Annotated in this window: 56 protein-coding genes, 1 tRNA gene and 1 pseudogene (2 of these 58 cut by a window edge); 40 read left to right on the top strand and 18 right to left on the bottom strand. The window is 68.2% G+C overall.

Features of this window, described 5'->3' with window-relative positions; all coding sequences use genetic code 11:
* From hslR to AB0310_RS07350, 4 genes are all read right to left on the bottom strand, one after another.
* Positions 1-72 carry the beginning of an Hsp15 family ribosome-associated heat shock protein gene (hslR, locus tag AB0310_RS07365; protein ID WP_187661841.1) on the bottom strand. 303 nt of this gene lie to the left of the window's left edge, so the window shows 72 of its 375 coding nt (coding positions 1-72); it begins with the start codon at positions 70-72; the stop codon falls past the left edge of the window.
* Positions 72-740, bottom strand: a complete 669-nt coding sequence (locus tag AB0310_RS07360; protein ID WP_366236896.1) for a lysoplasmalogenase family protein — start codon at positions 738-740, stop codon at positions 72-74. The genes hslR and AB0310_RS07360 overlap by 1 nt, the downstream gene beginning before the upstream one ends.
* Positions 741-802: 62 nt before the next feature.
* The gene (locus tag AB0310_RS07355; RefSeq protein WP_366236895.1) at positions 803-1,258 is read right to left on the bottom strand and encodes a hypothetical protein; all 456 of its coding nucleotides are present in this window, start codon (positions 1,256-1,258) and stop codon (positions 803-805) included.
* Positions 1,255-1,863 carry a GNAT family N-acetyltransferase gene (locus AB0310_RS07350; RefSeq protein ID WP_366236894.1) on the bottom strand — a complete coding sequence of 203 codons (609 nt, stop codon included), beginning with the start codon at positions 1,861-1,863 and terminating at the stop codon, positions 1,255-1,257. The genes AB0310_RS07355 and AB0310_RS07350 overlap by 4 nt, the downstream gene beginning before the upstream one ends.
* Before the next feature lie 189 nt (positions 1,864-2,052).
* On the opposite strand from AB0310_RS07350, the gene AB0310_RS07345 reads away from it, so the two are divergent.
* Positions 2,053-2,126, top strand: a tRNA-Pro gene (locus AB0310_RS07345).
* Positions 2,127-2,317: 191 nt separating this feature from the next.
* On the opposite strand, the gene AB0310_RS07340 is transcribed toward AB0310_RS07345, so the two are convergent.
* On the bottom strand, positions 2,318-2,560 hold the full coding sequence (locus AB0310_RS07340) for a tyrosine-type recombinase/integrase (protein ID WP_366236893.1): 243 nt from the start codon (positions 2,558-2,560) through the stop codon (positions 2,318-2,320).
* A gap of 140 nt (positions 2,561-2,700) precedes the next feature.
* On the opposite strand from AB0310_RS07340, the gene AB0310_RS07335 reads away from it, so the two are divergent.
* The 11 genes and pseudogenes from AB0310_RS07335 to AB0310_RS07285 all read left to right on the top strand — a co-directional run bounded on the left by AB0310_RS07335 (position 2,701) and on the right by AB0310_RS07285 (position 11,333).
* On the top strand, positions 2,701-4,011 hold the full coding sequence (locus AB0310_RS07335; RefSeq protein ID WP_366236892.1) for an AAA family ATPase: 1,311 nt from the start codon (positions 2,701-2,703) through the stop codon (positions 4,009-4,011).
* 823 nt (positions 4,012-4,834) lie between these two features.
* Positions 4,835-5,899, top strand: a complete 1,065-nt coding sequence (locus AB0310_RS07330) for a tyrosine-type recombinase/integrase (protein WP_366236891.1) — start codon at positions 4,835-4,837, stop codon at positions 5,897-5,899.
* 61 nt (positions 5,900-5,960) lie between these two features.
* Positions 5,961-6,335 (top strand): hypothetical protein, encoded by a 375-nt coding sequence (locus AB0310_RS07325; protein ID WP_366236890.1) that lies wholly within the window; start codon positions 5,961-5,963, stop codon positions 6,333-6,335.
* Entirely contained in the window at positions 6,332-7,189 is an 858-nt protein-coding gene (locus AB0310_RS07320) for a hypothetical protein (RefSeq protein WP_366236889.1), read from the top strand. The genes AB0310_RS07325 and AB0310_RS07320 overlap by 4 nt, the downstream gene beginning before the upstream one ends.
* On the top strand, positions 7,186-7,572 hold the full coding sequence (gene acpS, locus AB0310_RS07315; RefSeq protein ID WP_366236888.1) for a holo-ACP synthase: 387 nt from the start codon (positions 7,186-7,188) through the stop codon (positions 7,570-7,572). Before AB0310_RS07320 ends, acpS begins: the two co-directional genes overlap by 4 nt.
* Positions 7,565-7,705 (top strand): annotated as a pseudogene (locus tag AB0310_RS07310) (helix-turn-helix transcriptional regulator); the annotation flags it as partial. The gene acpS and the pseudogene AB0310_RS07310, both read left to right, overlap by 8 nt.
* Positions 7,701-7,862 carry a hypothetical protein gene (locus AB0310_RS07305; RefSeq protein ID WP_366236932.1) on the top strand — a complete coding sequence of 54 codons (162 nt, stop codon included), beginning with the start codon at positions 7,701-7,703 and terminating at the stop codon, positions 7,860-7,862. The pseudogene AB0310_RS07310 and the gene AB0310_RS07305, both read left to right, overlap by 5 nt.
* A 70-nt stretch (positions 7,863-7,932) precedes the next feature.
* Positions 7,933-9,051: an ImmA/IrrE family metallo-endopeptidase gene (locus tag AB0310_RS07300; RefSeq protein ID WP_366236887.1), complete on the top strand. Its 1,119-nt coding sequence runs from the start codon at positions 7,933-7,935 to the stop codon at positions 9,049-9,051.
* Positions 9,051-9,728, top strand: a complete 678-nt coding sequence (locus AB0310_RS07295) for a C1 family peptidase (RefSeq protein WP_366236886.1) — start codon at positions 9,051-9,053, stop codon at positions 9,726-9,728. Before AB0310_RS07300 ends, AB0310_RS07295 begins: the two co-directional genes overlap by 1 nt.
* Entirely contained in the window at positions 9,725-10,324 is a 600-nt protein-coding gene (locus AB0310_RS07290) for a dTMP kinase (RefSeq protein ID WP_366236885.1), read from the top strand. The genes AB0310_RS07295 and AB0310_RS07290 overlap by 4 nt, the downstream gene beginning before the upstream one ends.
* Positions 10,325-10,337: 13 nt before the next feature.
* Entirely contained in the window at positions 10,338-11,333 is a 996-nt protein-coding gene (locus tag AB0310_RS07285; protein WP_366236884.1) for a thymidylate synthase, read from the top strand.
* On the opposite strand, the gene AB0310_RS07280 is transcribed toward AB0310_RS07285, so the two are convergent.
* Positions 11,305-12,345, bottom strand: a complete 1,041-nt coding sequence (locus tag AB0310_RS07280) for a nucleotide kinase domain-containing protein (RefSeq protein ID WP_366236883.1) — start codon at positions 12,343-12,345, stop codon at positions 11,305-11,307. The genes AB0310_RS07285 and AB0310_RS07280 overlap by 29 nt on opposite strands.
* 370 nt (positions 12,346-12,715) lie before the next feature.
* On the opposite strand from AB0310_RS07280, the gene AB0310_RS07275 reads away from it, so the two are divergent.
* On the top strand, positions 12,716-13,972 hold the full coding sequence (locus tag AB0310_RS07275; RefSeq protein ID WP_366236882.1) for a hypothetical protein: 1,257 nt from the start codon (positions 12,716-12,718) through the stop codon (positions 13,970-13,972).
* Positions 13,973-14,286: 314 nt separating this feature from the next.
* On the opposite strand, the gene AB0310_RS07270 is transcribed toward AB0310_RS07275, so the two are convergent.
* From AB0310_RS07270 to AB0310_RS07260, 3 genes are all read right to left on the bottom strand, one after another.
* Positions 14,287-14,976, bottom strand: coding sequence for a hypothetical protein (locus tag AB0310_RS07270; RefSeq protein ID WP_366236881.1), 690 nt, complete (start codon positions 14,974-14,976; stop codon positions 14,287-14,289).
* Between the two features lie 5 nt (positions 14,977-14,981).
* Complete coding sequence (locus AB0310_RS07265; RefSeq protein ID WP_366236880.1) at positions 14,982-15,638, bottom strand: hypothetical protein; 657 nt, start codon at positions 15,636-15,638, stop codon at positions 14,982-14,984.
* Positions 15,639-16,218: 580 nt separating this feature from the next.
* Complete coding sequence (locus tag AB0310_RS07260) at positions 16,219-16,857, bottom strand: TetR/AcrR family transcriptional regulator (RefSeq protein ID WP_366236879.1); 639 nt, start codon at positions 16,855-16,857, stop codon at positions 16,219-16,221.
* 72 nt (positions 16,858-16,929) lie between these two features.
* On the opposite strand from AB0310_RS07260, the gene AB0310_RS07255 reads away from it, so the two are divergent.
* From AB0310_RS07255 to AB0310_RS07200, 12 genes are all read left to right on the top strand, one after another.
* The gene (locus tag AB0310_RS07255) at positions 16,930-17,973 is read left to right on the top strand and encodes an agmatine deiminase family protein (protein ID WP_366236878.1); all 1,044 of its coding nucleotides are present in this window, start codon (positions 16,930-16,932) and stop codon (positions 17,971-17,973) included.
* Positions 17,970-19,691, top strand: a complete 1,722-nt coding sequence (locus tag AB0310_RS07250) for an amidase (RefSeq protein WP_366236877.1) — start codon at positions 17,970-17,972, stop codon at positions 19,689-19,691. The genes AB0310_RS07255 and AB0310_RS07250 overlap by 4 nt, the downstream gene beginning before the upstream one ends.
* A complete protein-coding gene (locus AB0310_RS07245; protein WP_366236876.1) occupies positions 19,688-20,791 on the top strand; it encodes a C45 family autoproteolytic acyltransferase/hydrolase in 1,104 nt (367 codons plus the stop codon). The genes AB0310_RS07250 and AB0310_RS07245 overlap by 4 nt, the downstream gene beginning before the upstream one ends.
* Before the next feature lie 19 nt (positions 20,792-20,810).
* Positions 20,811-22,454, top strand: a complete 1,644-nt coding sequence (locus tag AB0310_RS07240) for an amidohydrolase (protein WP_366236875.1) — start codon at positions 20,811-20,813, stop codon at positions 22,452-22,454.
* Between the two features lie 69 nt (positions 22,455-22,523).
* Entirely contained in the window at positions 22,524-23,987 is a 1,464-nt protein-coding gene (locus tag AB0310_RS07235; RefSeq protein WP_366236874.1) for a purine-cytosine permease family protein, read from the top strand.
* Between the two features lie 162 nt (positions 23,988-24,149).
* Positions 24,150-24,503: a hypothetical protein gene (locus AB0310_RS07230; protein WP_187661832.1), complete on the top strand. Its 354-nt coding sequence runs from the start codon at positions 24,150-24,152 to the stop codon at positions 24,501-24,503.
* Positions 24,504-24,540: 37 nt separating this feature from the next.
* Positions 24,541-27,603, top strand: a complete 3,063-nt coding sequence (locus AB0310_RS07225; protein ID WP_366236873.1) for a hypothetical protein — start codon at positions 24,541-24,543, stop codon at positions 27,601-27,603.
* On the top strand, positions 27,600-28,052 hold the full coding sequence (locus tag AB0310_RS07220; protein WP_187661830.1) for a DUF6389 family protein: 453 nt from the start codon (positions 27,600-27,602) through the stop codon (positions 28,050-28,052). Before AB0310_RS07225 ends, AB0310_RS07220 begins: the two co-directional genes overlap by 4 nt.
* A 59-nt stretch (positions 28,053-28,111) precedes the next feature.
* Positions 28,112-29,017 (top strand): LysR family transcriptional regulator, encoded by a 906-nt coding sequence (locus AB0310_RS07215; protein WP_366236872.1) that lies wholly within the window; start codon positions 28,112-28,114, stop codon positions 29,015-29,017.
* Between the two features lie 108 nt (positions 29,018-29,125).
* Positions 29,126-29,911 carry an SDR family NAD(P)-dependent oxidoreductase gene (locus AB0310_RS07210; protein WP_366236871.1) on the top strand — a complete coding sequence of 262 codons (786 nt, stop codon included), beginning with the start codon at positions 29,126-29,128 and terminating at the stop codon, positions 29,909-29,911.
* Between the two features lie 115 nt (positions 29,912-30,026).
* Positions 30,027-30,344, top strand: a complete 318-nt coding sequence (locus AB0310_RS07205; RefSeq protein ID WP_187661827.1) for a sugar ABC transporter ATPase — start codon at positions 30,027-30,029, stop codon at positions 30,342-30,344.
* Positions 30,344-30,556, top strand: a complete 213-nt coding sequence (locus AB0310_RS07200) for a DUF2188 domain-containing protein (RefSeq protein ID WP_187661826.1) — start codon at positions 30,344-30,346, stop codon at positions 30,554-30,556. The genes AB0310_RS07205 and AB0310_RS07200 overlap by 1 nt, the downstream gene beginning before the upstream one ends.
* 14 nt (positions 30,557-30,570) lie before the next feature.
* Here AB0310_RS07200 and helR read toward each other — a convergent pair whose 3' ends face one another.
* Both helR and AB0310_RS07190 read right to left on the bottom strand, forming a co-directional pair.
* Positions 30,571-32,262 carry an RNA polymerase recycling motor ATPase HelR gene (helR, locus tag AB0310_RS07195; protein WP_366236931.1) on the bottom strand — a complete coding sequence of 564 codons (1,692 nt, stop codon included), beginning with the start codon at positions 32,260-32,262 and terminating at the stop codon, positions 30,571-30,573.
* A gap of 12 nt (positions 32,263-32,274) precedes the next feature.
* Positions 32,275-32,700, bottom strand: coding sequence for a hypothetical protein (locus AB0310_RS07190; protein WP_366236870.1), 426 nt, complete (start codon positions 32,698-32,700; stop codon positions 32,275-32,277).
* A 125-nt stretch (positions 32,701-32,825) separates the two neighbouring features.
* Here AB0310_RS07190 and AB0310_RS07185 point away from each other — a divergent pair, with 125 nt between their 5' ends.
* Positions 32,826-33,410 (top strand): NADPH-dependent FMN reductase, encoded by a 585-nt coding sequence (locus AB0310_RS07185; protein WP_366236930.1) that lies wholly within the window; start codon positions 32,826-32,828, stop codon positions 33,408-33,410.
* Positions 33,411-33,425: 15 nt separating this feature from the next.
* On the opposite strand, the gene AB0310_RS07180 is transcribed toward AB0310_RS07185, so the two are convergent.
* Positions 33,426-34,289 carry a DUF72 domain-containing protein gene (locus AB0310_RS07180; RefSeq protein ID WP_280564230.1) on the bottom strand — a complete coding sequence of 288 codons (864 nt, stop codon included), beginning with the start codon at positions 34,287-34,289 and terminating at the stop codon, positions 33,426-33,428.
* 84 nt (positions 34,290-34,373) lie between these two features.
* On the opposite strand from AB0310_RS07180, the gene AB0310_RS07175 reads away from it, so the two are divergent.
* A complete protein-coding gene (locus AB0310_RS07175) occupies positions 34,374-34,589 on the top strand; it encodes an Rv3202a family protein (protein ID WP_268777344.1) in 216 nt (71 codons plus the stop codon).
* Positions 34,590-34,976: 387 nt separating this feature from the next.
* A complete protein-coding gene (locus tag AB0310_RS07170; RefSeq protein WP_268777345.1) occupies positions 34,977-35,357 on the top strand; it encodes a hypothetical protein in 381 nt (126 codons plus the stop codon).
* A gap of 33 nt (positions 35,358-35,390) precedes the next feature.
* On the opposite strand, the gene AB0310_RS07165 is transcribed toward AB0310_RS07170, so the two are convergent.
* From AB0310_RS07165 to imuA', 3 genes are read right to left on the bottom strand one after another with little or no spacing between them, the layout of a single operon-like run.
* Positions 35,391-38,846 (bottom strand): error-prone DNA polymerase, encoded by a 3,456-nt coding sequence (locus tag AB0310_RS07165; RefSeq protein ID WP_366236869.1) that lies wholly within the window; start codon positions 38,844-38,846, stop codon positions 35,391-35,393.
* On the bottom strand, positions 38,846-40,381 hold the full coding sequence (locus tag AB0310_RS07160; protein ID WP_187661820.1) for a Y-family DNA polymerase: 1,536 nt from the start codon (positions 40,379-40,381) through the stop codon (positions 38,846-38,848). Before AB0310_RS07160 ends, AB0310_RS07165 begins: the two co-directional genes overlap by 1 nt.
* Positions 40,378-41,163: a DnaE2-dependent mutagenesis accessory factor ImuA' gene (gene imuA', locus AB0310_RS07155; protein ID WP_280564197.1), complete on the bottom strand. Its 786-nt coding sequence runs from the start codon at positions 41,161-41,163 to the stop codon at positions 40,378-40,380. Before imuA' ends, AB0310_RS07160 begins: the two co-directional genes overlap by 4 nt.
* Positions 41,164-41,292: 129 nt before the next feature.
* On the opposite strand from imuA', the gene AB0310_RS07150 reads away from it, so the two are divergent.
* From AB0310_RS07150 to AB0310_RS07125, 6 genes are all read left to right on the top strand, one after another.
* The gene (locus tag AB0310_RS07150) at positions 41,293-41,763 is read left to right on the top strand and encodes a prepilin peptidase (RefSeq protein ID WP_366236868.1); all 471 of its coding nucleotides are present in this window, start codon (positions 41,293-41,295) and stop codon (positions 41,761-41,763) included.
* Between the two features lie 47 nt (positions 41,764-41,810).
* A complete protein-coding gene (locus tag AB0310_RS07145) occupies positions 41,811-42,026 on the top strand; it encodes a response regulator (protein WP_187661817.1) in 216 nt (71 codons plus the stop codon).
* The gene (locus AB0310_RS07140) at positions 42,019-42,630 is read left to right on the top strand and encodes a CYTH domain-containing protein (RefSeq protein WP_259954785.1); all 612 of its coding nucleotides are present in this window, start codon (positions 42,019-42,021) and stop codon (positions 42,628-42,630) included. The genes AB0310_RS07145 and AB0310_RS07140 overlap by 8 nt, the downstream gene beginning before the upstream one ends.
* 62 nt (positions 42,631-42,692) lie before the next feature.
* Entirely contained in the window at positions 42,693-43,850 is a 1,158-nt protein-coding gene (locus AB0310_RS07135) for a type III polyketide synthase (protein ID WP_366236867.1), read from the top strand.
* Entirely contained in the window at positions 43,847-44,572 is a 726-nt protein-coding gene (locus tag AB0310_RS07130) for a methyltransferase domain-containing protein (protein WP_259954790.1), read from the top strand. The genes AB0310_RS07135 and AB0310_RS07130 overlap by 4 nt, the downstream gene beginning before the upstream one ends.
* On the top strand, positions 44,559-45,680 hold the full coding sequence (locus AB0310_RS07125) for an FAD-dependent oxidoreductase (protein ID WP_366236866.1): 1,122 nt from the start codon (positions 44,559-44,561) through the stop codon (positions 45,678-45,680). The genes AB0310_RS07130 and AB0310_RS07125 overlap by 14 nt, the downstream gene beginning before the upstream one ends.
* A gap of 52 nt (positions 45,681-45,732) precedes the next feature.
* On the opposite strand, the gene lpdA is transcribed toward AB0310_RS07125, so the two are convergent.
* Together lpdA and AB0310_RS07115 are read right to left on the bottom strand one after the other, a co-directional pair.
* A complete protein-coding gene (gene lpdA / locus AB0310_RS07120) occupies positions 45,733-47,130 on the bottom strand; it encodes a dihydrolipoyl dehydrogenase (protein ID WP_187661813.1) in 1,398 nt (465 codons plus the stop codon).
* Between the two features lie 9 nt (positions 47,131-47,139).
* The gene (locus tag AB0310_RS07115; protein WP_366236865.1) at positions 47,140-47,790 is read right to left on the bottom strand and encodes a copper resistance CopC family protein; all 651 of its coding nucleotides are present in this window, start codon (positions 47,788-47,790) and stop codon (positions 47,140-47,142) included.
* 100 nt (positions 47,791-47,890) lie between these two features.
* Between AB0310_RS07115 and AB0310_RS07110 the strand changes: the two genes are divergently transcribed.
* From AB0310_RS07110 to AB0310_RS07100, 3 genes are all read left to right on the top strand, one after another.
* Positions 47,891-48,373 carry an FHA domain-containing protein gene (locus tag AB0310_RS07110; RefSeq protein ID WP_366236864.1) on the top strand — a complete coding sequence of 161 codons (483 nt, stop codon included), beginning with the start codon at positions 47,891-47,893 and terminating at the stop codon, positions 48,371-48,373.
* A complete protein-coding gene (gene ftsR, locus AB0310_RS07105; protein ID WP_280564186.1) occupies positions 48,373-49,059 on the top strand; it encodes a transcriptional regulator FtsR in 687 nt (228 codons plus the stop codon). The genes AB0310_RS07110 and ftsR overlap by 1 nt, the downstream gene beginning before the upstream one ends.
* 99 nt (positions 49,060-49,158) lie before the next feature.
* A complete protein-coding gene (locus tag AB0310_RS07100) occupies positions 49,159-49,704 on the top strand; it encodes a MerR family transcriptional regulator (protein ID WP_060921155.1) in 546 nt (181 codons plus the stop codon).
* A gap of 68 nt (positions 49,705-49,772) precedes the next feature.
* Here the strand turns inward: AB0310_RS07100 and AB0310_RS07095 are convergent, their stop codons facing one another.
* The gene (locus AB0310_RS07095; protein ID WP_366236863.1) at positions 49,773-50,585 is read right to left on the bottom strand and encodes a ParA family protein; all 813 of its coding nucleotides are present in this window, start codon (positions 50,583-50,585) and stop codon (positions 49,773-49,775) included.
* 92 nt (positions 50,586-50,677) lie between these two features.
* Between AB0310_RS07095 and AB0310_RS07090 the strand changes: the two genes are divergently transcribed.
* The 3 genes from AB0310_RS07090 to def all read left to right on the top strand — a co-directional run.
* Entirely contained in the window at positions 50,678-54,085 is a 3,408-nt protein-coding gene (locus AB0310_RS07090) for a pyruvate carboxylase (protein WP_187661808.1), read from the top strand.
* A 65-nt stretch (positions 54,086-54,150) separates the two neighbouring features.
* The gene (locus AB0310_RS07085) at positions 54,151-55,680 is read left to right on the top strand and encodes a MinD/ParA family ATP-binding protein (protein ID WP_366236862.1); all 1,530 of its coding nucleotides are present in this window, start codon (positions 54,151-54,153) and stop codon (positions 55,678-55,680) included.
* Positions 55,680-55,974 carry the 5' portion of a peptide deformylase gene (gene def, locus AB0310_RS07080; protein WP_187661806.1) on the top strand. Its footprint extends 197 nt past the window's final position, so 295 of the gene's 492 nt are visible here — the first part of the coding sequence; its start codon is at positions 55,680-55,682; its stop codon lies off the right edge, out of view. Before AB0310_RS07085 ends, def begins: the two co-directional genes overlap by 1 nt.

Raw genomic sequence — 55,974 nt, 5'->3', positions numbered from 1 at the left:
GGTCGCCGCGGACCGGGTCTTGTAGACGCGCACCGCCCAGAGCCAGCTGTCCACCCGCGCGCTGTCGACCATCAGGCGGCCCTCCGCTGCAGGGAGACGAGGGCGCCGGCGACGATCAGGCCCTGGCCGAGCGTGTAGGTGAGCATCACGGCGGGGCTGCTCCAGGCCGGAAGGGCATCCGGAAGGAAGAGCCGGAAAGCGAGGATCGTGTCGCTCGCCAGGAAGAACGCGCCGCCCGTCGCGACCAGCGGATGGCATCGTGCGGCGAACGCGGCGGTGCCCGCGAGGAGCAGACCATACAGGGCGACGCCGATGAGGAGCGGGCCCGTGTGTGGGCCGAGGACGAGGATCATCGCGAGCCACCAGGCGGCGTAGATCGCCGTCCACCACGGCAGCCGGCGGCGCGCCAGGTGGCGGGCGAAGAGGACGATGTAGGCGATGTGCGCGAGACCGAAGAAGCCCAGCATGAGCGGAAGCTCGGGTGCCGCGGGGAACAGCGCGCCCGCGCCGTCACCCAGCCACGAGAAGAGCAGGGCGACGAGGAGGAGGGCCACCGTGACGGGCGGGTGGATCCGTCGCGCCGCCACGAGGACCGGCACCGCGAGCAGCGGCATGAGCAGCAGCTTCGTCGGCCCCGCGAGGTCGTGGCCGAGCGCGAGAAGCACAACGTGCAGGAGAGAGACCACGACGTACGGCACGAACGCCCACACGATCGCGGGAGGGAGGGTGCGGCGCTGCATCCCTCCATCGTATGACCGGAGGGGCATGTCGTCTCGAAGGCGGTCGATCGGACCGGGCCGACTCAGGACTCGACGGTGACCGTGGCCACGGCGCCCTCGCCATCGAGGTGCACGGCGGGCCAGTAGCCCTCCGGGAAGTGCTCGCCGCAGGTGTCCGTGAAGTGGAGGACGACGGTGCCGTCGGCTCCGGCCTCGATGGTCTCGAGCTCCAAGTCGTCGGCCGCCTCGTCGAGCTCGGCGGGGGCGGGTTCTCCGGTGCTGAACGTCGTGACCACGGCGTCCGAGGCGACGCGGCTCAGTCCCGGGAGCGCGGCGACGACTGTGCGCAGCCGGGGGAGCAGCGGCGCGACCTCGTCCGGCGACGCGCCCTCGACCATCAGCTCGTAGGTGCGGCCGTCGACTTCGACGCTGCCGACGAACCAGTCGTGGGTGAGGACGGAACCGTCGTCGAGTTCGGAGGTCGCCCGGTGGAGCGGTCCGAGGTCGGGATCATCGAGAGAGGAGTTCGCGACGCTCATGCCTTCACGCTATCGCTCTCGTTCGGTGTGATTTTCAGGGCGACGAGCACGCGCCCCGGCTTCATCACCGCCTTCTCCGTGAAGCCGGCGCGGAGGAACGTCCCGAGTGTGCCGTGGTACAGATCGTTCGCCCGCTGCTTCTCGCCATGGGTGTCGACGGGATACCCCTCGATGAGGCGGGCGCCCGACTCCCGGGCGAACGCGATCGCGGCGTCGAGCAGCTCCGCGTTGAGCCCGGTGCCCCGATGCTCCCTGCGGACGACGAAGCAGGTGACCGCCCACACGGATTCGTCGTCGAACGGCTCGGTGCTCGACGCGGCGATCATTCGGGTGCGGGGGATCCGGGCCTGACGGGTGCGCGGTCCGATCCGGATCCAGCCCGCGGCCTCGCCGTCGACGTACGCGACCAGTCCCGGAGGGGGAGCCTCGTCGATCTCGGCGCGGAACATCTCGGTGCGCTGAGGCGTGGTGGTCTGATTCCAGTCCTTGTTCGGCAGCACCGGCCAGATGCACTGGCAGCTCGCCCCGTCACCGCCGCCGGTGAGCGCGTGCTGCACGTCATCCCAGTGGGCGGTCGTCGCCAGCGCGGTCGTGATCGTCGACATGCAGGCGACGGTACAAGCAGCTTCCGACACCCCGCAACGCCTCGGTTCGCGAGAGGGCCGCGGGTGCGGCTAAGATAGGGGAGTTGCTTGCGCGAGAGTGCAGAACAACGGGCTGTGGCGCAGCTTGGTAGCGCACTTGACTGGGGGTCAAGTGCGGTAACGACTCGGTACGGCTCGAAAATAGAACAACGGGATGTGGCGCAGCTTGGTAGCGCACTTGACTGGGGGTCAAGGGGTCGCAGGTTCAAATCCTGTCATCCCGACAGAAAAGCCCAGGTGAGAGCAGGTTTCTCACCTGGGCTTCGTCGTTTCTGTTGTCCTTTTCGGAGGGGTTTATGGAAGCATCCGTTCGCGGGTGCTGATGCCTTTCGGGACGCGTCGATTGCGGCTGTTGCGACGAGCCGGGACCTGGCCGGGACCTGGAGCCCGTTTTGGGCCGCGATCGGCCGCCTTTTCATCGCCGAGGTGCCGTCGTCCGCTCGGGGTTTTCGTGTCCGTCGAGGAACGCGTTGGCTCGTGCGGCGGCGTCGGTGAGGTGCCTGGTGTCGGGGTGGAGGTAGCCGCGGGTCGTCTCGATCGATTTGTGGCCGAGGACGCCTTGGAGGACATGGAGCGGGATGCCAGCGTCGGCGAGCCAGGTCGCTCCGGTGTGACGCAGCCCGTGCCGGGTGAGGCTGGGTAGCTCGAGCTCGGTCACAAGCTGATCCCACTTGGTGGCATCTCGCACGGATGCTGTGGTGAGTACGCCACCTCGGGGCCAGTAAGTAGCCGCTCGTCGGTTTCACGGTCGTGGGTGAGGCGTTCCAGGACGGGTGTGAGGGCTTGCAGGATGGGGACGTGGCGGATGTCGCGGCCCTTCAAGCGTACCGCGAACGCATTGCCGCGCTGCGTTCACAGATCGCCCAGAAGCATGCTTCGCCCTTCGGCGTCCTTGAAATTGACCAGCTCCCTGGTGTGGTCTCCATTAGCCTTGAGCCGCTCAACGACGTCCTCAAGCAGCACAACACCCGGTCTGCCTCGTACCAAGAAGCCGTGAACGATGCTGCACGCAGGGTCGAACAAGCACGCCTGGCATCGATCGTTGCCGACTACCGCGCGCACCTCGCGGAGGCTAAAGAGCAGTCTGAGTCCGCAGATGAGCTCCAAAAGGAACAAACAGACCTCTCCGCAGAACGCGAACGCATCAACGTAACGGACCTTGACCCCTCACCATTGGCGGAGGAGCTGACGCGAGATGTGGCAAGCCTCCTCGGTCGCGACGAACTCGTTTTCGCCAAACAAGACGACAGATACTCGATCCAACGCAACGGTAAGCCTGCAACGGCGCTCAGTGAAGGCGAACAGACAGCCATTTCCCTGCTCTACTTCCTGTGCAGCCTGCGTGATGAAAAGACCCGCAACATCAACGCGACCGTCGTCATTGACGATCCCGTTTCGAGCCTCGACCAAGAGATCTTGGTTGGTGCGTCCAGTCACCTCTGGAGCACGTTGGTCGGCAATAGCTCTCAACATCAGGTGATCCTGCTCACCCACAGTTTTGAGCTCTTCCGTATGTGGAGTAACCAGCTCGACCGATTGCCTCCGAGCGTCAAGAAGGACTGCAAGTACTCGATCTATGAGCTCCGAGCCCGCTACCAGAACCGCCCCGACGGAACCGCGCGCCGCCGTCCAACGATGATCTCGTGGACAGACGAGAAACTGCGAAAGAAGCTTCGCTCCCAGTATCACTACCTCTTCTGGCGTGTCGCTGACGTTCTCCGCACCGATGCCACCGAAGGAGACCTCGCCACAGAGCTCGAGGCAAGCGCGATCATTCCCAATGCAGCGCGGCAGATGCTTGAGGCATTTCTCGCTTTTAAGTACCCCAGCAAGATCGGCGACTTCGAAGGTTCTATGCGCAGAGCGTTTGAAGCCAAGGCCGTCGCCGACCCCCTGCGCCAACGAGTCACTCGATTCGTTCATCGCCAATCACACAACGAAGAAGCCGACATCAGCAAACCTGTCAGGATCGGTGAAGCAATCACCGTCTTGCGTGCAGCATTCGAGTTTATTAACGCAGTCGACCCCGATCACTTCGACGAAATGTGCGCGGCCCTCGATCTCAACGCCGCCGAGATCCTTGGCACATCGGACGTCGCTGGCGTTTAGCCTCGTGCGAGCTTGCGCCCGACGCGACGAGTACTGGGCCTGAACTCGACATCTGCCCGCTTCAACGCCCGCGCCATACCATCGAGTGACCCACGCCGAGTTCCCGTGCGATCTCACGCGTCGTCAGCCCCGACTAATAGCTGCGAACGGCTTGAGTGACCTGGGCGTCTTCCGGCTCTTGACGACGGATCCTGACAGCAGCATCCACGAGCAGATCCCGCACCGTATCCTGCCCAACCGATACTCATGTGCGATCGAGACCAGCGACGCCCGGACTGGTACGCCGCGACTATCGCCTGCAACGTGTCAGGGGTGGCCGGGGTTCCAGCCGTCTCAAGCGGCGTCACCACCGGCCCACGAACATCACTTAGAGGCACAACTAGACTGGAAACCGATACGCCCTGACCGTCGGAAGACCCTCGTAAAACCAACGATTTCAAGGTGACGAACGAGGATTACAGTCTTGTCCCGGTTGGGGCACTCAATGAGTGATGTTGTAACCCAGGGCTGACTTCGCGAGCATCACCCTCGCCGTGCGCTTATTCAGATCGTCAAAGTGGATTCCAGCCATGGATGATCGTCTCCGTGACGGGGTATGCACGAGGAGAATAGACCGCATCCCAGACTTGAATGATGCAACAACAACTCCACAGCGCAAGGCCCTCACAGAGCTCTGCCCCGCACGAGATCTCGGAGGTGTGCGTTCGTGGCTAGACCCCGCACCCCGATTGGCACCTTCGGCAGCATCACCACCACGCGCACACCAGGCGGACGCTACGTCGCCCGCACCCGATACCGCGATTGGGACGGGAAGAGTAGACACGTGCAAACCACCGGCGCGACAAGGCCCTCAGCCGAACGCTCGCTGAAGAAAAAACTCGCCGAACGCGATCTATTCCAGCCCGGCTTCACTGGGATGACCGCCGACAGTCCCTTCCCGGCGCTGGTGTCGTACTGGCTGGAAGACATGGACCTCGAAGACCGACTCTCCAGGACGACGAGGCTGCTCTATGAACGCAACATGCGTACCCTTGTTCTGCCGTTCTTCAAAGACGTCACTCTCCGTGAGATCGGCGTCGCTCGCTGCGACTACTTCCTCAAACAACTCGCGAAACAGAGCTACAACAGGGCACGCCAAGCCCGCGTCGTCCTCCGCCTCGCCCTTGCACTCGCGGTGCGCCACGAGGTTCTACCGCGCAACCCAATGGATCACGTCTCCAGGCTCCGTCGCCCAGTCCGCACCCCGGACATCTTCTCGTGGGATGAGCTCAAAGCCATCCGTGTAGGTATCAGCGCGTGGGAGCATCGACCGATCAAGGCGGGACCGAGACCGGACGGACAGCTCGGGCAGGTTGTGGAGGTCATGCTCGGCACCTCAGCACGCATTGGTGAAGTCCTCGCAATCCGCCTTGGCGATCTCGACCTGGACGTGCCGATACCGTCGGTGCGGATATCTGGAACGATCGTGAGTCGGAGGGGTGAACCCACCCACCGCCAAGATCACCCGAAGACTGCCCGCTCCGTTCGCCGGGTCGCGCTTCCCGGGTTTACGCTCCGTGCCATCCGCGCACGGATCGAGAAGATCCGATTCACCCACCCCGACACCCTGCTGTTCTCCACTCGCGTCGGAACACCGCACACGACGAACAACATCCGCAGACAGCTTCGCGACGTGATGGAGCAGGCCGGAGTGCCTGACGTCACTCCGCACCGGTTCCGCCGAACCGCAGCAACCGCGATCAACGAGATCGGGGGACTGCAACTCGCCTCCGAACTCCTCGGGCACAGCGATCCCTCGATCACGCGAGAGCACTACATCCGCCGCAACGAGACAGTGAATCCTGTCACTGCGGAGTTCCTGGAGCAGGCGTTTGGGAGGGCAAGCTGATCGCCGACAGCCCGATGTCGGGATGCTTGACAAGCATGTCGGAATATCCGACAATAGCTACATGACAAACAACGCAATGCCCGCACCCGGCAGGGGTGTAGAGCAATCGCCACTCGCCACGCCCGCCAGCGTGCCGGGTGGCGTGGTTTACGACACTTTGGGGATGCCGATGACCTTGCTCGCAGCGAAGGCCATGAGTAAAGGTCAGATCCAGTCCGCTCTCAGTCGATCCCTTGCAAAGCTCCACCACGAACCGGTCTCGTCTGTTAGCCCGACGGGGTTGATGGATTCGATCGAGGTGGTGTTCCTACTGGGGCGCTACTACAAGGAGCTAGACCGGAAGCCGCCCAACCTGAGCAAGATCGACCGTTCTCGGTGGTCGACCTTGGAAGGCGTAGCCGATGTGCTGCACACGACGATGGGAGCTCTGTCATGAGTTTGCATATCTCGACTCAGTTCCTGTCTGATGCGTGGATAGAGGTTCTCGCAGCGGTGAACGCCGAGACCGGAGGTACCGCGACTCATGCTCTCGTGTCGATTAGTGACCCGCAGGCAGGTGCCTGGGACGAAGTCACCGGTGTCGTTGACGGAGCCCTCGCGACTCGCTCAAAACACGCAGTAGCCACCGTCGCAAACACGATCTTCCCTGCGGCCGTATACAACGACCCTGGGTTTGAGTGGTCAGCGGACCTTCCTGAAGAGGGAGTATCGCAGCTCGACGAGGCAGCGGATGAGCTCTATGCGACCTATCTTGAGCTGCTCCCAACGCTTCAACAGGTGTACGCGAACCAGGGAGGTACATATTTTTCTCGCATGATCTCTTGGCCTGGAAAGACCTCCACGGGCGTTAACCAGTTGGCGACCAGGATTGAGGCGCTTCGCAAAGAGAACCAGCAACGACGGCGAGCGTCCAACTTCAGTGACATATCGGTTGCCGGTGAAGCGGACGATGCTGGTGGAGTGCTCGAAGAGTTTGCAGTCTCTGATAACCGCACCCGCGGTTTTCCTTGCCTCGTACACGTCGACATCAGCGTTCGTGGCGGAGCTTTGTCCATCTTGGGCGTGTACCGTCATTGGCACCTCATTACGCGTGGCTACGGCAACCTAATTGGCCTGGCTCGTCTTCAAAGCTTCCTCTGCCAGCAGACGGGGTACCGTCCGGGCGAACTGGCAGTCATAGCTGGCCACGCTAATGCTGAACGCGGGGACTACTCGGGCAAAGCTGGTGTCGACCGGATTCTGTCAGATGCGGCTGCCGTCCGACAGCAAACGCAGGCGGTATCAGCGTGAGTATCGCGGCAATAGCGACGGGGGTCGACCTCGTCGACTGCGCTCGCATAGCTCGCATGCTAGAGGAAGACGACACGTTCCTCGATATTGCGTTTACAGCCCTCGAGCAAGAAGACGCGGCCGCAGATCCAGCCCGCCTCGGCGCGCGCTGGGCTGCGAAGGAAGCAACAATGAAAGCGCTCGGGAGAGGAATCGGCAGCATTGCGCTGCTCGACATCGAAGTGCAACGAGACGCCTACGGAGCACCCAACCTGATACTGACCGGGGCTGCGCAGGAACGCGCCGAGGAACTCGGCATAACGGACTGGAGCGTCGCACTGAGCCATGAAAGTGGGTTTGCGGTGGCATTCGTACTCATGATGAAAGGAGAACGTAGTGTCTGAGAACGAGCTGAATATTGTTGCCTCTCGTATTCGGGAGGCCCGAGAGTCGCTCGGACTAACTCAGGAAGAGGTTAGTGGGGCTCTCGGCGTCCCCCGGACCAGTGTGCACGCGATGGAGACTGGCAAACGTGGCGTTTCTGCGCTGGAACTCCGGCGACTTGCCCGGTTGTATCGACGACGAGTCGAATGGCTCCTGGGCGAGGAGGCAGATGCTCCTGTCGCTGCTGCTGATGGTGCGCTGTATCGCGCGACTCGTGATCTCTCAGATGAGGATAAAGACCAAGTTCTGAGGTTCGCCGAGTTCCTCGCGGCCGGAGCATCCCCGCGAGGGGCGCGTCCCGCTCCAGGGGATGATGGCGCATGACCCGCCTGGCCGCCGTCCAAGCAGCAAGCAACGCGCTCAACGAACTCCGGTTGGATCAGTCCGAGCCGATAGATCCGTTCGAAGCGATCGAGGCCTCGGGGCTCGAGCTTCGGTTTCGGCCACTGAAAGATCTCCTCGGAGCAGTTCTGCCGGGAAATCCTGGAGGAGTGCTGATCAACAGCGACCGCCCTGCCACTCTGCAGCGCTACACGGCTGCACACGAGCTTGGGCATTGGTACATGGATCAGGACGTGCTCAGCGTGGATAACGAGGACGCTGTGCTCGGCCAGCATCGCTCTGGTTCCCGCGAACTTAATGCGCAAATCTTCGCGGCCCATTTCTTGATGCCGCTCGAACTGCTGTACCCAACCGCACGCCGCTACGGGATCACTTCCAGAAGCCGCGTGGAACCGGAACAGGCCTATCAGGCAGCACGCGACATGCATGTCAGCTACGAAGCAGCAGTCCGGCAACTCACAAACACCAAGCACATCTCAGCAGAGAACTCAGCCGCACTCCTCAAAGCGCGGCCAGCGGCGATCAAGCGCAAGCTCGCTGACGGCATGGAGCTTCCTAACGCGCGCGGAGAGGTCTGGATCCTGGACCACCCGCATGATCGTGCCGAGATCAATGCGTTTGTTGGCGATGCGATTGTCCTGCGGCTCACCGAGCGTCCCTCCACTGGCTATCGATGGTGCGCCGAGGAGACACACGCAACTATCCACCCGTTCCGTCCTGCACCGCGGCCATTCCGAGAGGGCACGGCCTTCACAGAAACGGATTCTGCGACGGGAGGGGAAGTCATCGCCTTCCCCTCGACGAACACATCATCTGAGGTAGCCACCCTCCTGCTCGACCACGTCGTCGGCGAGTCATACCACGCTGGAACCTCGCTCATCGGAGGAGCCGTCACACGAGTAGTCGCCTACAGTGCAGAAGCACCTGGAGAAGACTCAATTCGACTGACTCAGATTCGACCAGGCCGACCAGACACTCCGGTCGATCGGCTCGACGTCACCGCACTCGTGCGTGGCGCACCAGAGGTCGAATTCCGTCAACGCCTGCTTGCTGCGTTCATGCGCGACGAGCAAGACGGCGTGGACTGGGGGCAGTAATGCGGAAAGACGTTGACCTTCGCTCATTCATCGGGCCGGATATTCTCGATCAGGGTCTCCGGCCAACCTGTGTTGTCGTCGCGTCTTCCGCAGCCCATGAGGCGCTTCGCGCCTCGAACGATCATTTCGCCCCCGAAGCTCTTTGGTGGCAGGCCACCAAAGCTGGGCTCACCTCAGATCAAGGCATGCTGCTCAACAGCGTCGACCCGGCGCTCCGACGCCACGGGCAGCCTGCGCTCGCATCGTGGCCCTACAACCCTCATCTTGGAGCAGGCACCGAAGACCCGCCGTCCGATCTCAGCCAGCCCCCGTGGTTGCGCGCTGAGCTGCACGACCTATCACTGCTCCACGACGGAGACGAAGAGCCGCTGGAAGAAGCACTCTCTCGAGATCGCCCTGTGATTCTGGTCTTGGAAGTTACCGATGAGCTGCTTCTCCCTGGAGAGGACGGCATCGTTGCTGTTCCAGATGTGCGCACAAGTGCGGGCGGCTACCATGCCGTCGTCTGCGTCGGCGCGGCCAACCACCCTTCTAAAGGTCGATTACTGCTCGTCAAGAACAGTTGGGGAGAAGAGTGGGCGCTTGGCGGCTACTGCTGGCTTCCCACCGCCTACCTCATCGGATTTGCTGTTCAAGCTGCCACCATCAACAACGTCTCAACGGAGAGTCGACTATGACCACCATCACCCTCGAACCCGGCACCCTCATCGTCCTTGAAGGTCTTGACAAGACCGGCAAGAGCACCCAGTCTCAGGCACTGCAACACGTCCTGGATCCATCAACGACGCGGCATATCCACATGCCAAGCGGTCTCAGCGTCTTCACCGACGAGACCTACAGCATGCTCGAGTCGCCGCTCCGAGCTCCAGCATCCGGCGTTGCAAAGCAACTCGCCCACCTTGCGTGCCACGCAGAGAGCGTCCCGCACATCCAAGAGCTCCTAACCAGCCAAGCGGTCATTCTCGACCGCTGGTGGTGGTCAACCCTCGCCTATGGGTGGTACAGCGGAGACTTCCCAGCCGCTGGTGTCACCGAGTACGCATTCCGGAACCTGATCGACAGCATCTGGACTCCGCTCACCGCATCAGTCGTATTCCTCTTCGACAAGCCATACGAGGAGGACGCAAACAACTCCAACCCCATCCTCACGGGATATCAGGAAATAGCTGACGCGAACCCCGAACTCACCGTTCGCGTGCCACAAGGAGACCCCGGAACAGTAACCGATCTGATCATCGCAGAGCTCCGAAAACGCGATCTACTCGCCGGATAGTTAGACCGCGACCATGCCAAATTTCACCTCCATCGACGATGCCTTCACCGGCATGCTCCAGCTCCTGCTCGACGAAGGCACATCTGTCGCAAGCCGCAACGGTGGAACCACCGAGCTCGCTGCGCAGTCCATCGCCATCAAGCGTCCGACGGAAAGGTTCCTCCATACCCCTGGGCGAAACAACAACCCCTTCGCCGCGATCGCCGAAACGATGTGGGTAATCGCGGGACGAAACGACCTCGCCTACCTCACGCCATACCTCAAACGTGCACCTCAGTATTCCGACGACGAGGGCATCACCTGGCGAGCAGGGTACGGTCCTCGACTTCGTAACTGGCACGGCGTCGACCAGATCACCGCAGTGAAGGATCTTCTCGAGAAATCCGCTGACACCAGGCGCGCCGTGATCACTCTGTTTGACCCTGCGCTCGACTATCAGGACAGCGCAGATATACCTTGCAACAACTGGCTGCACTTTCTCATTCGTGACGGTCAGCTCCACCTCAACGTCGTGGCACGGAGTACAGATCTCTGGTTCGGCTTCTCGGCCATCAACGCCTTTGAGTGGAGTGTGCTCCAGGAGATGCTGGCTCGCTGGCTTCACGTCAGCGTCGGAACCATGACGTTCTTCACCTCCTCGCTACACCTCTATGACGATCATCTTGACCGAGCCCGCGCCGTCCTATCTAGCACCTCCCGCAGTAACACTCTCGCCAGAAGTGACGACAGCTACCGCTATGACACTGAGTGGCAAGACGCTATGACCGCACATAACCACTGGATGGAGCTCGAAGCGCAGCTCCGCGCAGGGGCTGATCTCAGTGAACTCGATGTACGCCTTCAGGATCCGCTACTGCTCGCCTACATTCGTGCGATCGACATCTTCTGGGCGTTCAAGCGCGGAACACCTGTGCAAGAACTTGAGACTCGCCTGCAAGTACTGGGCGACAGCGATGTTGCCAGTGCGGCCAGAGAGTTTCTCAGCCGCCCGCAAGCACAAGACCACTAGCACTCGGCTGTGTCGCCACTGACGAAGACCGCATCTCGAAGGTTTCGTCACGAAGTGGGCCCGAGGCAGAAGTGCGAACCGCAGCGTTGATTCCCCACTTGGGCGGGAAGAAGGGTGTCGCGAGCTGGGAGTGTGTGGGCGTGTACTTCTGCTTGATGCGCGTCCTCGCCCCCACGCCGGAGGCGTCTGGATGCGCCACCCTCGCATACTTATCCGTCTCGCAGAACAGATTCTGGCAATCGATTAACGCCAAAGAGCGGCCGAACAGGTCCTGAAAATCAAAACCATACCGACCGAACTCATCCTCCTGGTGATCCACCATCCAACGGATCACATCCTCGGCAGAGAGACCATCAGTATCTACGAAACACTTAGCGACACCGCTCCGCGCTCCGGGACCGGCCACAACGAACTCGTTCTCGTCAAAGTCGACGAGCGAAGAATAATTCACATCGATAGTCAACTGGAACGCCAGGAATGGACCCAGTGAGGGATAGCTCAGGAGAATCTCGTATACCTCCTGCAGGCTCCGTGCTCCGGCGATCTCATCCGCAGCTCCCGACGCCAACATGTGTTCTATGAGGCGCAAATGGTTCAGATGCTTGCGGCGAGCGCCAAATGGTGGCGGCGGAATGATGTATGCGGGCGAGTAAACACGCTCACCCCTCGACATCGCTTGTTCCAGGACCTTATCGACCACGGGAATATCGAATTCGTCCATCGAAACGTTCCCGAGTGCTCCTTCGATTAGGTTCCACGTATCGGGTTTGTTGAAGAAGCGAAACAGCAGCGTCCTCAATAGCAGGTCTTCTGCTTCCTGTGAGCCCTCGTACTGAAGACGGATAAGCTCTTGGGAGACTCGATCGGCTGCTCTATAGGCGTTGGTGAAGCGGTGGGTGCTGAGAATCGTGTCTTTGGACCAGGGGCCGTCGTCACCGGCGAGCCGTCGGTGGTAGATCCGCTGCCGCTCAGTCGCAACGTGCCAGTAGCTTCGCAGTACGTCGCTGGCCACCAGGGTGCGTGATCCGACGCGTATCGATCTCATCGCGCCTCCCGCCGCCTAGACCCAGATCGCCACACGCGTCCGAACGTTACAAGGTTGTACGCTCCGGGCGCGCGGCCGATGCCGTCAAGTCCCATGCTACGGGCTGGGTTCCGGAGAAGGGTGGAGGGAGACCGTGTGTCTTCGCCGCATAGATACGGCACCCTCCCGGAACCGGTTCAGGGGACAGCTGAACATGCTCCTTGCCTATCTCAATCGGATGCGTCGTCTCGCGCAGTCTGTTTGTCCGTCCTGGTCGGTAGGCGTGAATCACTGTTCGCGCAACATAGAAGCGACCTAGATCAGCAGAGGAGTCTCTCCCAAGGTTAAGCTAGCGCCGATGGAAGAACGATCAGAGGTTGAGCTCCCGGGTGCTCCATCCGACTACGCACGCCTCACCGCGGCCAAGTGGCAGCGCCGGTCATTCGATCAATGGGATGAGGATTCGAGCGCGCCCGGATCGATGCGGCGTGTTCAGTCAGAGGACTTCACTTCGTCGGTCTTGACCGTATTCAAGGACCTTGTTTCTGGCATTGGTCAAGCCAGTGAAGTCGTCGAGGCTCTCGAACCGACACTCTCGCGATGTGACGCGCTGGACTTCAACGATGTTGGGTCGACACTGGCCTACCTGCTGTGGCATCAGGCTGACCGATACCATCGGGTCGTGGAGTCCCTCCACACGTTGTTCCGTCTGGGTGTCCTTCCGATTGCGCGACCGGGTAGATCTCTGCGAGTCCTTGAGGTGGGCTCGGGGCCAGCGCCCGCGACATATGCCGCGACGCACTACTACCATGCGCTGGGGCGGTGGGCTGGAGAGCGCGACGATGGATTTACGAGCTCAATCTCGGTTGAAGCCAGCACCATTGATCGCGGTAGTGCTTGGGGGCCGCTGGTTCATAGGCTTTCGGAGACCATGATGGCGGCCGGTAATCGTGCATCAGCCGTGAACCTGTTTGCGACGACATACGACAACCTCGTAGGGTTCGACCCGATGTTTCTGCATACGCAGGAGCGAGAGCGCGTGAAAAACCAACTGGTCGAGCAGGAGCCTTTGGATCTCTACTTCGGCGACGATGTGGATTACGACGCCGAGGCTGCTGCTCATGCGCCGCCGTCCGCTTATGACTTGATCGTGGTGGCGAACTTTCTCACAAACTCGTCGATGATGGATCAGCTTGAGGCTGATCTTGAAGTCTTGGCAAGGTCTCTTGTGCCTGGCGGTGTACTACTAACGTTGAGCGGCACTGGGCCGGAGTATGTGGGCTTGTGGGAGCGTTTCAAGATGTTGCCCAGCGTGAGAAGGCTGGACCACGTTGCCAACGAGCGTGTGCAGCCACACTCTGACGTGAAGACTCGTCGACTCATCTCGGAGGGCTTGCTCGACGGGATTCGCCACTTGTCGGCCGTATCTCAAGTCTCCTTCGCCGACCTTGGGCTTCCGCCGGATGTCTACCGAGCGCTTGAAGTCACGAATGCGGAGGACTTCGTCGTGTCTGATGGAGTGTGGTACCCATCCTTCGCGCTTCACGCGTTCAAACGCGGAAACAGGGCGATCTCGCCGAAAGAGCAAGCCCGCATGGCAAAGCGACGTCGCTAGTTCCTGGTCGATGCCACCTTGAATCGCTGCGGCACAGATGGGTCTGCTGCACGGATAGGTGACATCTGATCTGGCTTGCCTGGGAGGGCGGGCCTGGAAGGATGTTGCTGTGCCTGAGGCAGGGGACGCCCTAGCGCCCCTCTGCGGCGGCTTCCAGCGGGCGCTTTAGGAACGAGAACGATCTCGCTATGAGCGCAGATCCAGTGTTTGCCCAACCCTCTACAGGTCACCGCCGTGTGTATGCAGTTACGAGGTCAATACCGTCACTTTTTGTGAAGGTATTGACAGCCCCTGATGGAGGCGGGGCGGGATTGTCAATCGCGTTCGTTGGTGGGGCGGAGGCCGCGTAGTTGGTGCTCGACCTCGTCTACCCAGATGCGGCGTTCGTGTGCGAGTTGACGTCGCCGCTGTTTGTTGACTGATGCCAGCGTCGGCATCAATTCGAATGCTTCTGCGATGTAGCGAGGTATCTGATCGGGTTCTCCGCCAGTGGCGTTGAGTAGTACGGCGATGGTTTCGACTGGCGCTGCACCGTTTTGTAGGAGCCGGTCGATCTCCCGGGCGTCTTTCTCGCCTTTCTCTGTGTCTGGGCGGTCGAGGAGCGCGGCGATCTTGGTTGCGGTGTGGGCGTGGATGTTGAGCAGTCGCCATCCCTTTACCGGTGCGGGTTCCGTGTGAGCGATGAGCTTCTCGACTTTAAGTCGCAGTTTGGTGCCCAGCGCTGATTCCCCGGGGATGTAGGCATCGACGTGCACGCCGTCTTTGGTGCCGCGCCCCTTGCGTCCGCCGCTGTGGATGGTGTTCTCGCTGTAGTCGGGCAGAACGTCCCTGAGTTTCTGACGGATCTGGGGATCCATGATGATGAGGTCGATATCGCGGCTGACGTCGCCGCCGACTCGCATCTGTGTGGCCCATCCGCCGATGAGGATCGATGGTTCCAGGTCGTAGCCGAGGTGGTCGAGCAATCCTTGAACGCGTCCGAGTTCGTCTTCGGTCAGAATCATCGCGGCTACTCCTGGTCCCAATCGCGTTTAGCTATGAATTTCTCGTTGAGCGCTAACCGGAACTCAGAGGCTTGCCATCCGGGAGTGGCGAACAGGTCCGCATAGGTCTGCGCGAAGGGGGTGTGGTCTGGCCAGGTGCGTGCAGCTCGAGGGTCTGCACGCAGGAGCGTAACGTTGCCGCGGTCGCGACCGTACCCGGTGTGGCGATCAACGTCCATGCGCGACAACATGTCGTCTATGGCCGAGGCCGCCAGGCTGTCTCGGAGGTAGAGCACATGTTCGGAGTAGTCAGACACGGTGTTTACTCCGCCAAGCAAGCTCACCGCTGCGGCGGCACCGCCGAGGATCACACCGTGGTCGGGGAGCGAGTCAAGAAGGTGGTGAAGATCGTTGCTATCCAACGTCAGCGCTGCGTGGGTGTCGGTCATGATGCTGCGTGCAGCACAGAACAGAGTGAGCACCTTCTCCGGGTTCACGACGGTGAAGCCTGCGTGGTGCTGCTGGATGGCCCCGATTTCGATCAGTCGGCGTAGCGCGTAGGAGGCAGTCGTGGAGGCAACGCCCGCGCGAAAAGCGAGGTCATCGACGTTGTCCCATCGGCGTTGCGCGCCCATGACAGCAGCATCAACGAGCTCGCGCCACACCAGCTCATTCTTCTTCACCGTCCGACCTCTCATCCGATCTACAACTTTTCCTGCGAACTAGTCTACAACTTTTCTTGCGAACAGGTTCATAAGTTTTCTTGTGAACGCTGAACCATCGTTCCCGAGATCGTGTCGTGACGTCCGAGGGGCGGCGTAGGCTTCGACCGAGTCTGTCGCTCCGTCTTCGCCCAGGGTCCCATCGATTCGCGCGTGCATGTCGTGCAACGCGGTGTCCCCGAGCTCGTGATTCGAGTCGTACCTGATGGTGGGGGAGGCACCTGTTGAGCCTCTTATAAACCCCACATAAACCCCTGACGGATCTGTCGAAAGCTACCAAGAGCCGGGACCTGGCCGGGACCTGATGCATGCAAACCATGCAATCCATGACGTGAAATGGGACCGTTTGAGGGGCAGAGAACCCCGGAAAATCAAGGATCTGGGCTGAACCGTCTACCTGGGGGTCAAGGGGTCGCAGGTTCAAATCCTGTCAGCCCGACCATTTGAGGGCCGGAATCTCGCAAGAGGTTCCGGCCCTTCTGCCTTCCCGGGATCGCCGAGGGCACGAAGAGGGCACGCCTTATGCGGCCCTCCGCGACCGTCAGCGCGTGGGAAGGTGCTCCGCGATCTTCCCCGGGGCCGCGCCGACCAGAGTCTCGCAGGCCTGTGCCAACCGGGCGGCGAACAGCGCGGCGTCGGTACGGCGGGTGAGCGCATGTGCTGCGATGCCGTCGATCATGGCGAGGATCTGCCAGGCCACGGCATCCGTGTCATCCGTGCGGAACACGCCGGAGCGCCGGCCCTCCTCGATGAGCTGCGCGATGAACGACTGCCAGGCGCTCATCTGCTCGTCGATGGTCACCGACAGCGCTGCGCTGCCGCGGCCGAGGGACCAGGCGTCCACCCACACGAGCGTGATGTCGTCGTGGCCGCTGCTGAGGACCGTGGAGATCATCCGTGCCATCCGTGCCGCCGGCTCGCTCTCGGTCTCGGCCTGGGTGCGGACGTCGTCCAGTTCGGATGCCGTCAGCTCGCGGAAGGTGCGCGCGACCAACTCGTCCATGCTCGATGCGTAGTGCGAGACGAGCCCCGGCGCCACCCCTGCCCTGCCGGCGACCGCCCGCAGCGTCAGCGCGGACAGTCCCTTCTCCCTGGCGATCGCGATCGCGGCGTCGTAGATCTCGCCGGCGCGCTGCTCCGGCGTTTTCCTGGTTCGGGGACGCGTATCGGGTGTTGACATGGTGCCTCCAGTGTAGGAACATTCCTGTATTGGCCATGCGACCAACAAGCCGTTGTCGGCAAAGGAGATGACATGGGCTGGCGGATGCCGCACGAGGGCGAACGGCACGAACGCACCTGGATGGCGTTTCCGCGCGTGGGCGTCACCCTGGGCGACGGTGCTGCCTGGCGCGACACGGCGTACCGCGCGTGGACCGACGTCGCGCTGGCGATCGCCGAGTTCGAACCGGTCACGATGGTCGTGGACCCGACCGAGATGGCGCGGGCGCGGGACATGCTCGGCTCGGCCGTTGAGATCGTCGAGTCGCCGCTGGACGAGTTCTGGATGCGCGATTTCGGCCCGACCTTCGTCCTCGACGACGACCGGCCGGGCTCCCTCGGCGCGGTCGACTGGATCTTCAACGGCTGGGGTGCGCCCGCGTGGGCCGAGTGGCAGGTGTCGGCCGGCGTCGCGCGCATCGTCGCCGCACACGTCGGAGCCGAGCACATCAGTTCGGTGCTCGTGAACGAGGGCGGCGGCATCCACGTCGACGGCGAGGGCACGGTGCTGCTCACCGAGACCGTGCAGCTCGACCCGAACCGCAACCCCTACGCCGACAGAGGCCGCGTCGAAGCCGAACTCGCACGCACGATCGGCGCGACCACAGCCATCTGGCTGCCGCGAGGCCTCACGCGTGACTACGACGAGTTCGGCACCAACGGGCACGTCGACATCGTCGCCGCGTTCGCCGCTCCGGGCCGGGTGCTGCTGCACCGCCAGGACGACGCGGGACACCCCGACCACGTCGTCACGCGGGAGCTGAAGGCGTTCCTGCAGGATCAGACGGATGCCGCGGGCCGCCCGCTCGAGATCATCGACGTCCCGGCCCCCGAGACCCTCCGCGACGACGAGGGCTACGTGGACTGGAGCTACATCAACCACCTCGTGGTGAACGACGCCGTGATCGCCTGCGGGTTCGGCGAGGACGCCGCCGATGCCCGTGCGCGGGACATCCTCGGAGCCGCGTACCCCGGGCGACAGATCGTGACCGTCGACGCGCGCCCGATCTTCGCGCGCGGCGGCGGCATCCACTGCATCACCCAGCAGCAGCCGGCCACGAGCGAGGTGCCCGCATGATCGACGTGGTCGAAGCATCCATCGCGGACCTGCGGCGAGCGCTCGAGACCGGTGCGGCTACGAGCGTCGCGCTGGTGCAGGCTTATCTCACCCGTATCGACGCGTACGACGCACCCGGCACCGAGACCGCGCTCAACGCGGTCGTCGTCCGCAACCCCGACGCCCTCGCCGAAGCAGCGGCGTCCGATGCCCGCAGGGCGGCCCGGCACTTGCTCGGCCCGCTGGACGGCATCCCGTACACGGCCAAGGACAGCTACCTCGTCGCAGGGCTCACCGCGGCATGCGGTTCCCCGGCGTTCGCGGATCTGGTCGCGCAGCGGGACGCGTTCACGATCGAACGGCTCAGGGCCGGCGGGGCGATCTGCCTCGGCCTGACCAACATGCCGCCGATGGCGAACGGCGGGATGCAGCGCGGTGTGTACGGACGGGCGGAGAGTCCGTACAGCGCCGACTGGCTGACCAGCGCATTCGGATCCGGCTCCTCGAACGGATCGGGCACCGCGACCGCCGCGAGCTTCGCTGCCTTCGGCCTCGGCGAGGAGACCTGGTCGAGCGGTCGGGCGCCGGCGTCGAACAACGCCCTCTGCGCATACACGCCCAGCCGTGGCGTCATCTCGGTGCGCGGCAACTGGCCGCTGGTGCCCACGATGGACGTCGTGGTGCCGCATACCCGTACGATGGCCGATCTCTTCGAGGTGCTCGACGTGATCGTCGCCGACGACGCCGACGTCCGCGGCGACTTCTGGCGCGCCCAGCCGTGGGTGCGTATTCCTGCCGCATCCGAGGTGCGTCCGTCGTCGTACCGAGACCTCGCCGCGGCCGACCCTCGTTCCGCTCTCGCCGGCCGCCGCTTTGGGGTGCCGCGCATGTATGTCAATGCCGATCCGGATGCCGGCACCGGCACCACCATCGGAGGCGCGACCGGACAGCGCATCGTCACCCGGGCGTCCGTCATCGACCTCTGGGAGCAGGCACGCCGAGACCTCGAAGAGGCCGGCGCCGACGTGGTCGACGTCGACTTCCCGGTCGTCACCAACTACGAGGGCGACCGCGCCGGTGCGCCGACCGTGAGCACCAGGGGACTGGTGTCCGAGGGGTTCCTGCGCTCCGAGATCGAGGATCTCTCCGCCTGGGCGTGGGACGACTTCCTGCGCGCGAACGGCGACCCCGCGCTCGATCGGCTCGAACTTGTCGACGGCGCGCGCATCTTCCCGCATCCGAGAGGTGCCCTCCCGGATCGCTACACCGGCTTCGATGACGAGATCGCCGGGTATCCGGCCCTCGTCCGCGAGCGCCCGTACGCCTTATTCACCGACATCCCGCATCTCGAGGAGGGTGTGCGCGGGCTCGAGGAGACCCGCCGCGTCGACCTCGAGGAGTGGATGGACGCGCTCGGCCTCGACGCCGTGATCTTCCCCGCCGTCGCCGACGTCGGCCCCGCCGACATGGACGTGAACCCGGCATCCGCCGACGCGGGGTGGCGCAACGGCGTGTGGGTCGCGAACGGCAATCTCGCGATCCGTCATCTCGGCATCCCGACCGTCACGGTGCCGATGGGCACGATGGCAGACATCGGGATGCCGGTGGGTCTGACCATCGCGGGCCGCGGCTGGGACGACACCGCCCTGCTGCGCCTCGCCGCCGCGTTCGAGGCGACCGGCGATCGCCGCACCGCGCCGCCGCGCACTCCCGCTCTTCCCGGAGAGGAACTCTCGTGACGTCGCCCTTCCCGCGCCCGGAGCGGCGCCTGCAGATCACGGCCGATGCCGCGGATCCGCTCCGGCGCGGCGCCGAGCGAGGCATGCAGCTGCGCGCGACTCTGTCCGGCACGATCGCCGCGTATGATCGGCTCTTCCGCCTCGGCGCCGTCGACGAGAAGACCGTGCGCGACGACGCCGAGCGGCTCCTCGACGCGGTCGACGCCCACCGTCCGGCGCTGCGCGCGCAGATCGAGGGCATCGCCGCCGGTGCGGACGTCGAGATCTGGCGCGTCGCAGCATTGAACGGCCGCACGGAGATCCTGTCCCGCAGCGTCGCCGTACCGCCAGGAGAGTGCTCGACCATCGTGCGCTCGATCCGCGATGCGGACGGCCGCGCGCGCACCCTCGGCGTGCAGACGTGGGACTGGCACATGGAGATCGCGCCGTACTGGCACACGATCATCTCTCGCGGCGGTGTCCACGACTATGCCGGGCTCACCGAATGCGGCATCCTCGGCAAGATCGGCGTGAACAGCGCCGGCGTCGCGCTGCACTTCAACATCCTGGGGCATCGGTCCGACCGGCCCGAGGGCATCCCGATGCATGTGCTCGCCGCTCTCGTGCTCGAGGAGGCCTCCAGTGTCGCGCACGCCGTCGAACTGGTGCGCGAGGCGCCGGTCACGAGCTCCGGCTCGTTCGCGCTCTTCGACGCCGCGGGCGACGCCGTGCTGCTCGACATCAGCCCCGAAGGCGTGTTCTCCGCGCCCGCGATCACCGAGGGCACCTGGCTGCGCACGAATCACTTCCTCACCGAAGAACCAGCGGCGCACGAGAAGACCTGGCTGTACCAGCCCGACTCCGGTCAGCGCTGGGACTTCCTGCGGGGCCGACTGCTGTCGGCCGGCGCACCGACGGATGCCGAGCAGCTGCGCGCGATGCTCGTGACCGGCGACGGCGAGCCTCCGGTGACCTGCGTACCCGACCTCGCGCTTCCGATGGGACAGCGGTGGGCCAGCCTGGCCACCGTCGTGCTCGACCCCGCCGGTCGTCGAGCCGACGTGCTCGACGGCACTCCGGCTGAAACCGCCACCCGCCCGCATCTGACGCTCGCGATCTGACCCGATCGAAGGGACCACCATGACCGACACCGCCACCGTCTATCGCAACGCCATCGTCTTCGACGGGCTCGCGGATGCTCCGGTGCAGTCCGCGTTCGCCGTGCGCGGCGATCGCATCCTCGCTGTCGGCACGGAGACGGAGGTCCGCTCCGCGGCAGGAGAGGGTGCCGCGGTCGTGGACCTTGACGGGGCCTTCGTGATGCCCGGTGTCATCGAGGCGCACGCGCACCTGGCGATGTTCGGCCACGCGCAGGGCAAGGTGCAACTCCGCGACTGCACCTCGGTGGCACAGATCCAGCAGCGGCTGCTCGAGGCACGGGCGATTAACCCGGACGCGACGATCATCGAGGGTGTCAGCTGGCTGTTCGACGCGCTGCCTGATGGCGTCACCCAGCCGACCGCGGCGATGATCGACGAAGTGATCGACGACATCCCGGTCTTCCTCGATGCGAACGACCTGCACAGCACCTGGGTGAACACAGCCGCGCTGCGCGCAGCAGGCATCGACCGCGATACCGTCGACCCGATCGGCGGCCAGGTCGTGCGGGACGAGGACGGAGAGGCGACCGGGTTCCTGCTCGAGACCGCGGCCATGGATCTGCTGGCGGAGTATCTCGACGGCATCCGGACCGAGGAGGAGGTCGACCGCCACCTCGACCTCGCCTTCAGCGCGTACCTGGCGGCCGGCGTGACCGGCGCCGCCGACATGGGGATGACAGAGCAGTCGATCGCGGCGCTGCGGCGTCGGCTCGACCGCGACGGTCGGCTGCCGTTCCCGGTCACCGCGCACTGGTGGCTGAGCTCCACCGGCGACCCGGCCGCCGATCTCGCGCAGGTCGAGCGTGCGGTGCAGCTGCGCGACGAACTCGCAGCCACGGGCACGCCGTGGCTGAAGGTCGTCGGGGTGAAGTTCATCCTCGACGGCGTGATCGACGCGTGCACCGCCGCGATGGTGCGTCCGTATGCCGACGGCTCGAACGCCGACCCGATCTGGAGCCGCGAGGCTGCGACGCCGGTCGCGATCGCCGCCGACCGCGCCGGCCTGCAGCTCGCGATGCACGCGATCGGAGACGCGGCGAGCGCACTCGCCGTCGACCTCGTCGAGGCCTGTGAGCGCGAGAACGGCACCGGCACCGGCCGCCGGCCGCGCATCGAGCATCTGGAGTCGGTCGCGCCCGAGACGGTCGCACGGATGCGCGCGCACGGCATCGCCGCCTCCATGCAGCCGGTGCACTGCGACCCCGCCATCCTGGACAACTGGATGGCGATGCTCGGTGATCAGCGCGCTCACGACGGCTTCCCGTGGAACTGGTTCCGCGACGTCGACGTTCCCGTCGCGCTGGGCACCGACGCCCCCACCGCACCCCACGAGGCGCTGCACAACCTGTTCATCGCGATGTCCGGGCGATCCTCGATCGACCGCACGCTGCCGCCGTACCACCCCGAGCGCGCGTTCACCGCCGCGCAGGCAGTCGCGGCGGCGACGTCCGGCGCGGCCTACGTCGGCGCGATCGACGACGCCTACGGCCGGATCGCGCCCGGTTTCTTCGCGAACGTCGCCGTGCTGGACATCGACCCGCTGTCCGCGCCGACCGACGACCTGCTCACCGGCGCCGTGCTGCTCACCCTCGTGCACGGCGAGGTCGCCTACCGGCGCCCATGAGCTTCCGCTCCTGAATCCCGAACGCCCCCTGCACTGACGCAGGTGGGTGCCCGTCCTGGAAGGACCGTCATGTCCGACACATCCGCCATCCCCGCTCCTGGTGCCGTCGCGCCCGGATCCGAGTCCGAGTTCATCGACTCCGCGAACACCCCCGAGACCCGAGGCATCGAACTCATCGACGACGCCCAACGGCACGGGAGAGCGCGCGATCTGTTCTTCGTCTGGAGCGCACCGGGCGTCAGCGTGCTGAACATCACGGTCGGCGCGTCGATGACGCTCGTGCTCGGCCTGGAGATCTGGCAGGCGCTGCTCGTGATTCTGGCGTCGAGCGTGCTCGCTCTGCTGCCGGGCATCGTCGCCATCTCCGGACCGGCAGCCGGCACGTCCGGCTCAGTGGTCCAGCGTGCGATCTACGGCATCCACGGCAACAAGATCGTCATCGCGTTCTACGGCTGGTTCATCTCGGGGGTCTTCCTCGCGCTGAACTGGGTGGCGGCGTCGTTCATCGGCGGCGAACTGCTCGTGCGGTGGGGCTTCCCCGATCCGATCGCGGCATCGATCCTGGTGGCGGTCGTGGTCTCGACGATCACCGTGATCGTCGCCGTGTACGGTCACGCCCTCATCCTGAAGGCCTACCTGGCGATCTCGATCGGGCTGTTCGTGATCTTCGCACTCGTCATCGGCTTCATCGCCCCCGCGCTGGATTGGGGGTTCGCGCAGCCCGAGCCGCTCAGCGGGCTGCCGCTGTGGGTGAGCGTCACGATCACGTTCGCGCTGATGGCATCGTCGCCGCTGTCGTTCAGCAACAGCGCCGACATGGCCCGTTATCTGCCACGCGACACCACAGCGTCCGGCATCATCGGCGCGACCGCGCTGGGACAGCTCTTCCCCGCGGTGCTCATCACCGCCTTCGGCGTCGTGCTGGGCGGTTCCATCGGGCCCGACAGTCTCGCGAACGGCATCGAGTACTCCCTGCTCGAGAAGCTGCCGGTCTGGCTCGCCCCGCTGTTCGTGCTCGGCGTCCTGGTGAACTGCATCTCGCTCAACGGCATGACGACCTACACGGCCAGCATGGCACTGCAGTCGATCGGCGTGCCGATCCGCCGCATCCCCTCCGCGATCCTCATCGGTGCGCTCGGCTGCGCGTTCACGATCGTGCTCGTCGTCGCATCCGACCTGATCAGCGCCGTCAACCTGATGCTGCAGTTCCTGCTGATCATCTCCGTGCCCACGATGGGCGTCTACGTCGCCGACATCGTCCTGCGCCGCAACCGCTACTCCGGGACCGACCTGTTCGACGAACGTTCCGGCGGTAGGTTCTGGTATACCCGCGGCTTCGGCATCCCGGGTCTCGTCTCCGTGGTCGCCGGTGGCTTCGCCACCGCGATGTTCCTGTCGACGACGGTGTGGACCGGCCCGCTCGGCGCGGCGCTGGGCGGGCTCGACCTCTCGGTGCCGATCGGACTCCTGGTCTCGATCGGCCTGTACGCCGTGCTCGCAGGACGGACGGTGCGCACGCAGATCGGCGGCTGAGACCGGGGGTCTCCGCGGTTGCTCTCTTCGGCCACCCGCGCCAGATCACGTAGTGCCAGCAGCCCGACCGAGAAGGCCCGGAGACCCGCACGAGTCTCCGGGCCTCCTGCATCCCCCGTCAAGGGGGTACAGCACCGTCACTCCGCGTCCTAGCGTTCCCCCATGGCTATCGAACTGAACCGACCGGCGCTGAAGCTCGCGCGTTCCCTCGTCCGCGACGGCAAGGTCGTGCGGGATGAACGCGACGACTGGTCCGAGGCAGCGCCGAGCGCAGAGGACGAGAACCGCTTCATCGACGAGCACGGATGGACGGAGTTCTCCCACTGGCACCTCGGCATCGACAAGAGCGAGAACCCCGAGACGAAGAAGGCGTACAGCTTTCCCTTCGGCGACTTCCAGAAGGTCCGTCGCTCCGGCGTGATCTCGGGTGAGAGCCGCGCCGGGCAGTACGACCACACGGAGATCAGGGACGAGCTGCGGAAGCTCCTCGAGCTCATCGACTCCGAGGACGCCTGACGCCACGCGTCCGTATGCTCGTCCCAAGGCTGTTTCGATGACGACGGGGTGGGGCATGGTCGACGACACCGGCAGGGACGACGCGGACACGAGCGACGAGACGGAGGAGGACCTCCCGTACTACACACCGCCGTTCGGCAGGGAAGAGGTCCCCGGGTTCCTCGACCGGCTTGTCGCCCACCTGCTCGCGGGAGAGACGCGGGAGGCCTTCACGTTCGAGGGGGTGGAGGTCGAGGAGTCGCAGGGGGTCTGGCTGCTCCCGCTCGGCGGCTACGACCCCGACGCCGACGAGTCGCTGCAGCCGAACCCGCCCGCGGACCTCGTGGTCCCTGAGGGCGGATTCGCCGCCTACGCGGAGGAGTGGACGGAGGGCGTGCGCCGGACGCTGCACGAAGCGTGGGGCGCGCCGATGGTGCGCAAGCCGTCGCTCGTGGGGGAGAACCAGGATCCGGAGGGCATCCTCGACGTCGTCCTCGTCTCGGTCGGCATCCCGGAGGCGGAGATGTGGGACCGCGGCGATCTGTACTGCGTGCTGGTCACGAACTGGGACGCCGAACCGCGGCAGAGCATGCTGCGCCAGGCGATGGTCGTGCTGCCGCGGGAGTACGCCGTCGGCAGCCTCAGCGCGCTCCTGCCCGAGGAGGACATGCACAACGACCTCCTCATGAACGGCGAGCATCCGCTCGAGCTGCGGCGCCGCGCCTGGCTGCTGAGCACACTGTTCGGCGCCGGGGAGGTGCGGCTGCGCGACGTCGACACCCCGGCGTCCCGCTTCAGCCTGCAGTCTCGCAGCGGGGTGACGACGGTCTGGACGTTCACGGACGACGGCCGCATCCTCGTCCTCATCCAGGACCCGACGTCGACGTTCGCGGACGAAGCGCCGGCGCAGTTCCTCGCCGAGGTGGCGCAGCAGCACGGTGGCGAGGCGGCGGACGTCGTGGACTCCTCCGAACGGGAAGCGGATCTGGCGGAGGCGTGGCTGATTCTGGCCGCGCGCATGCTCGACAGGGTGCCGGACGACCTCCGTGCCCTCATCGCCGCCCGTGGCGAGGACGCCCGCGGCGCGGTCGCGGAGCACGACCTGGAGTTCCGCATGCTCGGCGACGAACCTGTGCCGGTCATCACCGGCGCGGTGTGGTTCGACGGAGCGCACTGGTGCGTCTCGCCCTCGCTCATGGAGATCGGCCGCCGCAACGACTTCGGCATGGACGACTTCGGTTTCGGCGCCGCGGTGCGGCAGCCGTATCGCCTCGGAGGCGCGCTCACCCTCGACGAGATGTCCCGGGAGGGCGACGAGCGGCGCGCCTGGTTCGAGCAGGTCTTCGCCGCGTGCCCGTACCCGGAGCAGGACCGCCCGTCCGACACGGACCGCCTCGGCTACGCGGTACCGACGAGCGGCGACCATCACGACCTCGTGGCGGACATCGAGCGCGTCACCAGAGCGTGGTGGGAGCGCTCGCCGGAGGACGCCGACTGGGCGGATCGGACGTTCGAGATCGGCGGACGCGGGCTCCGCGACGACCACGGTCGGGCGCTCCGCGTCGTGCTCGCCTCGGGGGAGCGCTGGACGGTCGATGCACTCCAGGCCTGGGCAGACGACCTCATCCGCATCATGGGCGAACGGTGGGGAGCGGCGGGGGAGATCCACGCCCGCAACGAGAAGACCGGAATCGATCGCCGCAGCCCGCTCACCCGTGTCATGCGCGCCACCGGACTGCTCACCGCGCCGCTCTGGTGGGTGAACGGCCACGCGGTGGCTGTCGTCGCCGGGACACCCGACCCCTCGTACGGCGACGACCCCGAAGTCATCATCGTCATCGCGCGACCGGACGCCGTGCTCGACCTCGCGCGGGGGAGCAGTCCCTGGGAGCTCCGCATCCGCTCCCGGATCATCTCCGACGTCTCCGCCCTCGTGGGTGGCGCCCCCGCGTCCGAACCCGTGCCGTGGAACGGCCCGCCGCTCGCGGGCGCATCCCTCGTCCCCGATGCGATGCGCGGCGGCTTCCGCACCGGCGACCACTTCTGGACGTGGCACTTCACCCACGACGGGCGCGGCCTCCTCCTGTCGCATCCGACGGGTCCCGACGCCGCCGCGCGACCCGAGCCCACCTTCGAGGAACAGCTTGCCCTGTTCGGCGGGGTGCCCGACGACCTGCTGTCGCTCGTGGTGGACCGAGACCAGGGAGGGTTCTTCCCAGTCGTGCATCGCGAGGCTTCGGCCCCTGGCCCCGCTGAGACCGGCGGCCTCCTCCCCGGCGCGACGACCCTGCCCGCCGTGCACGCCGTGTTCTGGCGGGATGACGTCGACTGGCGCGCCTCGGAAGGGATGCTGCGACGGGTGCGCTCTGCCCTCGACCCGGACGACGTGGACACGACGAACCCCCTGGAGACCATTTACGCCGAAGCCCTGGGGGTGCCGCAGCTCCAGTGGGCGCTGCGGATGGGGGACCGCATGGGGCCGCCGACCCTGCTGGATGCGCCGTACGCGAGCTTCGTCTTCGATCGGGTGCCCGAGCGGGAGGAGATCGAGCAGGTCTACGCGGGCCTCGGGGTGTTCCCCGATCTCGCACTCACGGGCACGCTCAACGATCTCCTCGACGTCGTCGTCGATGCTCCGGGATACCGGTTCCTCCTCGACGCCGCGCTCAGCAACCCGCATGCCGACCGCCGCCGCGAACTCGCGCTCTGGCTCTTGGACCAGCGCCTCGACGCGTCCTCCTCCCTGTCGTTCCTGAGCCCGGTCAACGTCCTCTTCGCCAACCCCACGCTGGACGCGGAGGACGAGCCGGTACTGCGACGCCTCCTCGAGAAGGGCGCGATCCCGGGCCCGACACCCGTCGCGACGCTCCCGGAGGGTCATCCGTTCGTGCAGCTGCTGGATCGCGACATGGAGGAGACCGCGCTGGCGCCGCTGGTGCGGACCCTCCTCGTGCACGGCGATGTCGACCCCGCGACGCCGGCTCTCCCCGACGGCCGCAGCTTGCTGGACTTCGCAGCCGGCCCCTTCCCGCACGGACGGTCGAGGGACGCGCTCGCGTCGGCGATCCGCGAGATCGCCGTGGGCAGGAACCTCGACACCGAGACGGAGCCGGAGCGATGAGCGCTGAGCCCGGAGCGCGCGGGGATGATGCGGAATCGTACGCCCGTGCCCTGCGCACCGTGCTCGACACGGAGAGCGAGCGCGTCGCCGCCGCCCTGGGGGACCTGCACCGCGCCGCCGTCGAGGCGGAGAACGGTGTGGAGGCGATCCTCATCGACGTCTTCGTCGACCAGGACGGCGAGGGCCCGTTCGACGTCTGGGCGCGGTTCGAGGGGGCTGACGCCTTCGCGCTGGACCGACGTCTCGACGAGCAGCGCCATCTGTTCGGGGTCGAGTGGACCGCGGACGGCTGGGAGCCCGCGGTACCCTCGCGCCCGCGCCGGTGGACGCGGGATCGCCTGGAGGAAGCCGTCCTCGTCATCGTCGCCGAGTGGATCGAAGGCCTCCTCCCCGCGGACGCGAAGGAGGGCCTCTTCTGGGTCGGAGCGCCGGACCTCGGCTACGCCTGACCGCGCGCGGGTTGCCGCGAACGGCCCGACCGCCCGTCGCGCGGTGATAACGTCGGGCTATGAGTGACCGCGTGAGCGTCGAAGCCCTCCGCTATGCCCAGGCCGTCTCGGAGACCCACTCCTTCGGTGCCGCCGCGCGTGCCTACGGCGTGACGCAGCCCGCTCTCTCGACCGGTATCTCCAAGCTCGAGGATCGTCTGGGAGAGCGCCTGTTCGAGCGCTCGCCCCGCGGAGTCGTCCCGACGGCCTTCGGTGCGCATCTGCTCCCGGTCATCGACCGCGCGCTCCTCGCCGTGGACCAGGTGGCCGCCGAGGCCGCGCGCTGGAACCGGTCGGCCGAGGCACGGGTGCGGGTCGGCGTCTCCCCGCTCATGAACCCGGCCATCGTCGCTCGTGCCTACACGGCCGTGTGTGCACTTCCCGCTTCTCCGGCGCCGCGGCAGCTCGTCCTCCGCGAGGCGAACGTCGCCGACCTGCGGCGCGAGCTCTCCGCCGGCGAGCTCGACCTCATCCTCGTGCCGTCCGTCGCCCCCATGCCGCGGTTCCGGCACCGTATCGTCGATGCGGAGCCCGTGGTCGTCGTCGACCAGGAGCCGTCGCCGGACGGCCCCGTGGAGCTCAGCGACCTGACGGACGCACCCCTGATCCTGATGCCGGACACGTGCGGGCTGACGACCTTCACCACCGATCTCTTCGCTGCGAACGACGTTCCGCTGAGCGCCTACGACGGCGAGGCCGCGACCTACCGTGTGCTCGAGGAGTGGGCCAAGCTCGGCCTCGGCACGGCGGTGATCCCGCGATCGAAGCTCGCGTCCCCGGACGCGCCGCACCGCCCGCTGCGTGAACGCGGCATGGACGTGGAGATCTTCTACGAGGCCGTCTGGGATCCCTCCTCCCCGCTCGCCGACGACCTGGCCGAGCTCACCGCCGCGCTCTCGCTGGATCCCGCCGCCGTCCGGTCATAAGCAGTCGTTATCACTCCATCATGCGCGCTCGTCTACTGCGGCGGGCTCTCGCTTCGTAGCGTGGAGACGAGACGGCACCCGCCGTCCATGACGGAGAGGAGCCACACAATGGCCGAGCTCGACAGGGAATTCACCGGACGCACCGCGATCGTGATCGGGGGCACGAGCGGGATGGGTCTCGCCATCGCCGAGCGGATCGGACGGGAGGGCGCGACCGTCGTCCTCGTCGGCCGGCGCGGGGAGAAGCTGGAGGCGGCGCGGGCGTCTCTCGTCAGCCACGGCATCGACGCCATCACTGTGCAGGCGGACCTGACGGACCCCGCGAGTGTGGCAGCGCTCCGCGCCCGCCTCGCCGCGGAGCACGCCGACGCCGACCTCCTCGTCAACGCGGCAGGCGTCTTCGCGCCGAAGCCGTTCCTCGAGCACACCGAAGCCGACTACGACGCGTATCTGGACCTCAACCGGGCGACCTTCTTCGTCACCCAGACGGTGGTCTCCGGCATGGTCGTGCAGGGCCGCGGCGGAGCCGTCGTCACCCTCGGTTCCATGTGGGCGCGCCAGGCCATCGCCGCGACCCCCTCGTCGGCGTACTCGATGGCCAAAGCCGGCCTGCACTCGCTCACGCAGCACCTGGGGATGGAGCTGGCGTCGCACGGCATCCGCGTGAACGCGATCGCCCCGGCGGTCGTGCGCACCCCCATCTACGAAGGCTTCATCCCGAAGGACGAGGTCGACGAGGTGGTGTCGAGCTTCGACGCCTTCCACCCCCTGGGCTGCGTGGGGACCCCGGAGGACATCGCGGAGGTCGCCGCGTTCCTGCTGTCCGACCGGGCCGGCTGGGTGACCGGAGCGGTCTGGGACGCGGACGGCGGCGTGATGGCCGGGCGCAACTGAACCCGCCCTCTCCCGACGCTCCGGGAACCTAGCTGCTCGGCGAGGTCTCCTCAAGCCCCTCGATGACAGCGGCTCCGGCGGGAAGACTGGGGCCAGCCCGATCGAAGGAGGAGACATGGAATCGACACCCGACGACGTCGGCGGTCAGCCGCTGCGCGACGGCGACGCGACCACCGAGGCCGACCCGAGCAACGATCCCGCTCAGGCGGAATGGGAGCGCACGGAAGCCCTCGACGAGGGTGCGACGCCGGAGGAGTTGGACGCGACCACCGCGACGGGCCGTGATCCGGACGAGATCCCGGACCCCGACGACCAGGTGCCGGCGGCGGACCTGCCGGGTTCCGCGCCGCAGCCGGAGAGCCAAGGGGAGGATCCGGTCCTCGCCGATCTCGGCGAAGAAGGCCAGGGCGACCTGGGACCGGGGGACGTCTGATGGCCATCACGTCGATCGTCACCCGCTCGAAGAACGGCCAGTGGGTCAACGAGGTGGAGGGCGCGCCGGAGCTCTCCCGCAGCTACACCAGCCGCGATGAGGCGATCGAGGAGGGTGAAGCGCTCGCCTCCGAGCACGGCGCCCGCCATGAGGTCGAGGAGAGCGAGCCGACCGGCACGATCACCGACGGCGGCGACCCGGACGACGTCTGAGACCGGACGGTCCCTCAGCGGAGGATGACGAGTTCGCGCGTCGTGCGGGTCATCGCCACATAGCGGTCGACCGCCCCCGTGCGCCCGGAGCCGAAGGCCTCCGGGCGCACGAGGACCACGAGGTCGAACTCCAGCCCTTTCGCTTCCTCCGGCGTCAGCGCGCGGACCCGGGGCCGCGGCACGGCACTCTCGTCGCCGATGACGGCGGCGACACCCTCCGGGTTCGCCGCTGCCCACGTGTCCAGCACCGCGTCGCGCTCGGCCACCGCGCCGTAGCGGACCGGGATGCCGCTCTCCCGCACGGAGGTCGGGACGTTCGCGTCGGGCAGAGCCTCGCGGATCGTCGGTGCGGCCAGCGCCATGACCTCGGCCGGAGTGCGGTAGTTCACCCGGAGCGAGGAGACCCGCACGTTCCGCAGGCCGAGACGTTCGAGGCGGGCGGACCACGACTCGGTGAACTCCCTCCGCGCCTGGGCCCTGTCGCCCACGACGGTGAAGCTGCGGGAGGGGCACCGTGCGATCAGCATGCGCCACTGCGCATCGGTCAGCTCCTGGGCCTCGTCGACGACGATGTGACCGAAGGGGCCGGCGAGTTCGTCCGGCGGGAGCGGGGGAGGCACGTCCGCTCCGGCGAGAACGTTGCGCGCATCCTGACCTCGCAGGATCGACATCACCTTGATCTCGCTGTCGTCGCTCGCGACGAGGTGCTCGACCACCGCCGACATCTGCTCCTGCGCCGCGGCCGCCGCGCCCTGCCGACGGTGCTGCTCGCGGACGACCTCGGGATCGCCGATCCGGCGGTGCGCGGCGTCGAGGAGGGGAAGATCGGGATCGGTCCAGGGCGCCCCCTCGGCACGGTGCAGCAGGGCGAGCTCCTCGGGCGCGAGGTCGGGGGCGCACTGCGCGAGCAGCGTCGGGGACGCCCAGAGCGCGGCGACCACCGCTTCCGGCGCCAGCAGCGGCCACGCCCGTACGAAGGTCCCGGCGAGCTCGTCGTCCTGCCGCAGCCACCGGCGGATCGAGGACTCCGGGACATCCTCGTCGCGCACCTGGTCGACGAGCAGTTCCAGCAGCTCCTCCCGGACCTCGTCGCGGGCCTCGTTGTGCGGGGAAGCGGGATCGGCCGCGGCGAACAGCTCGCCCCAGTCGTCTCGGCTGATCCACAGATCGGCCCACGGCGTCTCGATGCGGAGCGCGTGCCTCGGCGGCCGGGTCAGGAGGGCGACCGCCGCCTCGATCACCTGGTCCGGGTCGAGGCCCTGCTTCAGCTCGGCCACGCGGGGGTCCGGCTCTGCGACCGCGCCCGCGCCCTCGGGTGTGAGATCGCGCAGGGTGCACAACCGCACCGTGTCCTCGCCGAGACTCGGCAGCACGTCCTCCACATAGCCGAGGTACTGCGGGTTCGGACCCACGAGGAGCATGCCGCCGGCGCCGTTCGTCAGCCGCGGCTCGGCGTACAGGAGGTGCGCCGCCCGGTGCAGCGCGACCACCGTCTTCCCGGTGCCGGGCCCGCCGTCCACCACGAGAGCGCCGGGGGAGGGGGCACGAACGATGGCGTCCTGATCCGCCTGGATCGTCGCCAGCACGTCCCGCATCCGCCCGGTGCGGTGCGCCTCCAGGCTCGCGAGGAACGCGGACTGATCGTCGAGGGATGCCGCACCGTCGAGACCCTCCGGCGACAGGGCCTCGTCCCAGTAGTCCGTTATCCGGCCTGCGTTCTATCGGTACCGTCGCCGGGAGATGAGCCCCCGGGGGTCCTCCCAGGTCGCCGCGAAGTACGGTTCGGCTGCCGGAGCCCGCCAGTCGACCAGCAGACGGGTGCCGTCCGCGTCGGACACCCCAGCGCGCCCGATGTACACCGGCGGGCCCTCCGCAGGGGTCATTCGCCCGAGGCACATGTCGATGTCGAAGCGCTCCCGCAGGCGCAGGGTCGCACTGAGCCGTCGGATCTCGAGGTCGCGGTCGACCGCCGTCACACCCGCGTCCGCGGCCTGCCGACGGACGAGGGCGAGACGAGCGGTCAGGGCGTCCCGCTCCCGGGACAGCGCGGCGCCGAGACGCCGGAGGTGGGCACGATCGACGGCGATGAGGGTATCCGCGGATTTCGCCGCGTGGTCGTCGGGCAGGGTGAAGGGGTCGAGCACCGGAGGTCTCCTTCGCGAGAGCGGGCGGGGGCACACGAGCCGTCGATTCTGCCTCGCGAGGGGGGCCTTGTGGCAAGCCCCCACCCCGGCGATATCCTGGAAGTGCAGGGAGACGAGGGGACCTCATCATTACCCATCGGATCGGCTACCTCATCGGCAGCCTCGCATCGGACTCGATCAACCGCGTCCTCGCCACGGCGCTCGTGCGGCTCGCCCCGCCGGACCTCGAGCTCGTGGAGATTCCCATCCGGGACCTTCCGCTCTACAACCGCGACGACGAGCTCGAACCCGTCGCCGCGGTCACCGCGTTCAAGACTGCCGTCGAGGGGGCGGACGGTCTGCTTCTCGTGTCGCCGGAGTACAACCGCTCCATCCCCGGTGCGCTGAAGAACGCCATCGACTGGGGTTCGCGGCCGTGGGGGCACAACTCCTTCGCGCGGAAGCCCACCGGCATCATCGGCGCCTCGACCGGGGCGATCGGCACCGCTGTCATGCAGTCGTCGATGCGGAGCGTGCTGAGCTTCCTCAACGCGCCGCAGCTGAACGCCCCGGAGGCGTACATCACGTTCCGGCCCGAGGTGTTCGGTGCCGACGGCACGGTGCACGACGCCGACACCGAGAAGTTCCTCGCGCACTACATGGAGGAGTACGCGGCGTTCGTCGAGCGGGTCCTGTCGCTCACCGCGCCGGGTCACGTCGGCGATCGGTAGGCCGTGCTCGTCGCGTCAGGAGGGCATGTCCGCGACGAGGGTGCTCAAGGCCATGGCGTCATGGGGCGCGTGCCCGCGGGCGTCGTTGTCGAAGTACACGTAGACGTCGCGCGGCTTCCCGTCGTCGGCTCCTGAGCCGTCCGCCCATCCGCGGATGAGGGCCGCCCACTCCCGCAGCTCCGCGTCCGTGTACCCGCTGTGATAGAGCATCTGCGCACCGTGGAGTCGGACGTAGACGAGGTCCGCGGTGAGGGCGTCGAAGCGAGGCCACTTCCCGGCGGTGTCGGCGACGACGAGGGAGGTGCCGTGCTCCTGCAGAAGACGCAGGCTCGACGGATCGGCGAACGAGTCGGAACGCGGTTCGAGGGCGTACCGGAGTGGGCGGTCGGCATCGATCTCCAGCCACGCCCGGTCCTGCAGCCGCTCGTCATGACGTCGAGCGAGCGCGAGGGCCTCCGCCGTCGTCCGGGGAAGGGTGTCGAGGAACGACTCCAGGAGCTCGGCGTCGAAGCGCTGACGCTCGGGGAGCTGCCAGAGGATCGGTCCGAGGCGGGGACCGAGGGCGAGGACCCCCGACGCGAAGAAGTTCGCCAGCGCCTGCTCGACGTTCCGCAGCCGGAGCATGTGACTGACGTAGCGCGAGCCCTTGACCGCGAACACGAAGTCCTCGGGAACGCTCGCCGCCCACCGCCGGTAGCTGTCCGGCCGCTGCAGGGAGTAGAACGAACCATTGAGCTCCACCGTGGGGAACAGCGACCCGATGTGTTCGAGCTCTCGTCGCTGCGGCAGGCCACGAGGGTAGAAGTCGCCGCGCCATCGGGCGTACCGCCATCCGGAGACCCCTATGCGGACTCGGCCTCCACCGCCCCTCCGCGTCATCGCCGCCTCCGTCGGGTCAAGCCCCTTGCCGCTGTCGTCCGACGTCGGCAAGCTGGAGGCATCCACGCCGAAGGAGGAGAAGCCATGTCCCTGAATGACCATCCGATCGACGATGTGAAGCCCGAAGCCGACCTGCAGGAGCAGGAGCGTCTCGCCGCGGAGACTCCCGAGGACCCGGAAGTGCCGACCCCGTCGGCGCCGGAGCCGCACCCCATCGAGGCGGATCCCGCGGATGCCGCGGAGCAGCGGATCGAGGTGCCCCTGGACGAGGACGGCCTCGACGAACCCGCCGACGACTGACCGCCTCCGGCGGTGTGCGCGCCGGTCTGGCGTCGGAGACTGCGGAGAGGCGTCATGGTGCACGACGGTAGTCCGACGGGCGCGCGCGTTCGCCGGGGTTGACGCTCGGCGTGACGGCGGCTAGCCGCGGGGTATGCCCTCTCGACGGGACCGCCCCAACTCGGTGCTGCCGAGAGGGCTCACCGTCCTACCCGGACGGTTGGGGAGGCGGCGAAGTCTCGCTGTCTCTACGGCTGATCCCCCAGAGATTCAGCCGGTAGCCCCCGCTACGAGAGCAGGATATCCCTTAATCTCCTTGTCCGCCATTTGGGGGACAAAGATTTCTTCGAAAATTCTGCGCGGCTCCGATCCCTGTCGCCGATGCGAGCCGTTCCGTAGGGTGGGGGCATGGACAGGATGCTCGTCTTCGCCGGTCAGGTCGCGCTCCCGGTCGGGCACCGGGTCGAGGTCTCCGAACTCGTCGACCCGCAGACGGAGGAGCCGGTCGTCCTCTCGCTGCTCGACCTCGATACCGGTATCCGCTACCGTCGCGCCGAGGAGCCGCGGGCCGAGGTGACGCACTGGATCGGTCGCGTCCTCGACTGCACGGTGGCGGTGGGCGTCGCTCCGCGGACGTCGCTGCTCCTCGACCCCATCGGGCCCTCAGCCAGCGGCGCGGGCATCGCTCTGCGGGGCGCGGACGCGGCGGTCAACGCGGCCAAGGCCGAGGCTGATCGCTGGGGTGGATCGGATCGGCCCCCGCCGGAGGAGCCCGAACGCTTCTGGTGACCGCCGGAAGCCGGGGCCCCTCGCGCACCGGGGTCATCGGAAGTCCCGCGAGCGGTGCATGACCCCCGTGCGGAGGTCTTCGAAGGCGTCGGCGAGCACATTGACGACCCCCTCCGGTGAGCGCTCGAGGATGCCGCGGATGATGAGCGCGGGGGACTCTCGGGCGATGCGACCGAACCGTCCCCAGACCCCCGTCGAGCAGATCACGTTCACCAACCCGCTCTCGTCCTCGAGGTTGACGAACGTGACGCCGGCGGCGGTGGCGGGTCGTTGTCGATGGGTGACGAGACCGGCCACCTCGACGCGTCGTCCGGTCTCGTGGCGCTGCAGGTCCGCGGCGGTCAGGACCCCGCGAGCCCGGAGGTCGTCGCGGAAGTGCGTCATCGGGTGGTCGTCGGTCGAGATGCCCGTGGCCCAGAGATCGGCCGAGAGGCGCTCGTAGCTGGTCTGGTCGGCGAACAGCGGCGGCTGCACCGCCACCGTGGTCCCCGGGAGGAACCGGGCGCGGTCTTCCGCGGCGGCCCCGGCGAGCCAGATGGCCTCCCGGCGCTCCAACCCGAGGCATGCGAAGGCTCCGGCGGTGGCGAGGGCCTCCACCTGCGCGGCCGTGGCATCGGTGCGACGCACGAGGTCGTGCAGATCGCGATAGGGACCGTGAGCCTCCCGTTCGGCGACGATGCGCTCCGCCATCGGCACCCCGATCCCGCGGATGCCGCTGAGGCCCAGACGCACCGCGAACCGTCCGTCCCTGCGGTGCGTCGCGGACTCGTCCGGCGCGTTCCTGTCGAACCGGTGCACGGGCGGCTGCGGGTCGGCCAGGCAGTCGGCCCTCCCGGTCGTGCCCGCCGCGTCCGGGGTGAGGGGTTCGAGGGTCTCGGTGGCGCCGGAGAGATGCAGATCCGGGCGGCGGACCTCCACACCGTGCCGACGGGCATCCGCCGTGAGGGTCGCAGGGGAGTAGAAGCCCATCGGCTGCGACCGCAGCAGACCCGCGAGGAAGGCTGCCGGGTAGTGCAGCTTCAACCACGAGCTTGCGTAGACGAGCAGCGCGAAGGACAGCGAATGGGACTCGGCGAACCCGAAGTTCGAGAACGCCTGGATCTGCGCATAGATCCGGTCGGCGGCCTCGTCGACGAGCCCGCGGCGGGCCATCCCCGCATACAGCTTGTCCCTGACCTTCTCGATCTTCTCCAGACCCCGCTTCGACCCCATCGCGCGGCGCAGCAGGTCGGCCTCATCGGCGGTGCAGTCGCCGACGGCCGTGGCCATCTGGATGAGCTGCTCCTGGAAGATGGGGATGCCCAGAGTCCGCGCGAGGATGTCCTCGAGGTCGCTGTGCGGGTACGGGATGGGGAAGTCCTCCGTGGGCTCGCCCCTGGCCTCCCGCTCCCGGTTCGCCTCGTCCACCCTGTCCTTCGCCATCTTGCGCCGGACGAACGGGTGCACGGCGCCGCCCTGGATGGGCCCGGGGCGGATGAGGGCGATCTGGATGGCGAGGTCGTAGAAGCGTCGCGGCTGCAGCCGGGGGAGCAGCCCGATCTGCGCGCGGGACTCCACCTGGAAGACGCCGATCGAATCGGCCCGGCAGAGCATGTCGTAGACGCCGGCCTCCTCCTTCGGCAGGCTCTCCAGCGTCCACTCCTCGCCCGTCGCCTCCCGGACCAGGTCGAAGCAGTGCTGCAGTGCCGCGAGCATGCCCAGGCCGAGGAGATCGAACTTCACCAGCCCCATGAAGGCGGCGTCGTCCTTGTCCCACTGGATGACGGTGCGGTCCTCCATGCGGGCGTGCTCGACCGGCACCACCTCACCGACCGGCCGGGCGGTGAGCACCATGCCGCCCGAGTGGATCCCCAGGTGTCGCGGAGCCTTCAGCAGCTCGGCCGCGTAGTCGAGCACGGTGTCGGGGATGTCGTGCCCCTCGACGGGTTCGAGTCCCGACCCCCAGCCGTCCACCTGCCGCGACCAGGAGTCCTGCTGCCCCGGCGAGTGCCCCAGGGCTCTGGCCATGTCGCGGACCGCGTTCTTCGGCCGGTACTGGATGACGTTCGCCACCTGAGCCGCCCGCTCCCTGCCATACTCCCGATAGACCCACTGGATGATCTCCTCCCGCCGCCGCGAGTCGAAGTCCACGTCGATGTCCGGCTCCTCCGTGCGGGTGGTGGCGAGGAAGCGCTCGAAGGGGAGGCGGTAGAGGATCGGGTCGACCGCGGTGATGCCCAGCAGATAGCAGACCGCGCTCGCCGCAGCGGAACCCCGGCCCTGGCAGAGGATGCCGCGTCGCCGTGCTTCCGCCACGATGCCGTGCACGATGAGGAAGTACCCGGGGAAGTCCTTCTCCTCGATCACGTCGAGTTCGCGCGCGATGCGGCGACGACCGTCTTCGTCCAGCCGCGGATACTTCGACGGGACGGCCTCCCAGACCAGGTGCCGCAGCCAGCTCATCGGGGTGTGCCCCGACGGCACGTCCTGGCGGGGGAGGGCGGGACGCGCCATCCGGAGCGGGAAGGCCGAGGCCGCGGCCAGCTCCAGACCGTGCGAGATCGCGCCGGGGTACCGTCGGAAGCGGGCGGTCATCTCCGCCCCGCTGCGCAGGTGCGCGCCGCCATGGGCCGGCAGCCAGCCGTCGAGCTCGTCCATGCTCCGGACCGCGCGGACCGCGGCCACCGCTTCGGCGAGAGGGGCTTGGTCCGGGCGGGCGTAGTGCACGTTGTTGGTCGCCACGACGGGCAGCCGCATCCGACGGGCGAGCTCGGCGAGGGTGTCGTTGCGCCGGGTGTCCAGCGGATCGCCGTGGTCGAAGAGCTCGACGGCGATGTTGTCGCGCCCGAAGAGGTCGACGAGGTGACGCAGCGGCGCAGCGGCGTCTCCGGCCTCCAGCCCCTGCCGTACCGCCCCCTTGCGGCAGCCGGTGAGGATCGTCCAGTGCCCGTCGGCGGTCGCGGCCAGCTCGTCGAGGTCGTAGACCGGGCGCCCCTTCTCCCCGCCGCGCAGCTGGGCCGCGGTGATCGCCCCCGACAGGCGGTGGTATCCCTCGAGGCCCCGGGCGAGCACGAGCAGATGCGTGCCCGGCGGATCGGCGGCCCCCTGCGGAGCGGAGGGGAGGTCGAGGGAGAGTTCGGCGCCGTAGACGGTCTGCAGGCGCAGCTCCATGAGCTCCGCCAGCTCGGCGAAGCGGGCGGCACCGTAGAACCCGTCGTGGTCGGTGAGGGCGAGCGCGCTCAGGCCGAGACGTTCGGCCTCCGCGAGCAGGTCGTCGGGGGAGGACGCCCCGTCGAGGAACGAGTAGGACGAGTGCGCGTGCAGCTCGGCATAGGGCACCGCCTCCTCTGGCCGCTCCGGGAGGGCCGGGGGGACGAGCTTCCGCGGGCGACTCACCGGCCCGGGATCCGGTCGGAGTCCCGGGGGTGCGGAGGCCGCTTCGGGGATGGGTTCCCCGCTGAGAGTGCGTTCGAGCTGATCCCAGGTCAACGGCGGATTGTGCCAGCCCATCAGCGGTACCTCCCCTCGGCCCACCAGCGCTCGCCGGCCAGGAAGACCAGCCAGGCGCGGTCGCGGTCGTCGACGATCTGGAGCCGGTGTCCTCGTTTGCCGCCGCCCGTGCTCCAGCGCCGTTCGTGCACGGGCCACGGGCCGGCCCAGGCCTGCACGGTCGCCCCGTCGATGCGGGCGGGATCGTGCGTGAGGGCGCCGCGGTCATCGACGTCGATCGTGCTCCCGTCCGCCGCGACGACGCCGATGGGACGCGGGGGCCGGAACACCTCGGAGGGGAGGGGATCCGGGAGGCTCCCCGGCCAGGGGGACCGCGGATCACGCGGAGGCACCGGACGCTCGCCCCATGGCGTGAGCACCTGGCGGTCGGCGAGCCAGCGCCCTCCGGAGAGGGCGGCGGTGACCACGCCCTGATGCCCCAGCATGGTCTGCACCCGCGAGACCGCGTGATGCAGCCGCTCATCGGTACCCGAGCCGAAGAGTCCCGGCTGGTGGTGGGCGGCGTCGTCCACGGCGACGGGGAGGAGACGGGCGGCCACGATGCCCCCGAACGCCCTCGCCTCGTCGACGGGTTCGCGGGCGGTCAGGGCGGCCAGCGCCTCCAGCTGCCAGCGCACGCGGTCCACGAGGTCGGCGGCATCGAAGCTCGTCGGATGCAGCCAGGTGCGGGAGTGGACGACGCCGTCGTCGTCGGTCAGGTCGATCCGCACCTCGGTGCACACGAGGGATGCATCCGCCAGGGCGAGCATCACGGCATCGGCGGTCTGCCGCACGGCGAAGGCCACCTGGTCGGTGCCGCCGAGAGGGGACTCGAACTCGATGGTCCTGGCCAGTTCGGGATCCGGCGGCCGAGGGGCCAGCGGGCGGGAATCGGCGCCGGCGGCGAGGGCCTGCAGGCGGGCGCCGTGCTCGCCGAAGCGGTCGCGGACGTCGAGAGGGGCGAGCGCGGTGAACTCGCCGAGGGTCCGCACGCCGAGGCGGAGGAGGAGATCGCTGATCTGCTCGTCGCGGAGTACCTGCACGGGATAGGGGGCCAGGAACTCGCGGGATCCGCCGGGCGGGACGACGGTGCAGGCGGCGGCGCCGCGGGCCGCGATCTCGGCGGTGAAGGGGCCGTCGGCGACGCCGACACGCACCTCGGGGAAGCCGGCCGCAGCGAGGACCGCGGACAGCGCCGCCGCAGCTTCGGCCTCTCCGCCGTGATAACGGGCGATGCCGCGGGCGCGCAGGATCGCGAGGCCGGGGCGCAGGAGCGTGACGCCGGGGGCGTGCTTCTCGATGAGCTGCAGCACCGGGACGAAGGCGCGCTCGTCCTTCTCGGCGTCGTGGGGGAGGACCTGCAGCGAGGAGAGCAGGCCCTGGGCGACGCGGCGGCGCTGCCCGATGCGGACGCCGTGCGCCCGCGCCGAGGCGGTGCAGGCGACGACCGTGTTCGCCTGCACCAGGGCCGTCGGCGGATGCGGCCCTCCGCCCAGCACCGCCCGCAGTGGCCAGTCGGGGAACCAGAGCACGAGGACGCGGAGAGGAGCGTTCATCCCGCCTCCGCCCAGAAGAGGAGGTCGGAGGACGCGGACGCAGCGCTGTCCGTCGGGGAGGAAGCGAGCGGCGGCAGGGCGGTCAGCTCCGCGGCCGCGGTCTCCACGGCTCCGTGTCCGCCGGGAAGTCGCACGCGCACGCTCGAGGCGCGGGGGCTGTGCCTGGTCCGCGCGGTGACCGTCACCGTGCAGTCCGAGAGCAGCCCCCACCCCTCGCCGAGCCCGTGCCAATCAGGGTCGTGCAGTCGGATGGTCCCCTCGCTCTGCGCCCAGCGCCCGGCGCCCGGTTCCTCCGCCACGAGCAGTGTGGCCCCGCGGTCGCGCAGGCGGGCACTCAACCGGGAGACATCGGCGTCCCGTGCCCTCGTCGTCGGCTGCACGACGATCAGGGGCACCACCTCGGCCAATGCGGACGCCGCCGCGAGCCAGCGGTCTCCCGGGTCGGGGACGAGGATCAGCCGACTCAGATCGATGCCGTAGGCGGCGGCGGCCTCGACCCCGAGGGTGGGCATGCCGATCACCGCGCACCAGTGGCCCCGACCGGAGGAGGCGCTGAGCAGCGCGAGCACGAGGGCGGGCGAGGGGGAGACGGTGTACGAGGTGCCCGTCTGCAGCCCTTCCTCCGGCAGCAGCGCCGCGAAGGCGGGATCGAGGGGGAGGAGCGTGTGCTCGCTGCGCCGTCGCTGCATCCGGCTGATCTCGCGGCGCAGTCGCAGCACCTCTCCGGCGCGGGTGTCGCTGGTCGGAGAGAGCGCGGTCATCGCATCGAGCCCGATCCCCATGTATCCATCCTCGAAGATATGTACGAATAAAGCAAGTGATGAGACTGACGCTAGTTCGTACATCCGACATCGCCGCCTGGTTGTCCACAGGGCGCTCCGCGCCGTCCCGGATCTCCCTACCCTGCCGGGATGGACATCCGTCTCGCCCTCCTCGGTCTCGTGCACGGCGCCCTCCTCGGGATCGGCATCCTGCTCGCCGTGATCGACGTCCGCACGCACCGACTGCCGAACCGCATCGTGCTGCCCACCCTGGCCCTGCTGGTCGTGGCGGTCTCCGTCGACGCCGTCGTCACCGCAGACGCGGCGCCGCTCGGCCGGGGCCTGCTCGGCTCCCTCGTGCTCGGTGGCTTCTACGCCGTGCTGCGGATGATCAGCCACGCGGGCATGGGAGGAGGAGACGTGAAGCTCGCCCTCGTGATCGGACTCCTCCTGGCGTGGCACGGCTGGGGCGCGTTCCTCCTGGGCGCGTCGTCCGCCTTCGTGCTCGGGGCGGTCTTCGCGCTCGTGCTCCTCGCCGCGGGACGGGTCGACCGGAGGACGCGCATCGCCTTCGGGCCGTGGATGATCGCGGGGGCCGTCCTCGGTGTCCTCGGGGGCTGACCGTGCAGGTCGCACCGAATGGGGGAGGGCGGCGCTACCCTGGGCACATGGCACTCGCACGACTTCACGGCGGCCCGCTGGACGGGCAGATCATCCCCCTCGACGACGACGCGGACGACAAGCTGATCGTCCCCTACAGCGAGACGCAGGTGGTCTACAACCGCCGCGGCGAGCCGCAGAACACGGGCGAGGGCGACGGCCCCACCGAGGTCGACTACTGGTTCGAGGAGGCCCTCGAGGACCTCACGCTCGAGGATGACTGAGCCCTCTCGCACCGTCGAGGTCGAGCGCAAGTACGACGTCGACGAGGGGACTCCGCTGCCGGACTGGGCGGCGATCCCCGGCGTCGATGCCGTCTCGCCTGCCGAGCACCGTGCCCTCGACGCCCGCTATCTGGACACCGCAGACGGCGCGCTGGCCCGTGCCGGTGTCGCCCTGCGTCGTCGCTCCGGCGGACCGGACGAGGGGTGGCACATCAAGGGTCCGCGGCAGGGTGACGGCCGGGTCGAGCAGGGCTGGCCCCTCGGTGACGAGGAGATCCCGACGGCGGTGCGCGAGGCGATCGCCGTCTGGACGACCGCGCCGCTGGAGCCTCTCGCCCGCATCGAGAACGACCGGACGGCGTACCTCCTCACCGGACAGGACGGCGTCGTGGCGGAGTTCGTCGACGACCACGTCCAGGCGACCGACCTGCGCACCGGGGCGCGACGTGCGTGGCGGGAGTGGGAGGTCGAACTCGGGCCCGCAGGCCCCTCCGACGACGCCGGCCGCTCGGCGTTCTTCGCGGCGATCGAAAGCGCCGTGCGCGCGGTCGGCGGCCGAGAGGCGAGCTCCGACTCGAAGCTCGCCCGCGCCCTCGGCTTCTAGGCCGCGGACTCTCCGGACGCAACCCCTTTCCGCGTCCGGCTCCGGGGTGGTTGAGTGACGACATGAGTCGACCGCCCGTGCTCCGATCGCTGCAGACGATCGTCCCCGAGACCGTCCTCGTGCAGGAGCAGGTGCGCGACGTCTTCGCCGCCCAGCCCGATCTGGGACGGCTGGCGCAGCGCATCGTGGCGACGTCGTTCAACGTCTCCGGCATCGACACGCGGCACACCGTCATCGCGGAGCTGGCCGATGACGCCGACCAGGATGAGCCGTTGTTCTACGATCGCGCCTCCGGACGGCTGCTGGCGCCGGGAACGAAGGCGCGCAACGAGGTCTACACGCGTGAGGCCTCCCGTCTCTTCGTCGAGGTCGCGCGCCGCGCCCTCGAGGCGGACCCCGACCTGGACCCGGCGGACGTGACGCACGTCATCACGGTCTCCTGCACCGGCTTCCATGCCCCGGGCCCCGAGTACGAGATCGTGCGCGGGCTCGGCCTGTCCGATGCCGTCCAGCGCTATCACCTCGGCTTCATGGGGTGCTACGCCTCGATGCCGGCCCTCCGCGCGGCCGCACAGTTCTGCGCGGCCGATGAGAACGCGGTCATCCTCGTCGTCAGCGTCGAGCTGTGCACGCTGCATCTGCGCTCTTCCGAGGATCCGGACACCATCGTGGCCTCCTCCCTGTTCGCGGACGGGGCTGCCGCCGGGATCGTGACGGCTCGGGACCTGCCCACCGCCGTCCCCGCGCTCCGGCTGGACGGCTTCCACACGGCGATCGTGCCGGAGGGCGTGGACGACATGGCCTGGACGATCGGCGACTCGGGCTTCGAGATGATCCTCTCGACCGCCGTCCCACAGATCATCGGGGAGTCGATCATCGGGGCGCTCACGCCGCTCTACGGTCGTGAGGACGACCTGGCGGCGGCCTTCGCCGCCGGGCGGGTGGGCGAGCGGGTGCGCCACTGGGCGATCCACCCCGGCGGGCGCAGCATCCTCGATCGGGTGCAGGAGCGGATGGCCCTGAGCGACGTGCAGTTGCGACCCGCGCGCGAGACGCTCCGGGAGTACGGGAACATGTCGAGTGCGACCGTGCTGTTCGTGCTGAAGCGCATCCTCGAGCAGGAGGGCGCGGATCCCGGTGACCGCGTGGCGGCAATGGCCTTCGGCCCGGGGCTCACCGCCGAGAGCGCGCTGCTGACCGTGGTCGCGCGCGCACCGTGAGCCTGGACCTGTCGGCGCGTGCCGTCGACCTCGTCGAGCTCATGGACGACCCCGACGCGGATGAGGAGGCGCTCGGTCGCACGTACCGGCGCTTCAGCGCCGTCAACGCGGTCGTCTCGCGCCCCGGACGGCTGTATCGGCGGGACATCCGTCCCCGGGCGGCGGCCGGGCGTGTGCTGCGCATCCTCGACATCGGCGCCGGTGGCGGCGACCTGTGCCGCGATCTGGTCCGGAGACTGCGTCGCGACGGCCTCCGCGCCGATGTCACCGCCCTGGACGCCGACGAGCGTGCGATCCGCTGGGCCTCGGCACACGACGACGGTGCAGGGATCCGCTATCGTCACGCGTTCTCCGGGGACCTCGTGGCGGCGGGCGACACCTATGACGTCGTGCTCTCCAACCACGTCCTCCATCACCTCGACGCCGCAGCGCTGCACGCGGTGCTCGACGACTCCCGCGCCCTGGTCGGTGATCGCGGACTCGTCTCCCACCACGACATCGCCCGCAGCCGCCTCGCCTACGGGGCGTTCGCCGTGGGCACCCGGCCGTTCGCGGGAAACCTTCTCGCGGGCTCCTTCATCCGAGTCGACGGCCTCCTGAGCATCCGCCGCTCCTATACCCCGCGGGAGCTCGCGGCCGTCGCGCCGCCGGGCTGGGAGGTCCGGTCGCACCTGCCCGCTCGGCTCGAACTGCGCTGGGAGGGTGGCGATGGTCGACCATGATGTCCTCGTGGTCGGCGGTGGTCCGGTCGGGCTGCTCCTCGCCTGCCTCGTGGGGCAGGACGGTCGCCGGGTGCGGGTGTGCGAGCGTCGCCCCGAGCCGGGCACGCAGACGCGGGCGATCGGGATCCATCGACCGGGGCTCGATGCCCTCGACGCCGCGGGAGTGGGTACCGGTGTGCGCTCCGAGGCGCTCCGCCTGTCCGGCGGCGAGGTCCGCAGCCGCGGCCGGCGACTCGCCGCCCTGACCTTCACCACCGAGCGTCCGATCCTGACGCTCGCGCAGCCCCGCACCGAGGAGCTGCTGCGAGACCGTCTCCGGACGCTGCAACCGGATGCGGTGCAGTCCGGCTCCGTCGTCCGCTCGGTCCGCGACGAGGGGCCGTTCGTGCGGGTCGGGATCGACGGCGAGCACGGACGTCGGGAGGAGACGGCGTCGATCGTCGTCGTCGCGGACGGCGTCCGGAGTCCTTTTCGGACGGCGTTCGGCGCCGGATGGGACCCGCGGCCGGCGAGCGCCTCTTACGCGATGCTCGACGTCGATGATCCGCCGGCCGACGATCGCGCCGTGCTGTACTTCGAGCCGGACGGCCTCGTCGAGTCCTTCCCGTTGCCGGGCGGCCGGCGCCGCTGGGTGGTGCGCGAAGACCGTGGTCGGACGGTGTCCACAGCCGCCGAGCTGGCGGACATCGTCGGTCACCGGACCGGGGAGAGGCTCGAGGTCGACCCCACCGCGCCTGTCTCCTCGTTCCGCGCGGCCCAGCACGCGGCTCGACGGCTGCACCGCGGACGGATCGTGCTCCTCGGCGACGCCGCGCACGAGGTGAGCCCGATCGGCGGCCAGGGCATGAACCTCGGCTGGGCGGATGCGCTCCGGCTGGTCGCGGCGCTGCGCCGGACCGACCGCGGCGCCGCCCCCGTCCTCGACGGCTTCGCCCGGGAGGTCCAGCGGGCGGCGCGGAAGGCGCATCATCGCTCCGCGTTCTTCATGGCGATGGGGGCTCCGGCGGTCGCCCCGGTCGTCGCCGTGCGGGAGGGGCTGGTGCGTACGCTCGGTTCCTCCGCGCTGCGCCCGTGGACGACCGGTCTCATCACGATGCGCGGCCTCTGACGCGAGAAAGGCCCGGTCCGCCTGCGCGGACCGGGCCTTCTCGAGGCGGGGATCAGAAGTTGATCATGTGGCCGGCCAGGCCGTGGAAGCCCTCCTGCAGCGCCTCCGACAGCGTCGGGTGGGTGTGCACGTTGCGGGCCAGCTCGAGGGCCGTGAGGTCCCACTTCTGCGCGAGGGTGAGCTCGGGCAGCAGCTCCGACACGTCGGGGCCGATCATGTGGGCACCGATGAGCTCCAGGTGCTCGGCGTCGGCGATGAGCTTGACGAAGCCGACCGGCTCGCCGAGGCCGTGCGCCTTGCCGTTGGCCATGAAGGGGAAGGTCGCGACCTTGATCTCGCGCCCTTCGTCCTTCGCCTGCTGCTCGGTGAGCCCGAAGGACGCCACCTGCGGCGAGCAGAAGGTCGCCCGCGGCATCATGCGGTAGTCGCCCAGCGTCATGGTCTCGGCGCCGCCGATGGTCTCGGCCGCGACGACACCCTGTGCCTCCGCGACGTGCGCGAGCTGCAGCTTGGCGGTCACGTCGCCGATGGCGTAGATGCCCTCGACGTTGGTGCGCATGTGGTCGTCGATGTCGATCGCGCCGCGCTCGGTGAGCTTCACGCCCGTCTTGTCGAGCCCGAAGCCCTCGACGTTCGGCGCGAACCCGACCGACATGAGCACCTTGTCGGCCTCGATCGACGCCTGCTGGCCGTCCTTGCCCGTGTAGGAGACGGTCACGGAGGAGCCGTTGTCGACGACCGACTCGACCTTGGTGGAGGTGAGGATGTCGACGCCGTAGTTCTTGTACTGCTTCGTGATCTCCTTCGACACGTCGGCGTCCTCGTTGGGGAGGGCGCGGTCGAGGAACTCGATGATCGTGACCTTGACGCCGTAGTTCGTCATCACGTAGGCGAACTCCATGCCGATCGCGCCGGCGCCGACGATGACGATGGACTTCGGCAGCTCACGGGAGAGGATCTGCTCCTCGTAGGTCACGACGTTGTCGCTGAGCTGCACGCCGGGGAGCAGGCGGACCTTCGAGCCCGTGGCGATGATCGCGTTGTCGAAGGTGACCTCCTCGGTGGAGCCGTCCGACTTCGCCACCGAGATGGCCTTCGGGCCCGTGAAGGTGCCGCGGCCGTCGTACTCGGTCACCTTGTTCTTCTTCATGAGGAAGTGGATGCCCTTGACCCGGCCATCGGCGACGACGCGGCTGCGGTCGAACGCCTTGCCGTAGTCGATCGTGAACTCTCCGGAGATCCCGAAGAAGTCGGCCTTGTGGTTCAGCGTGTGCGCGATCTCCGCGTTCTTCAGGAGCGCCTTGGAAGGGATGCAGCCGACGTTGAGGCAGACACCACCCCAGTACTTCTCCTCGATGATGGCGGTGGACAGACCGAGCTGCGCGCTGCGAACCGCAGCGACGTATCCGCCAGGACCTGCACCAAGGATGACGACGTCGTAGTGTGGCATGCCTTAAGCCTATCGCTCCGAGGGGGTATCGGAATCGGTCGGAGCCGGTCCCCGGCGGCGGCGCAGGACGAGCCAGACGACAAGGGCCAGCGCGGCGAGCACGAGGATCGCGAGCACCCAGATCCACCCCGAAGGGGCTCCCGCGTCGTCTCCCGCGTCCGGTGCCGTCGTCGCGGTCGCCTCGGGGGCGGCGGTCTGCTCCGTCGTCGGCGCCGACGTCGGGGGAGCGGTGGTGGGCTCGTCCGACGGCGTGGCCTCGTCGCCGACCGTGACGGTGAAGGAGAACTCGCCGGAGGTCGGGTGGCCGTCGCTCGAGACGACCTTCCAGACGACGTGGTACTCACCGGCGGGCCCGGAGCCGAGCAGGGGCTGCGTCACGATGGCGCCCTCGACCGTGGGAGTGCCGTCGATGACGGACTGACCGGCCGGATCCGTGACGGTCAGCTCCGTCGCTCCTTCTCCGTCGATGAGCTTCGCGCTGAAGGTGAGGGTGAGCTCGGAGGGCAGCGTCTCCACGGAGCTGTCCGCCGCAGGCGAGGACGACACGAGCGCGTCATGGGCGGACGCGGAGAGCGGGGAGAGGAGGACGAGGAATGCGGCGAGGAGGGTGGCTGCGAGGGCGATCGGGGCCGCCGGGCGGCGCAGAGCTGTGGTCTTCACGAGTCCAGCCTATGAATCCCCGGTATGGGACCGCTGAGTGTGAAAGCGGCCTCCCGCGCACCCCTCCGGATCGGATAGTCTGGACAGCCAGGAGGGCACAGTGACAGACAGCGACAGCCGACCGGCCGGTGAAGCCGCCATCCATCGCTCCGGCGAGCCGAGACACGACGTGACGCAGACGTTCGGACACGATTCCGATCTGTCGTTCGTGCCGTTCGGCGTGGAGTTGACCGATGTCGAGCAGTCGGCCATCGCGGCGCTGCCCTCGGGCTCGGCTCTGCTGCTCGTCCGTTCCGGTGTGCTCGCCGGTGCGCGGTACCTCCTCGACACCGACGTGATCACGGTCGGTCGTCACCCGGAGGCCGACATCTTCTTCGACGACGTCACGGTGTCCCGCCGTCACGCGGAGATCACCCGCAACGGGACGACGTTCGAGATCATCGATCAGCGCTCCCTCAACGGCACCTACGTGAATGGCGAGCGCGTGGACCGCAGCCCCCTGGCGGACGGCTCCGAGCTGCGCGTCGGCAAGTTCCGTCTGAACTTCTTCGCGTCCCCGCTCGACCGCGCGGCGAACGCCTGATGGCGGCAACTCCCGCCCGCGAACGCTCGGCGTCCGCGGGCCTGCTGAGTATCGGTCAGGTGCTCGCACGTCTCACCCCGGAGTTCCCCGACCTGACCTCCAGCAAACTGCGGTTCCTCGAGGTGCAGGGCATCGTGCGTCCCTCCCGCACCGAGTCCGGCTACCGGAAGTTCTCCTCCTCGGACATCGAGCGCCTCCGTCTGGGACTGACCCTGCAGCGGGATCACTACCTTCCCCTCAGCGTGATCCGCGAGCAGCTCGACGAGGCGGAGGCCTCGGGCGAGACGGCCGCGCTCGCCCCGCCGCCCTCGATCGCCCCGGCGCCGCGGCGCTATCGTCGCGACGAGCTCCTGGCCGCTGCCGGCGCCGGACCGCAGCTCCTCAACGACGCGATCAGCACCGGGGTCATCACCGCACAGGAGACCTATTCGGAGTCCACGGTCGCGCTGCTCCGCGGGCTCGTGGCCCTCGACCGGCACGGTATCGAGCCGCGTCATCTCCGTTCCCTGCGGCAGGGCGCGGAGCGGGAGGTCTCGCTCATCGAGTCGGCGCTGTCCACGCTGCTGCGTCGCACCGATGCCACCTCGCGGGCCCGCGCCAACGAACTGGCGCCGGAGCTGGCCACTCGGATCGACGACGTCCGGACGTTGTTCGTGAAGGATGCGCTCACGCGGATCCTTTCGTAACGAACTGATTGCGACACACCTTCGGCGTCGCACGGATGTCGTTGCCGGTGCCGGGACCCTGCTCTACCGTGGAGATAACCGTTCCAGGGAGGATTTCAGATGAATGCGGATGAGCTCGCAGGCGACCCGCGGTTCGTGACCGAACTCCTCTTCACCGACGGTCTGCCCGCGATGGACGACGAGGTCGGCTATCGCGGCGCCGTTGCAGCCCGTGCGGCCGGCATCACCTACCGCCAGCTGGACTACTGGGCCCGCACCGAGCTCGTCGAGCCCACGGTGCGCGGCGCGAACGGCTCCGGCTCGCAGCGTCTCTACGGCTTCCGCGACATCCTCGTCCTGAAGCTCGTCAAGAGCCTGCTCGACACGGGCATCTCCCTGCAGCAGATCCGCACCGCGGTGGACGAGCTCCGTCGCGCCGGCATCCGCGATCTCGCGGGGACGACCCTCATGAGCGATGGCGCGTCCGTCTACCTCTGCACCTCGAACGACGAGGTGATCGACCTGGTCAGCCGCGGTCAGGGCGTCTTCGGGATCGCGGTCGGCAAGGTGCTGCGCGAGGTGGAGTCGACGCTCGTCGCCTTCGATGCCTCCGCGCCGGACCCCGTCGACGAGCTCTCCGCCCGTCGCGCCAAGCGCTCCGCCTGACGCTCCACCCCCGCTTCACGAAGAACGGCCACCCTCGAAGAGGATGGCCGTTTCGTCGTTCCGCGGTGTCAGCTCTGCGGTCTGTTCTCCGGAACGGGGACGCGACCCGTGCGGATGATGCGGTCGAGGAGCTGGTCGAAGTCCGCGGCGAGCTCCTGAGCGGAGTCGCCGGGCCAGATGTGCAGCGGTTTCGCGGCGCCCTGCGCCTGCTGCAGCGAGGTGCGCTCCGGAAGCTGCGGCGAGAGCACGAGGGGGCCGAACATGTCTCGCAGCTCCTTGATGCGGAACTGGTGCTCGATCGACTGCGGGCGCACGCGGTTGACCACGATGCCCAGCGGCTGGAGGCGCGGTGAGAGACCGCGGCGGATCTCCTCGATCGCGCGCAGGGCACGGTCCGCGGCGGCCACGGAGAAGAGGCCGGGCTCGGTGACGACCATGACGCGGTCGCTCGCGGCCCACGCGGTGCGGGTGAGGGCGTTCAGCGACGGCGCGCAGTCGATGAGCACGAGGTCGTAGTCCGCCTCGACCGCTGCGAGCGCCTCCTCGAGCTTCCACACATCGCGGACGCTCGGGTGCGGGCCGTCGAAGTTGATGGCGGACGGGCTTCCGATCAGCACGTCGATCGTGCCGGGGTGGACCTTCGCCCAGCCGCTGGAGGTGATCGCCTGGCGGACGGTCTTCTCCTTCGGGTTCGCCAGCACATCGGCGATGTTGAGTCGTCCGGCGACCTGGATGTCCATCCCGGTGGAGACGTCGGACTGCGGGTCGAGGTCGACGACGAGCGTCCGGACACCCCGGGCGAAAGCCGCGGAGGCCAGCCCGAGTGTCACGGTCGTCTTGCCGACGCCCCCCTTGAGAGAGCTGACGCTGAGTACGTGCACGGACTCCACGTTACCTTCCCCTAGGCTGGGGGAACACTCAGCCCCGCCCCATGTGCGTGCCTCGGCCGTGCATCGAGCTCTCAGAGGTGTGCATGTTCCAGAAGATCCTTGTGGCGAATCGTGGCGAGATCGCGATCCGGGCATTCCGAGCGGCCGTGGAGGTGGGGGCGCGCACCGTCGCCGTCTTCCCGCACGAGGACCGCGGCTCGGTCCACCGGCTCAAGGCCGACGAGGCGTACGAGATCGGCGAGCGGGGCCATCCCGTCCGCGCCTACCTGGACGTCGACGAGATCATCCGCGTGGCCACCGAGTCGGGTGCCGACGCGATCTACCCCGGCTACGGCTTCCTCTCGGAGAACCCGGAGCTCGCGGAGAAGGCCGCCGCCCACGGCATCGTCTTCATCGGTCCTCCCGCGAAGGTGCTGGAGATGGCCGGCAACAAGGTCGAGGCCAAGCGGCACGCGGTCGAGGCGGGCGTCCCCGTGCTCCGCTCGACCGAGGCCTCCGACGACGTCGACGCGCTCGTCGCCCAGGCGGAGGAGATCGGCTTCCCCCTCTTCGCCAAGGCCGTCGCCGGTGGTGGCGGCCGCGGCATGCGACGCGTCGAGACGCTCGGCGACCTCGGACCGGCCCTCGCCGAGGCGATGCGGGAGGCCGGCAGCGCCTTCGGCGACCCCCGGATGTTCCTGGAGCAGGCCGTCGTGCGCCCGCGGCACATCGAGGTGCAGATCCTCGCGGACAAGACCGGTGAGACGGTGCACCTGTTCGAGCGGGATTGCTCCGTGCAGCGGCGGCATCAGAAGGTCGTCGAGATCGCTCCCGCCCCCAACCTCGATGACGACGTGCGCCGGGCCCTGCACGGCTATGCCGTCGCCTTCGCCCGCTCCATCGGCTACGAGAACGCCGGCACCGTCGAGTTCTTGCTGGAGACGGCGGGGGAGCGCGCGGGAGAGGTCGTCTTCATCGAGATGAACCCCCGCATCCAGGTCGAGCACACGGTGACCGAGGAGGTCACCGACGTCGATCTCGTGCAGAGCCAGATGCGCATCGCCGCGGGGCAGACCCTCGCCGATCTCGGGTTGCAGCAGGAGAACCTGCACCTGCGGGGTGCCGCGCTGCAGTGCCGCATCACCACGGAGGACCCGACGCAGGGCTTCCGTCCCGACACCGGGAAGATCACCACCTACCGCTCGCCCGGCGGTGCCGGGATCCGGCTCGACGGCGGCACCGTGCACCAGGGTGCCCAGATCAGCCCGCACTTCGACTCGATGCTCGCGAAGCTGACCTGCCGCGGCCGCGACTTCCCGGCCGCCGTGGCCCGCGCGCGCCGTGCCCTCGCCGAGTTCCGCATCCGCGGCGTCTCCACGAACATCCCCTTCCTCCAGGCGCTGCTCGATGACGAGGCCTTCATCCGCGGCGACGTCAGCACGTCCTTCATCGACGAGCGCCCGGAGCTGCTCCGCGGTCGCGCCTCGAAGGACCGCGGCACGAAGATCCTCAACTGGCTCGTGGACGTGACGGTGAACAAGCCGCACGGCGCGCACCCCGGCGTCATCGACCCCGCGACCAAGCTCCCGCCGATCGACCTCAGCACGGAGCCGGCGCCCGGCTCCCGGCAGCGGCTGCTCGAGGTGGGCCCCGAGGAGTTCGCTCGCGGCCTGCGCGCGCAGACCGCCCTCGCGATCACCGACACGACCTTCCGCGACGCGCACCAGTCGCTGCTCGCGACCAGGGTCCGCACGAAGGACCTCGTCGCCGCCGCCCCGTACCTCGCCCGTCTCACCCCGGAGTTGCTGTCGGTCGAGGCCTGGGGCGGCGCCACGTACGATGTCGCGCTGCGCTTCCTCGGCGAGGACCCGTGGGAGCGGCTCGACAAGCTGCGTGCCGCCCTCCCGAACGTCGCCATCCAGATGCTCCTGCGCGGCCGGAACACGGTCGGCTACACGCCGTACCCGACCGCGGTGACCGAGGCCTTCGTGGCGGAGGCGGCGGCAAGCGGCGTCGACATCTTCCGGATCTTCGACGCGCTGAACGACGTGGAGCAGATGCGGCCGGCGATCGAGGCGGTCCGCGCCACGGGGACCGCCGTCGCCGAGGTGGCGCTCTGCTACACCGGGGACCTGCTGGACCCGGCAGAGGAGCTCTACACCCTCGACTACTACCTGAAGCTGGCGGATCAGATCGTCGCGGCCGGCGCGCACATCCTGGCGATCAAGGACATGGCGGGCCTGCTCCGCCCCGCTGCGGCCGCGACGCTCGTCTCGGCGCTCCGTGAGCGCTTCGACCTTCCTGTGCACCTGCACACCCACGACACCCCCGGCGGGCAGCTCGCGACCCTGCTCGCCGCCAGCGCCGCCGGCGTGGATGCGGTGGACGCCGCCTCGGCGCCGCTGTCGGGCACGACCAGTCAGCCGTCGCTGTCGTCACTCGTCGCCGCCCTCGCCCACACGGAGCGGGACAGCGGGATCTCGCTCGCGGCCGTCTCCGATCTGGAGCCCTACTGGGAGGCGGTGCGTCGCCAGTACGCGCCGTTCGAGTCGGGGCTCCCGGGACCCACCGGCCGCGTGTACCACCACGAGATCCCGGGCGGGCAGCTGTCGAACCTCCGACAGCAGGCTAAGGCCCTCGGGCTCGCCGACGACTTCGAGCTCATCGAGGACATGTACGCCGCGGCCGACCGCATCCTCGGACGCGTGCCGAAGGTCACCCCGTCGTCGAAGGTGGTGGGCGATCTCGCCCTGCATCTCGCCGCCGTGAAGGCCGACCCCGCGGACTTCGAGGCGAACCCGGAGAAGTACGACGTGCCCGACTCCGTGGTCGGCTTCATGGCGGGTGAGCTCGGCGACCTCCCCGGAGGCTGGCCCGAGCCGTTCCGGTCCAAGGTGCTCGCCGGTCGTTCCGTGCGGACCGGGCTCACGGCTCTCACCGACCAGGACGAGGCCGAGCTGGCGGGGACGAGCGCGCAACGACGCTCCCGCCTGAACACTCTGCTCTTCCCGGCTCCGGCGGCCGAGTTTGCCGAACGACGGGAGCAGTACGGCGACCTGTCCGTGCTGGACACCGGCGACTACCTGTACGGGCTGGTCCCCGGCCAGGAGCACCTCATCGAGATCGATCGCGGCGTTCAGCTCTACGTCGGGCTCGAGGCGATCGGCGAGGCCGACGACAAGGGCATGCGGACGGTGATGACCACGCTGAACGGTCAGCTCCGCCCGGTGTTCGTGCGGGACCGCTCCATCTCGGTCGATGCGCACGAGGTCGAGAAAGCCGACACGTCCGTCCCCGGCCAGGTGGCGGCGCCGTTCTCCGGCGTGGTCACCCTCAAGGCCGAGGTGGGAGCGACGGTGCGCGCGGGCGAGCCGGTCGCGTCGATCGAGGCGATGAAGATGGAGGCCGCCATCACCGCCCCCGTGGACGGGGTCGTGGAGCGGCACGCCATCTCCGAGACGCAGCAGGTGGACGCGGGCGATCTTTTGGTCGTGATCCGACCGGCGCACTAATCTTGTGCGGGCGAGGCCGCGCACCCTGGGCGCATCCCGAGGCCCGCACAGGTTGGGAGTGACACGTGACCGCGAAGAACAACGCCGACCCCGAGGACAGTCCGCTGGGGGTGCTCGACGACGCCGCATCCGTCGACACCGCCGGCATCGGCATCCTCGGCGGAACCGCGCAGGTGCGGGTGACCCTGCCGGCGGAGGAGGATGACGACCTCGCCGACGACGGTGTCGTGGACGGGGAGGTCGGCATCGACCTCATCGTCGACGACGTGACCCTTCCCGCGGCGCCGAAGCCCGTCCTCGATGCTCCGCGACTCGACGACGTGATCGACGCCGTCGTGGTGGAGGAGCCCGTGGTGGCGGATTCCGTGCCGGAGGAGCCCGTGCCGGAGGAGCCCGTGCCGGCTGCCGAGCCCGCGGCTGACCTGGTCGCGGAGGAGGAGGCGGCCGCCCGCTTCCTCGCGAAGGCCGGCGCCGACCGTGCGGAGGTCCCGGCCGCGAAACCGGCGCGTGCCCCTCAGGCGCCCGTGCAGAAGGAGACCACGATGCCCGAAGCCGACGACAAGCCCGTCGCATCCGCGCACGCACGTCCGGCGCCCCGGACCGACGTGACCCTCACCGCGAAGCGTCTGGGGGAGCTGGGCGAGTCCGCCCGCGAGTCCGCAGATCTCCTCACCTCCGATCGCCTCCTCGACCCGCACCGCGTGGCCAAGCCGGAACCCGAGGGCGGGTGGAGTCACCTGCTCTACACGCTGTCCGGACGCCGGTTGAACATCGGCGACGGCCGTCGCGCGCGCGAGCGCAAGGAGCTCACGGCGCGGATCGCCGCCCCGCTCGCCGGCGGTGCCCGGTTCGTGCCGGTGCTCTCGCGGAAGGGCGGCGTGGGCAAGACCACGGTCACCGCGCTCCTCGGCATGGCCCTCGCTGACGCGAGGGAGGACCGCGTCATCGCCGTGGACGCGAACCCCGACCGCGGAACGCTCGCCGACCGGGTGCAGCGCGCGCAGCATGGCAAGTCCGTGCGCGACCTCGTCCGCATCCGGGACGACGTGCGCGGGTTCCACGACATCTCCGCGATCGTGGCACGGGATGCGACGCGCCTCGACGTGCTCGCCTCGGACGCCGACCCGCGTGTCGCCGAGGCCTTCAGCGACGACGACTATCGCGACGTGGCCGATGTGGCCGCGCACTACTACTCCCTCGTCCTCACCGACACCGGCACGGGGATCGTCCACTCGGTGATGTCGGCGACCCTCGACCTCGCCGACCAGATCGTCATCGTCTCCGGACTCAGCGTCGACGAGGCGCGGCTGGCGTCCGAGACCCTCACGTGGCTGGAGTCCAACGGGTACGCGCAGCAGGCGCGCGACGCCATCGTGGTGCTCAACCAGTCCACGCCCGGGACGCCGCTCGTGCGGCTGGGTGAGCTCCAGGCGCACTTCGCGTCGCGGGCCCGCAGCGTCGTGCGCGTGCCGTACGACCCGCAGATCGCCGCGGGCGGGACGATCGTCTTCGCGAACCTCCTCCCCGAGACGCGGAAGGCGGCGAGGGAACTCGCGGCGCTCCTCGTCGAGGGCCTCCGGGCGAAGGCCGCCTGATGACGGTTCGCGAGATCCGCATCTTCGGCGACCCGGTCCTGCGGACGGTGTGCGCACCCATCGAGGAGATCGACGACGGCGTGCGTGCGCTCGTCACGGATCTCCTGGAGACCGTCGAGCTCCCGGGCCGCGCCGGCGTGGCCGCGCCGCAGATCGGCGTCGCGCTCCGCGCCTTCAGCTACAACGTCGACGGCGAGATCGGCTACGTGCTGAACCCCGTGCTGACCGAGGTCCGCGGCGAGCCCGAGCCGACGGGGGAGGGTTGCCTGTCGGTGCCGGGACTCTGGCACGACG

Source organism: Microbacterium meiriae, from assembly GCF_040702565.1.
GTDB lineage: Bacteria > Actinomycetota > Actinomycetes > Actinomycetales > Microbacteriaceae > Microbacterium > Microbacterium meiriae.
Note: the sequence above shows the minus strand (reverse complement) of the source record. Positions and strands in the feature narration are given on the sequence as shown.

Coding starts and splice junctions, on each gene's coding strand:
- AB0310_RS07360 (WP_366236896.1), bottom strand. CDS start 740: ATGCAGCGCCGCACCCTCCCTCCCGCGATCGTGTGGGCGTTCGTGCCG.
- AB0310_RS07355 (WP_366236895.1), bottom strand. CDS start 1,258: ATGAGCGTCGCGAACTCCTCTCTCGATGATCCCGACCTCGGACCGCTC.
- AB0310_RS07350 (WP_366236894.1), bottom strand. CDS start 1,863: ATGTCGACGATCACGACCGCGCTGGCGACGACCGCCCACTGGGATGAC.
- AB0310_RS07325 (WP_366236890.1), top strand. CDS start 5,961: ATGACAAACAACGCAATGCCCGCACCCGGCAGGGGTGTAGAGCAATCG.
- AB0310_RS07320 (WP_366236889.1), top strand. CDS start 6,332: ATGAGTTTGCATATCTCGACTCAGTTCCTGTCTGATGCGTGGATAGAG.
- AB0310_RS07300 (WP_366236887.1), top strand. CDS start 7,933: ATGACCCGCCTGGCCGCCGTCCAAGCAGCAAGCAACGCGCTCAACGAA.
- AB0310_RS07295 (WP_366236886.1), top strand. CDS start 9,051: ATGCGGAAAGACGTTGACCTTCGCTCATTCATCGGGCCGGATATTCTC.
- AB0310_RS07290 (WP_366236885.1), top strand. CDS start 9,725: ATGACCACCATCACCCTCGAACCCGGCACCCTCATCGTCCTTGAAGGT.
- AB0310_RS07285 (WP_366236884.1), top strand. CDS start 10,338: ATGCCAAATTTCACCTCCATCGACGATGCCTTCACCGGCATGCTCCAG.
- AB0310_RS07275 (WP_366236882.1), top strand. CDS start 12,716: ATGGAAGAACGATCAGAGGTTGAGCTCCCGGGTGCTCCATCCGACTAC.
- AB0310_RS07270 (WP_366236881.1), bottom strand. CDS start 14,976: ATGATTCTGACCGAAGACGAACTCGGACGCGTTCAAGGATTGCTCGAC.
- AB0310_RS07260 (WP_366236879.1), bottom strand. CDS start 16,857: ATGTCAACACCCGATACGCGTCCCCGAACCAGGAAAACGCCGGAGCAG.
- AB0310_RS07255 (WP_366236878.1), top strand. CDS start 16,930: ATGGGCTGGCGGATGCCGCACGAGGGCGAACGGCACGAACGCACCTGG.
- AB0310_RS07250 (WP_366236877.1), top strand. CDS start 17,970: ATGATCGACGTGGTCGAAGCATCCATCGCGGACCTGCGGCGAGCGCTC.
- AB0310_RS07240 (WP_366236875.1), top strand. CDS start 20,811: ATGACCGACACCGCCACCGTCTATCGCAACGCCATCGTCTTCGACGGG.
- AB0310_RS07235 (WP_366236874.1), top strand. CDS start 22,524: ATGTCCGACACATCCGCCATCCCCGCTCCTGGTGCCGTCGCGCCCGGA.
- AB0310_RS07230 (WP_187661832.1), top strand. CDS start 24,150: ATGGCTATCGAACTGAACCGACCGGCGCTGAAGCTCGCGCGTTCCCTC.
- AB0310_RS07225 (WP_366236873.1), top strand. CDS start 24,541: ATGACGACGGGGTGGGGCATGGTCGACGACACCGGCAGGGACGACGCG.
- AB0310_RS07220 (WP_187661830.1), top strand. CDS start 27,600: ATGAGCGCTGAGCCCGGAGCGCGCGGGGATGATGCGGAATCGTACGCC.
- AB0310_RS07215 (WP_366236872.1), top strand. CDS start 28,112: ATGAGTGACCGCGTGAGCGTCGAAGCCCTCCGCTATGCCCAGGCCGTC.
- AB0310_RS07210 (WP_366236871.1), top strand. CDS start 29,126: ATGGCCGAGCTCGACAGGGAATTCACCGGACGCACCGCGATCGTGATC.
- AB0310_RS07205 (WP_187661827.1), top strand. CDS start 30,027: ATGGAATCGACACCCGACGACGTCGGCGGTCAGCCGCTGCGCGACGGC.
- AB0310_RS07200 (WP_187661826.1), top strand. CDS start 30,344: ATGGCCATCACGTCGATCGTCACCCGCTCGAAGAACGGCCAGTGGGTC.
- AB0310_RS07180 (WP_280564230.1), bottom strand. CDS start 34,289: ATGACGCGGAGGGGCGGTGGAGGCCGAGTCCGCATAGGGGTCTCCGGA.
- AB0310_RS07175 (WP_268777344.1), top strand. CDS start 34,374: ATGTCCCTGAATGACCATCCGATCGACGATGTGAAGCCCGAAGCCGAC.
- AB0310_RS07170 (WP_268777345.1), top strand. CDS start 34,977: ATGGACAGGATGCTCGTCTTCGCCGGTCAGGTCGCGCTCCCGGTCGGG.
- AB0310_RS07165 (WP_366236869.1), bottom strand. CDS start 38,846: ATGGGCTGGCACAATCCGCCGTTGACCTGGGATCAGCTCGAACGCACT.
- AB0310_RS07160 (WP_187661820.1), bottom strand. CDS start 40,381: ATGAACGCTCCTCTCCGCGTCCTCGTGCTCTGGTTCCCCGACTGGCCA.
- imuA' (WP_280564197.1), bottom strand. CDS start 41,163: ATGGGGATCGGGCTCGATGCGATGACCGCGCTCTCTCCGACCAGCGAC.
- AB0310_RS07150 (WP_366236868.1), top strand. CDS start 41,293: ATGGACATCCGTCTCGCCCTCCTCGGTCTCGTGCACGGCGCCCTCCTC.
- AB0310_RS07145 (WP_187661817.1), top strand. CDS start 41,811: ATGGCACTCGCACGACTTCACGGCGGCCCGCTGGACGGGCAGATCATC.
- AB0310_RS07140 (WP_259954785.1), top strand. CDS start 42,019: ATGACTGAGCCCTCTCGCACCGTCGAGGTCGAGCGCAAGTACGACGTC.
- AB0310_RS07135 (WP_366236867.1), top strand. CDS start 42,693: ATGAGTCGACCGCCCGTGCTCCGATCGCTGCAGACGATCGTCCCCGAG.
- AB0310_RS07125 (WP_366236866.1), top strand. CDS start 44,559: ATGGTCGACCATGATGTCCTCGTGGTCGGCGGTGGTCCGGTCGGGCTG.
- lpdA (WP_187661813.1), bottom strand. CDS start 47,130: ATGCCACACTACGACGTCGTCATCCTTGGTGCAGGTCCTGGCGGATAC.
- ftsR (WP_280564186.1), top strand. CDS start 48,373: ATGGCGGCAACTCCCGCCCGCGAACGCTCGGCGTCCGCGGGCCTGCTG.
- AB0310_RS07100 (WP_060921155.1), top strand. CDS start 49,159: ATGAATGCGGATGAGCTCGCAGGCGACCCGCGGTTCGTGACCGAACTC.
- AB0310_RS07090 (WP_187661808.1), top strand. CDS start 50,678: ATGTTCCAGAAGATCCTTGTGGCGAATCGTGGCGAGATCGCGATCCGG.